Raw genomic sequence first — 41,518 nt, 5'->3', positions numbered from 1 at the left:
GCCAACCCCAATCAAGGGGCCCACAACCCGGGGCTTTTTACTCCCACATTCACACCCGGCGTTCCCGCCCGGCGCTTTTACTACGCTACCCGGTCGTTTCCGCCGAGTCAAACCGGAAGTTCCCGGTTTGTTCATAACCACCCGATCAAACTCTGATCGGGCCCGCTCTTCGCACACAGCAACCTACACCATGTGTTTCGGAGAGGATTTAGCGGGCCGTCCTGCTCCCCCGGTGTTACCCGGCGGTTCCTGTCCGGTGCCCCGCTGACTTGGAAAAAGTTACCCGATGACTGGTTCAGAGCCAAATCGATCAAGGTGACTGAGTTCTCGGATCGGGTTCGGATGCCGCGTACTCAGCGGTTTTGACCGGTCCGGCGGGTGGCCCGCCAGGCCCGTAGACCGAGGAGCCCGACGGTCGTACCGATCGCCAACGAGGCTCCGATCAGTACCGCGTGTACCCAGAGAAAGCTGGTCGGCGACCCCGCGCCCACTTCTCCGGTCGACCACGACCGGGGGTCCTGCCAGATCGCCAGACCGAACCGTGGCCAGATCACCCAGGTCCACAGACCGACCCCGGACAGAAAGAGCGCCCAGCCGCGCGAAAGCGTCACGAGCGGCGAGTATGCCAGGTCAGCACGCTGGCGACGGGCCGCCGACGAGCCGATCGACACGGTTCGGAGCAGCGAAGGCCGCCATCGCCGTCACATTGGCCATTCGGTCGGGTCACGACGGCCATTCGGTCACGACCAACGCTCGCCCCGAGGCAGGCCCTCCGACCCATCCGACCTCCGAGAGGTTCGCCTCCGAGCGGTTCGCCTCCGAAAGACGAATCCTTCCGGAGGCGAGAGGCGTACTTCCCGGAGGCGAGCGGAAAGGTACGAACGGAGTGTGTCCCAGTAGGGACGGCCCGGACGCCTGAGCGCTCAGAACCGGACGCCCGAGCGCTCAGGACCGGCGGCGACGCAGTCCGCGCGACACCGCGACCGTCAGCGCGCCGATCAGGAGGAGCACCGCGCCCACGACGAACAGCCAACCGGACGGCATCGGCTCGTCCCCGGTAACCGGAAGGTGCCCACCGCCGGTGCCCGTCGGCCGGGGAGTGGGCCGGCCGGTGGGTGTGGCGGTCGGTTGCACCGGCAGCACCTCGAAGGTCACGCCGCCGGATCCCGACGTCGGCGCCGGTGCCGCGACCGGCACCACCGCGCCGAGCTGGCGGGCGGCATCCGGGCGGTCGATCGTCAGGCTCGTGGCGAGCGCCACGCCGGCGAGGATGGGGGCGAACAGACCCCACCAGCCCGGCGTACGGCGTCGGCTCCGTTGACGGACGACCATCGTGATGCCCCCTTCACGACCGGCGCGGATTGGCTTCTCCGGTGGCCGTGGACCGGCCGCCGACGGGCGCAGCCGCTCCCAGATGTCCCGATCCGCCCGCTTCCCAAGGCGACGATAGCGAAGAATTATCTCGTATTGGGGCGAACCCGGAGGTAGCCGCTTGAGTCGACCCGGCGCCTCCCGGGCGACGGGGGTCACCGGGCCGGCGTCCCCGAGACCCAGGACCGCAACTACGCATGGTCTGCCATCAACCCCGGCGCTGTTACGATTGCGCCCATGCGTTTACTGGTCACCGGTGGTGCGGGTTTTATCGGATCAAATTTTGTCCGCCAGGCACTGGACGCACTCGACTGTGAGATCGACATACTCGACGCGCTCACCTACGCGGGTGACCGGAGCAGCCTCGCCGAGGTGGAGCAACGCATCAATTTCGTACACGGCTCGGTGACCGACGCCACCACCGTTGACGACCTCGTACGACGAGCCGACACCGTGGTGCATTTCGCGGCAGAGTCGCACAACGACAACTCGGTGGTGGATCCGAGCCCGTTCGTTCAGACGAACCTCATCGGGACCTTCAACATCCTGGAGAGCGTGCGGCGGCACGACAAGCGGCTGCACCACATCTCGACCGACGAGGTGTTCGGCGATCTTGAGTTGGACGAGGACCGCAAGTTCACCGAGACCAGCCCGTTCGACCCGTCGAGCCCGTACTCGTCGACCAAGGCCGGTTCGGACCTGATGGTGCGCGGCTGGATCCGGTCGTTCGGTGTCCGCGCCACCATCTCGCACTGCTCGAACAACTACGGGCCGTTCCACCACATCGAGAAGTTCATCCCGCGACAGATCACCAACGTCATCGACGGGATCCGGCCGAAGGTCTACGGCTCCGGGCTGAATGTCCGCGACTGGATTCACGTACATGACCACAACACCGCGGTGAACGCGATTCTCGAACGCGGCGTGATCGGCCAGACATACCTGATCGGCGCCGAATGCGAGCTGAACAACATTGTGGTGGTCCAGGAGATCCTGCGCCTGATGGGCCGCCCGGACGACTGGTTCGACATGGTCGGTGACCGACCGGGCCACGACCTGCGGTACGCGATCGACTCCACCAAACTCCAGTCGGAACTCGGTTGGAAGCCGCAGTACCTCAACTTCCGCGACGGGCTCGCCCAGACCGTCGAGTGGTACCAGCAGAACGAGAAGTGGTGGCGGCCGAAGAAGGAAGCGACCGAGGCGAAGTACCGCCAGCTCGGCCGCTGACCCTCCCGTCGCCCCGCCGGACGGCGGTCGACCCAAGATCTCGCCCAAAAGCGCCGCTCACCCCGGTGAGCGGCGCTTTCTCTTGCCCGAACACCCGGCACGACTCCATCCGACGAGTGTTGTGGACCACCTTGATACCCCTGGGGGGTACGGGTATGGTTGATCGCAGCAGGGGTCGTGCCGTGCCGTCACGGCGGGCACCGACCGATCACCACCCCCGACGAGGAGGCCCCATGGAAGCCACGTACCAGGTCACCGGAATGACCTGCGCCCACTGCGCACAGTCGGTCCAGACCGAGATCGGTGCCCTGCCCGGCGTCAGCAAGGTACGGGTCGACGTGGGCAAGGGTGCCGTCACCGTCGACAGCGAACAGCCCCTCGACGAGTCCGCGGTCCGCGCCGCAGTCAACGAGGCCGGCTACAACCTGGTCGGCTAACGAGCCATGAAGACCCGATTCAAGGTCGGCGGCTACCTGGCCGGGCTGGCGGTGGTCTTCGGGGCCGCCCTCGGCGCCGGCCAGGTGACCGGGCGCGGACCCGACCCGGACACCGCCGCCCGGTCAGGTCACGGCCACCCCGGCAGCGTCCCGCCCGAACACGACAACGAGGAGATCGGGGAACCGACGCAACCGCCGGGCGGGTTGCAGGTGGCCCAGGACGGCTACCGACTCACCCCGCTCACCGCGACCCTGGCCACCGGACCGGCCAACCAGTTCTCGTTCCGGGTGCTCGGGCCGGACGGCGCCCCGCTGACCGCGTACACGCCGACGCACGACAGGGACCTGCACCTCATAGTGGTACGTCGCGACCTGAGCGGGTTCCGGCACGTACATCCACGGATGGCGGGCGACGGCACCTGGACCGTTGCGCTCACCATCGACGCACCCGGACAGATCCGCCTGATCGCCGACTTCCAGCCGGCCGGACACCCGGACAACATCACGCTCGGGGTCGACGTACCGGCGCCCGGCGACTACCGACCGGTCCCGCTGCCGGTCACCGGCCGCAGTGCCCTGGTCGGCGACGGCTACACCGTCACTCTCGACGGCACCCTCGAACCGGGCACCTCGTCCACCCTCGCCCTCACCGTGAGCAGGTACGGCACCCCCGTAACCGACCTACAGCCCTACCTCGCGGCGTACGGTCACCTGGTCGCGCTGCGCGACGGGGACCTCGCCTACCTGCACGTACACCCGGACGGTGGACCCGGCGACGGGCGGACCACGGCCGGGCCGACGATCACCTTCCGGGTGGAGGTGCCCAGCGCCGGGGCGTACCGGCTCTTCCTCGACTTCCAACACCGGGACACGGTCCGGACGGCCGAGTTCACCGCACTCGCCGGCCAGCCCGGCCAGACCCACGGTTAGGAGATCAGCGATGACCACCGCCGGCCGATCCCTACCCCGGGAAGCCACCTCGATCCAGCTCACCATCGGCGGCATGACCTGCGCCTCCTGCGCCTCCAGGATCGAGCGGAGACTCAACCGGCTCGACGGCGTCGAGGCGACGGTCAACTACGCCACCGAGAAGGCCAGCGTCACGCTGACCGACAACACCGTCACCGTCGCCGAGCTGATCGCCATCGTGGAGAAGACCGGCTACACCGCCCAGCTCCCCCCACCGCCCCGGCGGGCGGGTGACACCGACGCGAGCGGCGAGCCGGTCGACGAGCTGCACGCGCTGCGTACCCGATTGTGGGTTTCCCTGGTCCTGACCGTGCCGGTCATCGCGCTGGCGATGGTCCCGGCCTGGCAGTTCACCTACTGGCAGTGGCTCTCGCTGACCCTGGCCGCCCCGGTCGTCGTCTACGGCGGGCTGCCGTTCCACCGGGCCGCCCTGGTGAACCTGCGCCACGGGGCCGCGACCATGGACACCCTGGTCTCGCTCGGCACCACCGCCGCGTTCGGCTGGTCGCTCTGGGCGCTGTTCTTCGGCACCGCCGGCACACCCGGCATGGTCCACCCGTTCAGCCTCGAAGTCAGCCGCTCCGACGGCAGCGGCAACATCTACCTCGAAGCCGCCGCCGGGGTGACCCTGTTCCTGCTCGCCGGCCGCTACTTCGAGGCCCGATCCAAGCGACGGGCCGGGTCCGCCCTGCGAGCACTGCTCGAACTCGGCGCCCGCGACGTCGCGGTGCAGCGCGGCACGACCGAGGTACGCGTACCGATCGAGCAGTTGACGGTCGGCGACCGGTTCGTGGTCCGGCCCGGCGAGAAGATCGCCACCGACGGGGTGATCGAGGAGGGCACCTCCGCCATCGACGCGAGCCTGCTCACCGGGGAGTCCGTGCCGGTCGAGGTCGGCCCCGGCAAACCGGTGGTGGGGGCGACCGTCAACGCCGGCGGCCGGTTGGTCGTCCGCGCCACCCGGATCGGCTCGGACACCCAGCTCGCCCAGATGGCGACACTGGTCGAGCGGGCGCAGACCGGCAAGGCCCAGGTGCAGCGGCTCGCCGACCGGATCTCCGGGGTCTTCGTGCCGATCGTGATCGCACTGTCGGTGGCAACGCTGGGCTGGTGGCTCGGTGCCGGTACGGGCGGCTCCACCGCCTTCACCGCCGCGGTCGCCGTACTGATCATCGCCTGCCCGTGCGCGCTCGGCCTGGCCACCCCGACCGCGCTGCTGGTCGGCACCGGCCGGGGGGCGCAACTCGGCATCCTGATCAAGGGTCCGCAGGTGCTGGAATCCACCCGTACGGTCGACACGATCGTGCTGGACAAGACCGGCACCGTCACCACCGGCCGGATGACACTGGTCGACGTCGTCACCGCCGACGACCAGTCGCCCGACGAGGCGCTACGCCTGGTCGGAGCGGTCGAAGCCGCGTCCGAACACCCGATCGCGCGGGCCATCGCGGCCGGTGCGGTCAACCGGGTCGGCCCGCTGCCGGCGGTCGGCGACTTCGCCGCACTCGGCGGGCTGGGCGTCACCGGTACGGTCGACGGCCACGAACTGACCGTCGGACGGGAACGGCTGCTCGCCGACCGGGGACTCGACCTGCCCGGACGCCTGTCGGCCGCCCGTGCCGACGCCGAAGCCGCCGGTCGTACGGCGGTCCTCGCCGGTTGGGGCGGACAGGTCCGGGCGGTGTTCGTGGTCGCCGACGTGGTCCGGCCGAGCAGCGCCGGGGCGGTCCTCACACTGCGCGGACTCGGCCTGACCCCGGTGCTGCTGACCGGCGACAACCTCGGCGCGGCCGAATCGGTCGCGGCCGAGGTCGGCATCGACGAGGTGATCGCCGAGGTGCTGCCCGCCGACAAGGTCGACGTGGTCAAGCGGCTCCAGGACGAGGGCCGGGTGGTGGCGATGGTCGGCGACGGGGTCAACGACGCCGCCGCGCTCGCCCAGGCCGACCTCGGCATCGCCATGGGCACCGGCGCCGACGTGGCGATCGAGGCCGCCGACCTGACCCTGATCCGGGACGACCTGATGGCCGCGGCGGACGCGATCCGGCTCTCCCGGCGTACCCTCGGGACGATCAAGGGCAACCTGTTCTGGGCCTTCGGCTACAACGTCGCCGCCCTACCCCTGGCCGCCACCGGCCTGCTCAACCCCATGATCGCCGGAGCCGCCATGGCACTGTCCTCAATCTTCGTGGTAGCCAACAGCCTCCGCCTCCGCCACTTCCACCCCCTCCCGTAACCCCCCCCGCGCGCGTCGCGCACGTGCCCCGCGCGTGCCGCGCCGTGCCGCGTCGCGCCGTGCCGCGCCGTGCCGTGCCGTGTCGGCGATCTAGGGCAAATGGTGGTGGATGGAGATCCACTAACACGTATTTGCCCTAGATCGACGGGGAGGGGGCGGGGCGGGGGGGAGGGGGAGGGGAGTGGGAGGGAGGGAGGGGGTTAGGGGCAATGCCGCTTAGTTAGGGGGGTGGGTCGGTTGTCAATCCTGTGGTGTGCAGGATGTTGACGGTGATGGTGTGGTGGTAGTTGGTGCGGTCGATGGTGCCTTTGGCGCGGTGTTTGGAGATGGCGCGTTTGACTACTCGTGGGCTTGTTCGGGCGCGTCGTTTCGGGAGGAGGTGGGTCAGGACCGCGCGGCCGATCACTCCGACGAGGTCGATGGTGGTGTCGGCGATGACCCCGGTGGCCAGGATGATCTGGTCCCGGGCGGCGTGGACCGCCACGGTGAAGCTGGCCTGGTCCGGGCTGGTCGGTTGGTTGGCGGTGGCGTCGGCCATAGCCAGCCGCACCGTTTGGTAGACGGTCAGCAGGGCGTGGACTTCCTGACTCACCCCGTTCGGGGTCCGGGCCCGTAGGACCCGTCCGCCGAGCAGGGTGGACTTCAACTCCAGGTACGTCGTCTCGATTTCCCAGCGTTGGTGGTAGAGCGTGACCAGGTCCAGAGCGGGGAATCGGTGGTGATCGGTGAGGGTGGTGATCAGCCGGTACCGGCCGACATGGTGTTTCCCGTCGAGGTGCACCAGGATCTCGGCGTCGACGACCCGGACCGTCATCGCGCCGATGACCGATAGCCAGGACCCGTCGTGGTGGCGGCGGATCACCGGTAGCCGCCGGTCGTCTTTGTCCCGCACGAGCAGGTCGACGCCGGTGCCGGCGAACTGTTCGATCATCGTGCGGGCGGCGAAGCCCCGGTCGGCCAGTAGGAGCATGCCCGGGTGCAGACAGCCCAGCAGACGCCCGGCGCAGGCGAGTTCACCGGTGGTGAGTGGGGTGAACACCGCGTCGATCAGTGTGCGGGTGCCGCAGGCCACGACCGCGACCAGCCGCACCATGGGATATCCGGACCCGCCGTGGGTGCCGGCCTGACGCGGGTAGACCGCCAGATTCGCCGTGCTGTCGGGCACGAACATGCTGGTGCCGTCGATCGCGCAGACCAGCAGACCCCGCCACCGCTGGGCCCCGGCGGGTGGACCCGCCAACAGCCGAAACAACGCCGCCAGGGGCTTGTCCCCGACCCGACGGCGGGCCTGGGACAGGGCTGAGGAAGTCGGCATCGCCACCGCCAACCCGTCCAGGCCGGCGACGAGCCGGGCCCATACCTGCTGGTAGCCCAACTCGGTGAACAGCCCCGCCGCGAGCAGCAGATATACCACCACTCGCGAAGGCACATCCCGCACCCGAGCCTGCACCGACCGGGTATCGGCCAGGACCGCGTCGACCATCTCGAACGGCACGTGCTGCGTCAACTCACCCAGATGACCCGGCGCGAACCGCCCCGAAGCCACCGCGATCGTCCGGGTGATGGCAAACTGTTCCAACGGCGGGGCTCCCGGTCCAGAGGCTGTCTTGGAGTGACAAACCTCTATACCGGAGCCCCGTCGTTCCTTCTGCCACGACACGCCCTTGACAAGCAGACCCAAGCCTTAACTACGCGGCATTGGGGCTAGAGGGGGGTGAGGTGGTGGTGGAGGAAGTGCAGGATTAGGGCCCACTTGGCGGCTCGTTGGGCGTTGTCGGCGGCGGCGCCGTGACCGCCCTCGACGTTTTCGTAGTAGGAGACGTCGTAGGCGTGCTCGCGTAGTCGGGCCACCATTTTGCGGGCGTGGGCCGGATGGACGCGGTCGTCGCGGGTCGAGGTGACGAACAGGACCGGCGGGTACGGCCGCCCCGGCCGCACGTTGTGGTACGGCGAGAACTCCCGCAGGTACGCCCAGTCCGCCGCGTCGTCCGGGTCGCCGTACTCGGCCATCCATGATGCTCCGGCCAGCAGCCTGTGGTACCGCCGCAGGTCGAGCAGGGGCACCGAGGCGACGATCGCCCCGAACAGCTCCGGGTAGCGGGTGAGCATCACGCCCATCAGCAGGCCACCGTTGCTGCCGCCCTCGATGCCCAGCCGGGCCGGCTCGGTGATGCCCCGGGTCACCAGATCGGTCGCCACCGCGGCGAAGTCCTCGTACGCCCGTGGGCGTTTCTCCCGCAGCGCGGCCAGGTGCCAACTCGGGCCGTACTCGCCGCCGCCGCGGATGTTCGCCAGCACGTAGGTGCCGCCCCGGGCCAGCCAGCCCCGGCCGATGATCCCGTCGTAGCCGGGCGTCATCGACAACTCGAAGCCGCCGTACCCGGTGAGCAGGGTCGGGCCGGGATCGCCGTCCGGCGGACCGACCACGAAGTACGGCACCCGGGTGCCGTCGGCCGAGGTGGCGAAGAACTGCCGTACGGAGAGGCCGGTCGGGTCGAAGAAGGTCGGTGCCTGTTTGAGCGTGCTCACCCCGGCACCGACCCGTCCGTGGCTCAGCGTCGCCGGTTGCAGGAAACCGCTGGTGGCGAGCATGAACTCGTCGGTGTGGTCCGGGTTGGTGGCAACGATGTCGGCGTGGTCGAATCCCGGCGTCTGATCCAGCACGGACCGCCGCCAGTCCCGGCCGTCGGGGCTGAGCACCTCCAACCGCAGCCGTACGTCGTCCAGCACCGCCAGGATCAGGTGGTTACGGGTCCAGGCGTGGTACCGCAACGAGGTGGTAGGTCCGGGTTCGAAGACCGGCGTCAGCTCCCGCCGCCCGGCGAGAAAGTCGTCGAACCGGCTGACCAGCACCGCCCCCTCGGGGTACGTGACCCCGTCGACGATCCAGTCCGACCGGAGCCGGATCAGCAGCCACTCCCGGTGGACGTCGGTCCGGGCGTCGTCCGGCACCTCGATCGGGACCAACTCGCCCGCCCCGGTCAGCAGGAACTGTTCGGTGCGGTAGAAGTCGACCATCCGGTAGACGAGGTCGCGTTCGAAGCCGGGGGTCGGGTCGTGGGCCGCCTGCACCGCGACATCGGTCGGCTGCCCCTCGAAGATCACAGCCGCCTCGGCGAGCGGTGTCCCGCGTCGCCACCGCTTCACCACCCTGGGGTAGCCGGAGTCGGTCAGCGAGCCGGGGCCGAAGTCGGTGCCGACGAAGAGGTGGTCGGCGTCGATCCAGCCGACGTCGCTCTTCGCCTCCGGCAGGACGAAGCCGTCCGCGACGAAGGCCCGCTCGACCAGGTCGAACTCGCGTACGACGGTTGCGTCGGAGCCGCCTCGGGAGAGGCTGACCAGGCACCGGCGGTAGTCGGGCCGGAGCACCGTGACGCCCTGCCAGACCCAGCTCTCCGCCTCCTGCCGGGCCAACTCGTCCAGGTCGAGCAGGATCTCCCACTCCGGCTCCGGCGTCCGGTACTGCTCCAGGGTGGTGCGCCGCCACAGCCCGCGCGGATGGGTGGCGTCCTGCCACAGGTTGTACAGCAGCTCGCCGCGCCAGCTCGGGTAGGCGATCCGGTCGTCGGCGTCGAGCACCCGGCGCAGCCCGTCCCGCAGGTGCGCGTACGCGTCGGTGCCGGCGAAGGCGGCCAGGGTCTCCGCGCTCCGGTCGGTCACCCAGTCGGTGGCCGCCGCGCTGTCCAGGTCCTCCAGCCAGCGGAACTCGTCCGCCTCGTCCAGCCCGCCGTCCGGCCGAGCCCCCTCCTCCGGCGCAGGCCCCTCCTCCGGCGCGTCGTCCGGCCGGGGCCCTTCCTCCGGCGCAACATCCGGCCGGCTCGGCCCGTTCTCGCGTGTACCGATGAAGTCGGTCACCTGCCACTCCTTCCGTACCCCGCGTCAGCTCGCCGCCACAGAAGGGAAGGTTAGGGCGTGCCGGTCAACCGTGGGCGCCCCGGCGGGCGTAGATCTCGTCGACGAACCTGCGGCGCAGCGGCGGGACCCGGCTGGTCAGGCTGAAGTAGCTGCGGGCCGCCATCAGCGCGAACCGCCCGACCACCGGCCGGTAGAGCGGGTCGTTGCCGCTGGTGCCGTTGTTCGCCAGGGAGTCGGCGACCCGGGCGAAGCCGTACGGCAGCATTTCCGCCTCGTAGTCCGCGACCGCCCGCAGCAGGGTCCGGTCGCCGGCGGCGACGGCGGTGAGCTGTCGACAGAGCAGGGCCGCGTCGCGCAGCGCGGTGTTGGCGCCGACTCCCCGGCCGGGCGTCATGGTGTGGATCGCGTCGCCGATCAGGGTGATGTTGCTCGGCGGCCACGGCCGCACCGGTTCCGAGGTCGCGACCTTGACCGGGATGCAGCTCTCCGGGTCGCTGCGGTGGAACAGCTCGCGCAGGTTCGGGTGCCAGTTGCGGGTCAGGTCGAGGGCGAGCCGGACGAGTTCGTTGCCGCGCATGCTCATCACGTCCGGGGGGAAGCGGTGGTGCGCGCTCCAGATGATCAGGTTGATGTAGTCGCGGGTGTTGTCGAAGAGCAGTCCGGGCCAGCGTTCGATCAGGCGCGCCTCGTTGCCGCCGACGCCCGCCTTGGGTACGCCGTGCCGATCCCAGTTGAACTCCATCACGTGCAGTACGCCCATCAGCCCGCCGGTCCCGAAGATCAGCGAGATGCCCTCGCGTACCTGGTCGGGCAGGAGTGCCCGGGTTTCGTCGGTGAGCGGGATCTTGGTCGCGATGTTGATGCTGCCCGCGTCCTGGATCCGGGCGTGCGGCAGGTACTGCCGCCGGATGGCGGAGTGGGTGCCGTCCGCCGCCACCAGCAGATCCGCGCTGGCCCTGGTGCCGTCGGCGAAGTACGCGGTGACCCGGCCGTCGGGGTGCTGCTCGTAGTGGGTGAACGTCTTGTCGAACCGCACCACGTCTTCCATGCCGGTGAGCAGGACCTGCCGCAGGGTCATCCGGGAGACCGACCGGTCGCTGTCCACCGGGTCGGTCTCGTCCTCCGGCCGCAGCGGAAAGGACGCCGTCTGGCGCATCTTCTCGGTGATCACGTTGAAATACCGGGGTGAACGCGCACAGGTGGCCATGAAGGTGGCGAACAGTTCCGGCGACAGGCACTCCCGCAGGGCGCGGTTGCCGGTGGGGCCGATGCCGACCCGGTAGCCGTGCAACCCGTCGCCACGGGTCCGGTACCGCTCGTAGACCGAGACGCCGATGCCGGCCCGCCGTAGGCCGTGCGCGAGGCACATGCCGCCCGTACCGGCACCGATGATGATGACCTCCAGCGGCCGGGCCGGCATCAGCGGATCACTGTCCGCTGCGCTGCGCCGGAACCGGCGCGTCCCAGCTGTAGAAGCACCTGGCCATGGCGTCGCGCGGTGACCGCCAGGTGGACAGGTACGGCGTGGTGCAGCTCGACAACCGCTCGTTGAGCTGTACGAACAGGGGGTGCGCGGCGGCGGCCGGCAGCCCGGCCGGACCGGCCCCGTCCAGTTCGACCAGGTGCAGGTACAGGTCGCCGAGGGTGTAGAGCGACCGGTGCCGGGCGCCGGTGATCGCCGGCAGTTCGGTCTGGTCCGACTCGGCGAAGATCTGTGCGATCCGTTCCTCCGCGCCGGCCCCCGGCCCGTTCTCCGGGCCCGGCGCCATCCGGCCGACAATCAGTAGACGGCTCATCGAAGCTCTCCCCTCGGCTGACGCGCTGCCGCCGGCCCGGCTCGCGGTCCGACGGCTGATCCCGGTCACCTTGCTGGTCGCGGCGTCAACCCAACGTCACCACCGCCGGGGTGGTGATCGGCCCGACGGTGACGGGACCGTGCCGTCACCAGTGGTGAATTCCCCGGTCGGGGTGTGACGCTGAGCACCGTTGGCCGGTGTGGGAATGGCCCCGTGACCGACCGGTCTTGTTGCAGTTGGTTAACCGGGCCGCGAGCTCCGTACCAATTCCCGCCAGACCCCCGGAAAGGGGCCACATGACCACGGTCGAACGACGGGTCGACGGAACAGCCGGGGCAGGACCGCCGACCGAGTCCACTCCGGAAGAACCGGCCACGCGGCTGACGTCGGAGCCACGGCCGACGCCGGGCCAACAGGCGAGCGCGGGGCCGGGAGAACTGGACCGCCGGCAACAGCGCCGGTTGATAGTGGTCCTGGGTTCGCTCATCGCGATCGGTCCGCTGACCATCGACATGTACCTGCCGGCACTGCCGACCATCACCGCCGACCTTCAGACGACCACCGCGGCGGTGCAGCTCACCCTCACCGGAACCCTGGCCGGTCTCGCGCTCGGGCAGTTGCTGATCGGCCCGCTCTCCGACGCCGTCGGCCGGCGCCGGCCGCTGCTGATCGGCACCATCGTGCACGTCATCGCCTCGGTGCTGTGTGTGGTCGCACCGAACATCGCGGTGCTGGGCACGTTGCGGGTACTCCAGGGGCTGGGTGCGGCGGCGGCGTCGGTGATCGCGCTGGCCGTGGTCCGTGACCTGTTCAGCGGCTCGGCCGTGGCCCGCCTCTTCTCCCGGCTGATGCTGGTGATGGGGGTCGCCCCGGTGCTCGCGCCGACCCTCGGCGGGGCGCTGCTGAAGTGGACCGACTGGCGGGGCGTCTTCGTCGCGCTCGCGATCCTCGGGGCGGGGCTGATCGCGGTGATCGTGTTCGCGCTCCGCGAGTCGCTGCCACCCGAGAAGCGTCGCACCGACGGGGCGCTCGGCACCCTGCGGGTCTACGGCTCGTTGCTGCGCGACCGGACGTACGTCGGGCTGGCGCTGGTCGCGGGCCTGGCGATGGCCGCGCTGTTCGCGTACGTGGCCGGCTCGTCGTTCGTCTTCCAGGATCAGTACGGCCTGGACGAGCAGCAGTTCGCGGTGGTGTTCGGCGCCGGTGCGGTGGGCCTGATCGGGGCCACCCAGTTGAACGTACGACTGCTGCGCCGGTACACCCCGTTCCAGATCCTCCGGGGGGCGCTGGTCGCCGGCACCGTACTCGGAGCGGGTCTGCTCGTGGTCGCGGCGACCAACTTCGGCGGCCTGGCCGGGGTGCTGGTGTTGCTCTGGGCGGTGCTCGCCGCCGCCGGGCTGGCCCTGCCGAACGCGCCCGCGCTGGCGATGGCCCGGCACGGGGAGGCCGCCGGCACCGCCGCCGCGTTGCTCGGTGCGGTGCAGTTCGGGATCGGTGCCGTCGCGGCGCCGCTGGTCGGAGTGCTGGGCACCGGCAGCGTGGCGATGGCGGCGGTGATCGCCGGTGGGATGCTGGCCGCGCTCGTCGTGCTGGTGGTGGTCGCCCGCCCGGAGCAGCTCACCGACATCGACTCGGCCGACTCGGCGGTAGCGGTCCACTGACCCGATGAGACGCCCCGCGAAACCAAGCGGCCGCTGAGACGCCCCGCGAAACCAGACGGCCGGTGAGACGTCCCGCGAAACCAAACGGAGAGGGCATCCGGGCCCGCGAGGGTTCGGATGCCCTTCCGCTTTTCCGGGGCGGGCCCCGGCTGACAGTCAGTCGCCGGCGAGCAGTCGTTCGAACGGCGTCGGGCTGTCGTACGGGTCGGTGACGGTGGCCGGCTCGCGCAGGTCGAGTTGCCTGGCCAGCTCGGCGCCGGCCCGGTTGATCCGGTTGGCGAGTCCGCCCTGGACGGAGTCGGTGCCCCAGTCCTCGGAGGCGGCGAACACCGAGGTGGGTACGACCACCGCGTGCAGGTAGACGAACATCGGCCGGAGCGCGTGTTCGAGCGCCAGCGAGTGCCGGGCGGTGCCGCCGGTGGCACCGACCAGCACCGGCTTGTCGGTCAGGGCGGTGTCGTCGAGTACGTCGAAGAACGACTTGAACAGCCCGCTGTACGACGCGTTGAAGATCGGTGTCACCGCGATCAGCGCGTCGGCGGCGGCGACCCGGTCGAGCGTCTGCCGCAGTCCGGCCGACGGGAAGCCGGTGAGCAGGTGGTTCATCAGGTCGTGCGCGTGGTCCCGCAGTTCGATCACCGCGACGTCGAGCCGGGTGTCGTGCTGTTCCGCCGCGCGGTGGGTGGCGGCGGCCAGCCGGTCGGCCAGCAGCCGGGTGGACGACGGCTGGCTCAGTCCGGCGGAGATCGCGACCAGGTTGCGTTGCTTCATCGCTCCGCTCCCGCTATCGCATCGGTGTCGGTGTCGACCTGGTCGCCGGCCACCGCTTCGAGGGCGGCGTCCCGGGCGGCCCGGAGGCTGGCGTGCGTCGGCGCGTCCGGTACGTGCGCCGGCCGGAGCGCGGCCAACTCCCTGCGCAGCACCGGGACCACCTCCTCACCGAGCAGGTCGAGTTGCTCCAGCACGGTCTTGAGTGGCAGGCCGGCGTGGTCCATCAGGAACAGTTGGCGCTGGTAGTCGCCGAAGTGCTCGCGGAAGGTGAGGGTGCGGTCGATCACCTGCTGCGGGCTGCCGACGGTCAGCGGGGTCTCGGTGGTGAAATCCTCCAGCGACGGGCCGTGCCCGTAGACCGGGGCGTTGTCGAAGTAGGGGCGGAACTCGCGTACCGCGTCCTGGGAGTTTTTCCGCATGAACACCTGTCCGCCGAGGCCGACGATGGCCTGGTCGGCATTGCCGTGGCCGTAGAACTCGAACCGCTTGCGGTACAGCTCGATCATCCGCTGGGTGTGCTCCATCGGCCAGAAGATGTTGTTGTGGAAGAAGCCGTCACCGTAGTAGGCGGCCTGCTCGGCGATCTCCGGGCTGCGGATCGAGCCGTGCCAGACGAACGGCGGCACCCCGTCCAGCGGGCGCGGGGTCGAGGTGAACGACTGCAACGGCGTACGGAACTTGCCGGTCCAGTCGACCACGTCCTCGCGCCACAGCCGGTGCAGCAGGGCGTAGTTCTCCACCGCCAGCGGGATGCCGGCCCGGATGTCCTTGCCGAACCACGGGTAGACCGGCCCGGTGTTGCCCCGGCCCATCATCAGGTCCACCCGGCCGTCGGCCAGGTGCTGCAACATCGCGTAGTCCTCGGCGATCTTGACCGGGTCGTTGGTGGTGATCAGCGTCGTCGCCGTCGACAGCACTATCCGCTTCGTCCGGGCCGCGACGTAGCCGAGCATGGTCGTCGGCGACGACGGCACGAACGGCGGGTTGTGGTGCTCGCCCATCGCCACGACGTCCAGGCCCACCTCCTCGGCCTTGAGCGCGATGGTCACCATCGCCTTGATCCGCTCAGCCTCGGTGGGTGTCCGCCCCGTCGTGGGGTCGGTGGTCACGTCACCAACGGTGAAGATCCCGAACTGCATGTCTGCTGCCCGCCTCGTCTCGACCGGATCTCGTTTCGACCAGATCTCGTTTCGACCAGATCGCATTCGACCGGATCTCGTTCAAGTTTGAACTACACCCTGAAACCAGGCGTAGCCCTCCGCTATTCCGGTTCCCCGCGACGAGTTGTCTACCCCTGCCGACCCGCCCCGCCGTGCCGCAGCGCCGGGATGGCCGGCCGGGGTCGGGACTCCCCGGCCGGGAGCACCGGCACACCGGTCGGCCGGCGCAGCACCAGGGCCAGCCCGGTAAGGATGATCCCGGCGGCGACCGCCTCGGTGACGCCGACCCGTTCCCCCAGGAACAGCCCGGACGCGGCCAGCCCGAACACCGGCACCAGCAGGCTGAACGGGGCGATCCGGGCCACCGAGTAGGTGGCGATGAGACGGTTCCAGAGCCCGAAACCGACCAGGGTGGAGACGTAGGCGACGTACAGCACGGCGAGGATGCCGCCCCAGGACAGGCCGGTGATCGCGTCGAGCACCCGACCGGGCCCGTCGACCACACTCGCGAGGCCGAGCAGCGGGATCGGCGGGACCAGGCTGGACCAGACCAGCAGCGACAGCGGCCGGGTCTCCCCGCTCGCCCGTACCACCACGTTCGCCACCGCCCAGCTCACGGCGGCGGCCAGGGTGAGCGCGAACCCGACCAGCGTCGCCCGCCCGCCGCCGCCGACCGCGAGCATCCCGATGCCGACCGAACCCACCAGTACGCCGGCCACCTGCCAGCCGGTCGGGCGCTCGCGCAGCAGCACCGCCGCGAGCAGCACCGAGACCAGCGCCTGCGCCTGTAGCACCAGCGAGGCGAGACCGGCGGGCATCCCGGCGGCCATCGCGGTGAACAGCACCCCGAACTTCAGTACGCCGAGCACGAGCCCGTAGCCGACGACGTACCGCAGCCGGGCGGTGGGCCGGGGCACGAGCAGGACCAGCGGCACCGCCGCGACCACGAACCGGAGCGCGGTCAGGACCAGTGGCGGAAGGTCCCGCAGACCGATGTCGATGACGACGAAGTTGACGCCCCAGATGGCGGCGACGAGCAGGGCCTGGAACCGGTGGGTCATTCTCACCCGGTTACCGTCTCCCGCTCGACCATTAAGGTCCAGTTCAAAGAACTTAAGTATCGCTGTAGCGTGGCTACATGGATTTGGACGTACGCCGACTCCGGGTGCTGCACGAGGTCGCCCTGCGCGGCGGGGTGACCGCCGCCGCCGGTGCCCTGCACGTCACCCCGTCGGCAGTCTCCCAGCAGCTCGTACAGCTCTCCCGGGAAGCCGGCTGCGAACTGGTCGAGCGGTCCGGTCGGGGGGTCGTGCTCACCGCCGCCGGGCAGGTGCTCGCCGCGCACGCGGAGCGGATCCTCGGCGCGGTCGAACACGCGGTGGCCGGGCTCGCCGTACTGCACCAGCGGGTCGGCGGCACGGTCCGGGTGGCCGCGTTCCCGTCCGCCGCCGGCGCCCTGGTCGCCCCGGCCGCTGCCCGCGCCATGGCCGAACACCCGGACCTGGACGTACGCGTGGTCGAGGCCGAGGACCTGCAAAGCCAGCTCGACCTGCGCTCGGCCACCATCGACGTCGCGGTCCGCCAGGAGTACGACCACGTCCCGGTGACCCGGACCGCCGAACTCGACCGGCACCCGATAACCACCGACCCGATGCACCTGATCACTCCCGCCGGCTGGGGCCGGGCCACCCGCCGACTGGCCGACCTGTCGGACGTGCCGTGGGTGGCCAGCGCGGAGCACACCCCGTGCGGTCGGTCGACCCTGCGCGCCTGCCACCTCGCCGGGTTCGAGCCGGACATCCGGCACCGGGCGATCGACTTCGCCCTCACCCTCGACCTCGTCGCCGCCGGCCTCGGCGCCGCGCTGGTACCGGGCCTGGCGCTGCGCAACGTGCCGCACGGGGTCGACGTACGCCCGCTCGACGCGCCGCTGACCGGCCGACAGATCTTCGCGGTCACCCGGCCCCGGGGCGACGGTCCGCTGCGGCCGGCGATCGACGCCCTGCTCCGCGCGCTGGCCGCGACGGCGCCCGGCCGACCCGGCTCGACGACGCCCGGCCGAGCAGCGCCCGGCCGACCCGGCACGCTACCGGCCGGGTTGGTCCCTGGTCCGGTGCAGTAGCCAGTTCTGCCGGGTGTTGATGAGCGCGTAGCGGCTCGACCCGTCCCGGCCGTGCAGGGTGAACAGCAGCCGGCGCTCGGTCCGGTCGTGTTCCTCCCACCAGCCCAGGTCGGCGATCGACTTGTCGGCGTCGGAGTAGGTCAGATGATCCAGGTCGTGGTCGGGCACGGCGACCGCCAACCGGTCCCCGGACGGATCGGTGGGCAGGCCCTTCGGCACCGCCCACGACCGGAGCACGCCGTCCTGCTCCAGCCGCAGGTCGAAGTGGTGGGTCGGCCGCCGGTGCTCGTGCAACACGAAGGCGGGACGCGGCGGCTCCGCGTCCCGCCGTTCGTCGCCGTCCGACCCGGGGTGATTCGCCATGGGCGGTGTTTACCCGCCACGCGGCGGCGATACCCCGACCGGGTCGACGCGGGTGCCGGTCGGGCCCCCCGACCCGACCGGCACCGTCTTCGTTGACGCGTCGACTCAGCCGACGACGTCGTAGGTGGTGATGCCCTTGACGCCGCCGAGCACCGGACCGGCCTCCCAGCGCCGGCAGCCGGTACTGGTCGGGTCCTCGGTGGTGCAGAACTTGTTGCCCGCGATCACCAGGGCGACCGTGACAACCCGCCCGTCCGGAAGGTTCACGCTGGCCGACGGACCGGAGTACGGCGTCCCGCAGCTACGGCCGACCCAGCTGCTCGGTGCCGACGCGGCCCGGCTCCAGCTCGCGGTGCCGTGGTCGAAGAGCCAGACGCTGCCGGACACGCCAGCGGACACGCAGTTCCAGATGTTGACGGTCTTGACCGAGACCGGCGGCGGCGGGGGCGGGCTGGCCGTGGTGGCACAGATCTCGGGCGCCGGGTCGAAGCCGAAGCCCGACTTGATCGGGCCGATCTTGAAGCAGTACCGGGTCGCGGGCTGGAGGTTGTTCATGGCGAAGGTCATCGGCCCGGTGCCGGCGGTGCCGGGCGCGTACATGGTGTTCACGCCGACGTGGTCGACCCGGTACTGGGTCTCGCCGACGGCGTTGTCGAACCAGTTCAGGACGAGCGAGGTCTCGGTCACCCCGGTCACCGAGACGTTGGTCGGCCGGGGCAGGGCGGGCAGGGGAAGGTCCCGGCAGACGACCGCCGAGGTGGCCGAACCGTACGCGTTGTCGGCCCGAACCCGGTAGCAGTACTGCTGGCCCTGGGCCACGCCGGTGTCGTCCCAGCTGAACGCCGTGTCACCGGTCCGGTTGTTGCTGTGCACCTGGGTCCAGGGGCCGGCACTGCCGCCGGTCGAGCGCTCGATCACGAAGCCGCTGGCGTTCGTGCTGCGCGGCTGCACGTAGAGGTAGATCGTCGGCACCGTCTGGGACGCGTTGACCTGGATGTCGGGCGCGGCCGGCGGACTGCCCTGGGTGACCGTGCCGCAGCCGAGCTGGGTGTTGACGGTGCCGGCGCCGACGTTGATGCCGTACACGCAGACGGTGTGCGCACCGGGGCCGGCGGGCAGGGTGAGGTCGTAGCCGTGCGCCGCGCCGTACGCCGGGTAGACCGCGGCGACGTCCGCCCGGCTGCCGGCGGCGTTGACCGTACGGGCGTACGCCCCGTCGAGGTAGACGTGCACGTCGATCGGGTTGGCGGTGTCCGGGTCGATCGACCAGCCCCGTACCCGCAGGCCGGCAGGTCCCGGCGACACCTCGTCGACGGACCCGATCGGGTCGACGGATACCGCGAAGGTACGGCAGGTGGACGTGTTCTGGCCCTCGTTCTGGTTCAGCGCGACCGCGCAGACCGTGCTGCCGGCCCGCGCCGGCACGATCCCGGAGTACGCCCCGGTCGACCTGTTGGCGGACAGTGTGCCGACGACCACGCCCTGGATCTTGATCTGGACCTGGACGGGACCGGATCCGTCCGGGTCCTTCGCGGTGCCGCTGACGGACAGCCCGGCGGGCTGGCGGACCGGGGTCCCGAGCGTGACGGTGGGGTTGCCGTAGTCGTCCACGGGATCGCAGATCGGCGGCGGGTTCGGCACGTCGCATTTGGGTGCCGCCGTGGCGGGGGTGGCGACGGCGACGGAGGCGACGGCGAGCAGCACCACCGCCCCGGCGCGGATGAATCGGGTACGCATGCGGCCCAGGATGGCGACAACCGGACTGTCCGGCGATGTTCCCGGCGAATCCTGGACAGTCCCCGGTGAATCGCGGGCGGCCGGGCCCAGTCCCGCCATCCGCCTCCGGGCCGCCGCCGATGCTGTCAGAGTCATGGTGTCCGGCGGACATCACGCGAAGGAGCACACCCACTATCACGCGAAGGAGCACCCACGACAATGCCTAAAGCGGTCAAATACGATGAGTACGGTGGGATCGACGTCTTGCGGGTGGTGGAGGTCGAACCTCCCGCCCCCGGCGCCGGGCAGGTCCTCGTCAGGGTCGTCGCCGCCGGCATCAACCCCGGCGAGGCCGCCATCCGACAGGGCCTGATGGACAGCCAGTACCCGACCACCTTCCCGTCCGGTCAGGGCAGCGACCTCGCCGGAACGGTGGCCGAACTCGGCCCCGGTGTCGACGCGTTCGCGGTCGGCGACGAGGTGTTCGGTTTCACGAACGACCGGGCGAGCCAGGCCGAGCTCGTCGCCGTACCGGCCGGGCAGCTCGTCCGCCGACCGCCGGGGATGTCCTGGGAGGTGGCCGGCGCGCTGCCCGTGGCGGGGACCACGGCGTACGCGGCGGTGCACGCGGTGGGGGTCGGCGAGGGCGACACCGTCGTCGTCTCCGGAGCCGCGGGCGGGGTCGGGTCGCTCGCCGTCCAGTTGGCCCGTGACGCCGGGGCGACCGTGATCGGGCTGGCCGGACCGGCGAACCACGACTGGCTCACCGACCACGGCGTGACCCCGGTCGCGTACGGCGAGGGAATGGCCGACCGAGTGCGGGCCGCCGCCGACGGTCCGGTCGACGCCTTCGTCGACACCTTCGGCGATGGCTACGTCGACCTCGCCGTCAACCTCGGGGTGCAGCCCGAACGGATCGACACGATCATCGACTTCGCCGCCGCCCAGAAGTACGGTGTGAGGACCGCGGCGAACAGCGAGGGTGCGCGGGCGGACGTACTGGCCGAACTCGCCCGGCTGGTCGACGAGGGGCGGCTGGAGATCCCGATCGCCGGCACGTACCCGTTGGACCAGGTCCGCGACGCCTACCGGGAGCTGGAGCAGCGGCACACCCGGGGCAAGATCGTAATCATGCCCTGACCTGGCGAAGCTTGCCATCGCCGGCAAATCGCGTTATCTTGGCGGCAGTGCACCCCTGCGGATGCCGGTGAAAGATTCCGACCCAGGGCGTGTGATTTCCTTTTCACGAGCGCGGCTCGCATGATCAGATGACATGATCACCGGCGAATCGATCCCGCCGGACTTACGAACTGCTTCCGCTGATGTGCCGACGCACATCCCGCTGAGGGCCTCGATCCCTCGGCCGTTCAGCACCACCCGCCACCCGCCCGAGCCATGCCGGCCACCAGAGCCGGGCCCGCCCGAGCACCGGCAATCCACCGGCGGACCATCACCGGCTGCCGGACCGTCCGCCGGTGCGACCCCGGATCGGCGCGGAGCGGGCAACACCTTCCCAGGGAGAAGCAATGACTGCTACCGATTCGCTGGTAGACCAGCACTCCACCGCACCACGTACCGCACCCCGGCGGAACACCGGGACCGACGACACCCCGACGGCCGGCACCGCGCGGCGGTCCGCCCGGTCCCCGCGCCGGGACGCCGGCCGCACCGGCACCGCCACCGCCGGGCGCCGCACCCGGACAACCCGGGACCGCGTACGCGGTGCCGAAGGCCAGGACGACTACCGGGTCGGCGACGACACGGCGCTCGTACCGGTGTCCGGAATCCTCGATCTTCAGGAGAACCACGGGTTCCTCCGCACCGGCGGATACCTGCCCGGACCGGACGACGTCTACGTCTCCATCGCCCAGGCCAGGAAGTACGGCCTGCGCCGGGGTGACGCCGTGACGGGTGCGGCCCGTCCCGCCCCCGACGACGACCAGCGCCGGCACCAGCCGCTGGTCCGGCTGGACACGGTGAACGGCGCCGACCCCGAGCAGGCCCGCCGGCGACCGGACTTCTACAAGCTGACCCCGCTCTACCCACAGGAACGGCTCTGCCTGGAGACCGAACCGCACCTGCTCACCACCCGCCTGATCGACCTGGTGATGCCGTTGGGCAAGGGCCAGCGGGCACTGATCGTGTCGCCACCGAAGGCCGGCAAGACCATGGTCATGCAGGCGATCGCGAACGCGATCAGCCGGAACAACCCCGAGTGTCACCTGATGGTGGTGCTGGTGGACGAACGCCCCGAAGAGGTCACCGACATGCAACGGTCGGTCCAGGGCGAGGTGATCGCCTCGACCTTCGACCGGCCGACCCAGGACCACACCACGGTCGCGGAGTTGGCCATCGAGCGGGCGAAGCGGCTGGTCGAGCTCGGCCAGGACGTGGTGGTGCTGCTCGATTCCATCACCCGGCTGGCCAGGGCGTACAACCTGGCGGCGCCGACCGGCGGCCGGACCATGTCCGGTGGTATCGACTCGGCCGCGCTGCACCCGCCGAAGCGGCTGCTCGGTGCGGCCCGGAACATGGAGAACGGCGGCTCCCTGACCATCATCGCCACGGCCATGGTCGACACCGGTTCGACGATGGACTCGGTCATCTTCGAGGAGTTCAAGAGCACCGGCAACGCCGAGCTGCGGTTGGACCGGAAGCTCGCTGAGCGGCGGATGTTCCCGGCGGTCGACATCCACTCCTCCGGCACCCGGATGGAAGAGGTCCTGTTGGCACCGGACGAGCTGGCGATCGTCGGCCGGTTGCGCCGCGCGTTCAGCGGCCAGGACGCCCAGCAGTCCCTTGAGCAGTTGCTCGACCAGCTCCGCAGGTCCGGCAGCAACTTCGAGTTCCTGACCCGGATCGCCGGCGGCAACCCGTCGGCGGGCGCCCCGGCCCGTACCCGGCGCTAGCCGGCCGGGTCGAGCGGGTTCGCGCGTCCGCCGGCACTCGGCGACATTCCACTATTCATTGACAAACTTGACTTGATTGAAACGATTCGTTAACGTGCGGGTGCTGTAGGAAAGCCCTTTCCTCGCCCGGTGCGTCGCCCGGCGCCGGGCTGCCTCCGGTCAGGTCGACCCCCAGGTCAGGGAGGACCGATGACACCCGCCACCAGCACCGTCCCACCCGCTACCGACACCCGATCCCACCGGCGCCGCCGGATCGGCCTCGTCGTTGCCACGGCCGTCGTCGTCGCCGGCACCGCTGCCGCCGTCCACCCGCGACCGGCATCGGCCGCCACCATCGACACCGGCGCCCACTACGTGATCACCTCACGCCACAGCGGCAAGGCGCTCGCCGTCTACAACTTCGCCACCAACGACGGCACCCCGATCGTGCAGTGGACCCGCAACGACGGCAACCAGCAGCAGTGGCAGTTCGTCGACGCCGGCAGCGGCTACTACAAGATCAGGTCCCGGCACAGCGGCAAGTTCCTCGAACTGCCCAACGCCTCCGACGGCACCCAACTGGTGCAGAACGCCGACAACGGCTCCACCCGCCAGCACTTCGGCGTCGCCGACTCCGACGGCGGACACGTACGCTTCGTCAACCGGCACAGCGGCAAGGCGCTGGACCTCTGGGAATGGTCGACCGCCGACGGCGGCATCGTCTCCCAGTTCCAGGACCTGGGCGGCTGGAACCAGCAGTGGCAACTCAACCGGGTCGGCTCCGGCGACGGCACCGACTGCGGAAGCGGCTCGTTCAACGCCGAGGCGGTACTGAACGGCAGCACGTGGACCGCGCGCAACGGCGGCAGCACGGTCTACACCGGCGGCGACATGCGCTCCGCGATGCAGGCGGCGGTGAACAGCCTCTCCGCCGGTCGCACCACGAAACAGCGGGTGGTCGTACGCGGCTCGGGTGCGATGAGCGCCGGATCGCGACTCTCCCTGCCGAGCTACACCACCCTGGACGTCTGCGGCACCATCAACGTCACCGGATCGGGCTCCGGGGACCAGGCACCGGTCTACGCCCGGGGCGCCACCGACATCGAGGTCCAGCACCTCAACCTCACCGGATCGCCGCTGTACGGAATCTTCATGCGCAACGTCGACAACCTGATCCTGGGACAGATCGACATGCGACTGTCCAGCGGCCTCGGCGTACGGATCGACAACCACGGCGGGGACCGCGCGGTGAAGGTCCGCAACATCCGGATCGACAACGTGTACGTCCAGGGCACCAGCAGCCAGGGCGTCGAGACGTACGGGGTGGACGGGCTGACGGTCGGCACCGTCACCGCCCGCAGCACCGGTGAGTCCGGCCTGCTGCTCAACGACACGATCAACGCCACGATCGGTACCGTCGACGCCGACAACGCCGGCACCGGCACCGGGTACGCGGCGTTCCGGATGGCGAACCGCAACGGCCGGGTGGGCAACGGCTACCCGACGAACATCCGGGTCGGCACCGTGATCGCCCGTGGTGGCGGTCGCGGGATCTTCTGCGTCTCGGAGAGCGGTGGCGCCGTCATCGACCGGGTGACCATCTCGAACACCGGCAACAACTCGATCCTGGTGGAGAACTGCTACAACGTGACCATCGCCGGGCAGTCCGGCACGGTCACCGGCGGCGGCGAGGTCCGGGTTGCCGCCCGTACCGAGTTCCCGATCTCCTCGGGCATCACGTTGCAGAACCTGACGGTGTCCAACACCAACATCACCCAGAATCCGTGCGGTGGCGCCAACAACGTGATCCGCAACGTGACCCGGATCAACTCCACCCTGAACTGGTGCTGATCGGATCGGACCCGCTTCACCCCGTACGACGGTAGGAGCCCGCGGCCGACGGCGGTCGTCGCCGGCCGCGGTCGCCGTCAGGAATCGGTGCCGGCCCGGCCCGGCCGGTACTGGCCGAGCGCCGACTCGGCCCAGCGGACGGTGTCCGGGTGGCCGAACAGTCCGGGCAGGCCCCCGGTGTGCACGAAGACGGTCTTGGCGTCCGAGGCGATGTCCCCGTCCCGCACGGCGGCGATCAGGCCCGCCATCGCCCGGCCGGTGTAGATCGGGTCGAGCACGATGCCCTCGCTGCGCGCGGTCAGTCGAAGCGCCTCGGCCGACGCCGGGGTGAGCTGGGCGTAACCGGCGCCGACCTGGTCGTACCGGATGCGCAGTTGGTCGGCGGAGACGCTCGTCCCGCCGACCTGGCCGGCGAGGGCGGTGACCACCTCGGCCGGTTCGTCCAGCGCGCCGACGTCGACCCCGATGACCCTGTCGGCGCCGAGCGACGCGACCAGTCCGGCCATGGTTGCGCCGGAGCCCAGGGCGACCACGACCACGTCGACGTCGGGCACCTGGTCCAGCAGCTCCCGGCCCGCCTCGACATAACCGTACGCACCGACGGCGTTGGATCCGCCGAACGGGATCAGCTCGGGGCTGGCCCCGTCCCGACGCAGCTCGTCGACGACGTCGGCGGCCACGGTGGCGAGTTGGCCCCGGTCCACGTCCCCGGCCCAGTGGACCCGCGCTCCGAAGAGGCCGTCCAGGGCGAGGTTGCCGGAGCCGGACCGGCCCGGTTCGCCGGGGAAGACCAGCACCACCCGCAGACCGGACCGGGCGCCCGCGGCGGCGGTGAGCCGAGCGTGGTTGCTCTGTGGCGCACCGGTCGTGACCAGGGTGTCAGCGCCATTGGCGAGTGCGACACCGACGGTCCGTTCGAGCTTGCGAACCTTGTTGCCCCCACCGCCGAGACCACCGAGATCGTCCCGCTTCATCCACAGGGCCCCGGAGGCGAGCCCGATGGCCTCGGCGAGCCGGGGTGCCGGCTCGACGGGTGTCGGCCAGCTGCCGAGGGTCACCCACCGGTCCGGCTTCGGACCCGAGGAACGATCGATCATCGGTTGTCTCTCCTACCCGGATGGGACACCCGGACGTACCGTTAGGGACGCTCAAACGTACCCGTTTGGACGGCCCGATGCGGCAGAACACCGTCACGTCACGTCACGTCCGTCGGCGGGCTGGCCGACGGCCAGTGGTGTCGCGGTGTCGGTCGGGAGATTCGTGACACCAACCAGGGGCGTCCTACCTAAATAACGGGATTCACTACGCAAAGGTTCCGAGACCGGGCATCGCGCTGCCGGTTCCCGATTGAGTTCGTCATATGACCGACAAGGGGACAGCCGGGGCCGCGCTCGACGGGCAGATCCGCGTCCCCAGGCCGCTCCACCATCCGCGCGTGGACGAGCCCACCCGCGATCACTACCTGGACCTGTTGCGGACAATGGGGCTGGCACGGGTGTTTCTCTACCACGCCTCGGGCTGGACGTGGCTGAGCGTCCTGTTCCCCGCCATGGGAGTGATGTTCGGCATCGGCGGCTCCCTCATGGCCGCGTCCCTGGACCGCAACGGCGCGACGGCCGTCCCCCGCCGGATACGGCGGCTGTTGCTCCCGTTCTGGGCGTTCGGCGCGTTGAGCATCGCCGTCCTGTTCCTCACGGGCTGGCGGACGGCACCGACGGGGCGGCTCGGCTGGACAGAACTCGGCTGGTGGATAGTGCCGGTGCAGGTGCCGCCGGTCGGCGGCCAGCCCTGGTCGTGGGCCTTCAACGCCGGTCTCTGGTACGTGGTCACGTACGTGTGGTTCGTGCTGGCCTCGGGGGTCCTGCTGAAACTCTTCCGGCGGCGGCCGTGGTGGTGCCTCGGCATCGCGACCTACCTGCCCGCCGTGTTCCTGATCGACGGAGTGCACACCGGCTACTTCCTCGTCGGCTACCTGCCCTGCTGGTTGCTGGGCTTCGCCCACCGCGACGGACTGCTGCACCGGATTCCCGCCCGTCGGTACGGTGCCCTGGTGGCGGCCCTGGCCGTCAGCGGCGGCGGTTGGCTCCTCGTCGCCGCCGTGGCCGACGACACCTCCGCCGTCAACCAGACCCCGGTCGGGCGAACCCTGTGGTCCATGGCCCTGGTCGCCGCCGTGCTGCGGCTGCGGCCCCGGCTCGGCCGACTCGCCCGCACCTCGACGTACAGACGCGTGGTCGGCCTGGCCAACGCCCGCGCGGTCACCATCTACCTGTGGCACATACCGGCCGGGATGCTCGTCACCGTCCTGCTCCTACCCGTGGTGCCGGTCGACGCCGGTGTGCACCTGGTGCTGCGGATGGCCGGCATGTGCGCGGTCACCGCCGTGGCGGTCGCGGCGCTCGGCTGGGTCGAGGACGTCGCCGCCGCGCGCCGGCCGACCCTCCTAGCGGGGCAACGCACGCCTCGACCTCCGACGCGGGATCCGGCAGCATTCAGCGCTTGACGAGATCGAGGCCGGCGTCGACTTCGCGTAGCTGGCGGGCAGCCCGGTTCATCGCGCTACGGAAGAACCGGGCGTCGGTGGTGGAGACAAGATAGACCTTCGCGACCCGGGTCATCTCCATCGTGCAGGCGGTGGTGCCATCACGGCCGGCGGTGGCGGTGAAGGTCACCTGCGAACCGAGCACCGCATCCTGCTCCCGTGGGTCCGCGTTACCGGGCGGCCTTCGCCTACACCGGGGCGTGACGGGCTGGTCAGCGTACGCCCGGCTCCTGGTCACGCAGTGCCCGCTCGACGGCCTCCCGTACCCGGGCGTCCTCACTGCTCCTGCGTCGTACGCGGTGACGACGCGCGAGCAGGACCAGGTCGAGGGTGGCGTAGTCCTGGTAGACGCGGACCGGGTCCAGCGCGCTGAGCACGGTGACCGCACTGGTCAGCCTGATCTTCTCGGTGCAGGCGGCGATCGCGGCGAGCACGACCGCTGGTGAGGACACGGCGAAGTCGAGGCTGTGATGCTCGCCGAGGGCAAACACGTCCAGTCCGAGCCGCTCGCCGAGGACGGCGTAGTCGACGGTGTCGTCGATGCGCTGCCCGGCGGTGACTTTCCGGCCCGTGTCGAGGCTGATCTGTAGGTCGCTCAGCGACAGGATCCCCAGCTCCATGATCGTTTCTCCGCCGGGTTCAGTTGCTGATCGCGGGCACGGCCCGCAGGAACACGTTCATTGGTTTCCTTTGGTTGGTGTCGCTGGTCAGGCGAGGGTGATGGCGAGTTTGCCGATCGTGCCGAGCGTGAAGTCGCCGAACGCGGCGGGAACCTCGTGCAGTGCGTAGGTGCGGCTGACCGGGACCGTGAGCCGCCCGGCGGCGGCATCGGCCGCGAGCCGGTCCAGGGTGTCCGCGGTCGGGGTCGCCATCACCGCGGTCGCGGCGGGGTGCTGGTCCGGGCCGAGACCGAGGGTGCTGGCCAGGCGTCCCTTGTCGGTGAGCAGAGCGGTGAGAGCGGCGCCGTCACCGGCCAGATGCAGGACCACGTCGACCCCGCCCGGGGTGATCGCGCGGACCTGAGCAGCCAGGTCACCGGTGTGATCCACGACATCGGTGGCACCGAGCCCACGGACGAAGTCGGCCTCCGCGCCGGGCCGGGCGGTGGCGATGACCTTCGCGCCGGCCGCGGCAGCGTACTGGATCGCGATCGCACCGACCCCGCCGGTCGCGCCGCTGATCAACACCGTCTCACCGGACTGTGGGGCGACCGCGTCGAGGGCGTCCACGGCGGCGGTGCCGGCCAGGCCGAGCGCGCCCGCCACTGTGGCGTCCAGTTCCACAGGAAGCTTCGCGATGCCGATCGCCTCGCTCACCGTCACGAACTCGCCGAACCCTCCGTCGCCCAGGAACGCCTTCGTCACCACACCGAACACCCGGTCGCCGGCCGCGAACCGGGTCACGCCGTCACCGATCGCCTCGACCGTGCCGGCGAAGTCCTTGCCCAGCACCACCGGGAAGCGGTGCTCCATCATCCCGGCGAGATACCCGGCGGCCACCGCCGTGTCGAACCCGTTCAGCGACGACGATTCCACCCGCACCAGCACCTCACCGATCGAACGCGCCAAAACCGCCGGGAAACTCCGCGCCGACTTCGTCGCCGAAGACATGCCCATGTTCCTCATGGCGAACGCCGGCGTCCTGACCGCCACCGCCGACGCCGCCCCCGAAACCTGGCGCCGCCTGATCAGCTACCTCCTCCAAGCCTGCGCCGCCCCGGGCGCACATCCCCTACCCACCCCAGCCACACCCCGACAGATGTACCGCGCCATGCTCCGTTCGACACCGCAGCAACGCGGCCGGTAGGAGGGGCGAGTCACCCGGAGCCGGCGCCCACCTCTGCGGTCCTACAGCACCTTGAGGATTTCCTTCGCGAGAGGGCCGGACGAGGCGGGGTTCTGACCCGTGTAAAGGTTCCGATCGCTGACGAGGTAGGGCTCGAAAACGGGGCCACGGGAGTAGTCGGTGGGAAGGTTGCGCACTTCGTCTTCCATAAGCCATTTTGCCTTGTCCCGCAGGTGCACGCTCTCCTCCTCGTCGTTGGTGTACCCGGTGGTTCGGTATCCGACGAACGGGGAGTTTCCATCGACGTCACGGGTGGCGAGAAGAGCGGCGGGTGCGTGGCATACGACGGCAAGGGGCTTACCGGACGCGAGTGCGTCTTTAAGAAGCTTCCCGGAGTCGCGGTCATATGCCAGGTCTTCCATGGGGCCGTGTCCGCCGGGATAGTAGACGACATCATAGTCGTCGACGCTGACGTCCCTCAGGACGAGGGGATGGCGCAATTCTTCGGCCTTTTCGATGACGGCTTCATGTTCGAGCGAATTGGCTTCGCTGCCCGTCATGCTGGGGCGCAGGCTCATGGTGTCGACGGTGGGAATGACGCCGCCGGGGGTTGCGATGGTGACCTGGTGGCCCGCCCCGGTGAAAACACTGTAGGGCGCCACGAATTCTTCAGCCCAATAACCGGTGGGATGACGGTGGCCGTCCTTCAGCGTCCAGTACTGTGCTCCGGAAACCACGAACAAGACTTTAGCCACTCTTTTCGCCCTCCTTGAACTGGCCCGGCGGAACGGACGGACGAACTAGGCAGAACGCATCGAAGACTCAGCAGCAAGCCGGCTTGTCGAAGCCAACGTTACCGACCAATCCACACCGAGGCAGGGTAATCCGACAGACCCGATGCTTGGTCGCTCGTTCGCCGTCCGGAAAGGTAATCGAGTGGATCCCCCGGGGGTCACTGAACTCTCGACTGCGACCCGACAGACGACCCTCGCCCTCGACGAGAGTGCCGTGCACCCACGCGACCGGATCGACATGGGTTCACGCCATGCGAATTACGCCCTTATACAGGGTTCACACCGAACATCCGCTTTGCGTCCTGAAACTGATGCGGATCGATCGTGCAACCCCGACCACCACAACCGCCGATGCTCATCGGACGAGCACCATCCGAGCACCCAAACGTCCACGAGGGACGGAAAGCAGCATGGGCCTGACCGCTATTCCAGCAGGTCAGACCCTTGATGATCTTGTGCGCCCGAAGGGGCTCGAACCCCTAACCCTCCGATCCGTAGTGCGAAGTGGATTCTTGGTCCCCTCCATGTTCGGATCTACCAGAAATCCCTCCGGCCGCCTCCACCTAGTCTGCATCAGTCCCGCTGAATCCCCGCAGGTCCTGGCCCTACATAAATAGGCTCCGATGCCGTCGATCGGGCGGGTGTTAGTCGGACTTGCAGCAGCCGTCCGTGCATCCGGCGGCCGCGCGAGCGTTGGCGGCCGTGGGTAGCGGAGTGCAGCAGGTGTCTCCCCGCCAGGCCTCACGGCCCTCCTTGATCGCTACCGCCGCGATGACGAGTGCTGCCACCGGGTCGGCCCAGGACCAGCCGAACAGGCTGTTCAGCACCAGTCCCACGAGCAGCACCGCAGACAGGTAGGTGCAGAGCAGGGTCTGCTTCGAGTCCGCCACGGCGGAGCGGGAGCCCAGTTCCCGGCCGGCCCGGCGTTGGGCGTAGGACAGGAACGGCATCACCGCCAACGACACCGCCGCCAGCATCAGACCGACCGACGAATGCTCCGCCTCGCCACCGCTGAGCAGGGCGCGTACCGCGTCCACGGTGACGAACGCCGCGAGGGCATAGAACGACGAGGCGATCGCTCGCAGTGCCACCCGCTCCCGTGCCTCCGGGTCACGGCCGGCGAACTGCCATGCCACCGCCGCCGCGGAGGACACCTCGATCACCGAATCCAACCCGAACCCGATCAGCGCGGTGGACGAGGCCGCGATGCCGGCGCTGATACCGATGACCGCCTCGATCACGTTGTACGTGATCGTCGCAGCGACGAGCAGCCGGACCCGCCGCGCGAGGACGGCCCGACGATCCGGCCCTGGTGAGAGGCTGATCGTGGTCGCCATCAGCAGCAGCCCTGCTGCTCGGAGTCCGGGCACGCCTCCGGGTCGACGGCGAGCACCAGCCCCAGCAGGTCACCCAACGCGTGAGTCAGGCGCGGGTCGGCCAGTTCGTAGCGGGTCCGCCGGCCTTCGGGGATGGCCACCACGAGACCGCATCCGCGTAGGCAGGCGAGGTGGTTGGACAGGTTCTGCCGGGTGACACCCAGCAGGTCCGCCAGCTCCGCTGGATAGCCGGGGCCGTCGCGGAGCGCGAGGAGCAGGCGGGAGCGGGTGGGATCGGACAGGGCGTGACCGAACCGGGCCAGCACTTGGCCGTATGTCAGTGCCTCCATGACGCCCAGGGTACAGGATTCGCTGTATTCAGGTTGGACTGAACGCGATGTGGAGTGCACCGCCCGCGGCATGGATTCCCGATCGCCGGCCACAGCGTCGCCGCCTGGGTCGTGGACGTCGAAGACGTACCGGACCATGACGCGTCGGGAACCGGCGGGACCGAACAGGCGGCGGAAACCAGGATGAGGACCGCCGCACCGGCGTCCCGGTCAGGGACAGCGTCAACCAGGAACAGACAGCGGCGTTCGGGCGTCCCCGAGGCACCCACGAAGGCAGGGGCCAGACCCACCCGAGCGAGCTATCTCCTATCTTGCTTCGGAGTCACGGGTCCCCTAGCCTGGTGCTTCGATCGCTCACCGGTTCCAGAAGCTCGCCGATTACCCGCCGGGCGACCCTTTCGGGTGAGCAGATGGCATCGGCGTGAGACCTCCTCCCACGTCGATCCCAGGCACGCCTCTACGGCGAGGAACAGCCGCACGTTTCGAGATCGGGAAGGGGTGGCCACGATCATCGCCACCGTCTACCGATACGGGACACCCGCACGGTTCGAGATGCCCGGGGAGGCCGTCGAACAGCTCCACCTCGCCTACCAACTGCGCCACACACTCGTGGAACTCACCCGCCAGCACGAGCAGGCGATGCGGACGCTGTGGTCGGGGAACCCCACCGTCGCCGCTGCGGAGAGCCGTATCGACGAGACGACCGCATGCGTCGAGCAGCTCGTGCGGCAGGTAGCCGAGGAGCGCGTAGCGGACCGTTCGGCCGCCACCCGCCCCGACACCGCCGCCGCCCTGGCGGCGGCCCGTGTTCAGGCGAGAACGGCACGGGTCGCGCGTCGCGACGCCATCCACCGTGCATACCCGCTGGTGAAGGCGGACGTCGAACGACTGCGAACGGACCACAACACCGCGGTCAAGGTCACCTATGCGGACTTCGTCCAGCAGCGTGGCCTCTACTGGGCGACCTACAACGGCGTCGTCGACGATCATCGAGCCACCGTGAAGGCTGTCGAGGCCCGCCGTAAGCAGGGCCAGTCCGCCGAGTTGCGGTCCCGGCGGTGGACCGGTGAGGGCACGATCCGGGTGCAGTTGCAGCGAAGCTCCGGTCAGCCCCCGCGTACACCTGCCTTGCTCGCCTCGGGTGGGGGTAGCTGGCGCAAGGTGTTCCAGTTACGACCCTGGGTCCCGGCCGCCGAGTGGGCGGCGATGAGCCGGGCCGAGCAGCGGCGCGCCGGTCGCGGTGAGGCGGTCCTGTGTATCGGCGGTGGCCGAATGATCACCGTTCCGGTCCAGGTGCACCGGATGCTGCCCGACGACGCCGATATCGTGGAAGTCCAGCTGACCCGCCGCCGAACCGCAGGGAACTGGTCGCTGCAGGTCACGGTGACGGTCCGGCTTCCGGACCCGCCACCGGTCACCGAAGGGCCTCGGGTCGCCGTCCACGTCGGTTGGAGGTCCCGCCCCCACGGCGCGGTGCGGGTCGCCACGTGGGCCAGCAGCGACCCACTGCCCGTGCCGGGCCACCTCGCCGACGTCGTCACCGCTGACGACGCGGGGAGCTGGGGAGAGATCGTGGTCCGTCCCGCAACGTCGGGCCCCGGCCGGTGGATGGGGATCGCCGAGCGGCCGGGGGCGACCAGGTCGGCGCGGGACGTGGGGTTCGCGCCCGCGCGCGCCGAGGTGGCCCGGTGGCTGGACGAGCATCCGCAGCCCGATCCTCGTCCGGAGGATCCGGAGCGGCTGCTGACCGGTGCCCGGGTACGGGCATGGCGGGCGCCGGGGCGGCTGGCCGCATTGGCGTTGCGGTGGCGCCAAGATCCACCGCCCGGCGCCGAGGTCGTGATGAAAACGCTGGAGGCGTGGCGCCGCCAGGACCGCCAGTTATGGGAGTGGGAGGCCCACGAGCGGGCTCAGGTGGCGAACGGTCGTGACGACGCGTGGCGGCGCGTCGGGTCGTGGTTGGCCAGCCTGGCTGGACTCGTCCTGGTCGACGATGCCAATCTCGCGGTGTTGAGGCAACGCGACGATGCCACCGAGGACGACCCCGTGTTGCCTGGTGATGCCGCCCGTGCCGCGCGGGCGCGGGCGACCCTGATGGCCCCGGGGCGGTTACGGCAGGCGGTAACGGAGGCCGCCGGGCGGCGTGGTGTTCCGGTCCAGGTGGTGGCGGCCGCGGGCCTGTCCCGGACCCACGCGGTGTGCGGTCGCGTCGGTGCTCGCGACGGGCGGTACGCGGCGTCGGTGATGGTTATCTGTACGGGGTGTGGGCAGACATACGATCAGGACCGCAACGCGACCGTCCTGATGCTCGCCGCCGCATCGGTCGATCCGGGGGCGCTCATGGGATAGGCGCGTGGACACACCTGGCGCGACGAATCGTGGTATGTATCGATCCGTGAAGCGGCAACCGCTTGTGGAGAGTCGAGATGCCGGCGCAACGGCTTTGTAGTTGCGACTACAGCGGTCACGTCGTGGTCCTCAATAGGCTCGAACAGTGCCCGCGCAACGGCTTTGTAGTTGCGACGTTACCGACCGCCGGGAAGATTGGCGGTCGCTGTCAGCCCGCGCCGATCTCGGGCGGGGCAGGGGTGCCGTTGACGAACTCCCGCCGGTCGGTGAGGTCGTTTGCTGCTATTCGCCGGTTACGGCTGTCGCGGTGGCGTGGCCCTTTACGGAAGTATCGGCTTGGGCGGCGGCGTGTATTGCGCGCAACTGCCGGATCGCCGCGACGGCGCGCGGTCCGTCGAAGATCTGAATGGCGAGCAGTTGCACCGATTCGGAGTTCGTCAGTGCCAGTGACCCGCACATGGCGGTGCGGTTGAACTGGACGGCCGACACCATCGTCCATGGGACGGTCAGGTCGCGGTGAAATCCGCGTACCCGCACGCCATCGGGGTTGGCGTCGACCCGCAGCCGCAGCGGAAGCAGGGCCAGGGCGGCGACGATCGGGCCGAGGCCCATGAGCGCCCACTGGTCTTCTTCGGTGAGCGCGCCGCCGTTGCTGGTCGTACCGCTCAGTGTCCAACCCCACCAGATATACGCGACGAGGATGATCGGTGCGGCCACGATCGAGATTCGGCGCAGTCGTCGGGGATGCACGGTGAGGGACGTCACTGTGTGCTGCTGGTCGTCGCTCACGCGAAGCTCCTGATCGCTCGATTCCTGGTCAGGCGGCGTTGAACTCATTCAACGGGCACCCTGCCGTCACGATGGCTCGTCCGAAAACCACGGACGTCCGCCGACAGTCAGTGTACCGGCGAGCGGTGCCTACGGTTCGCGGATACCGTTGCGTCGACCATTGACGGGGTTACGGCGGGAGAGTGTGTGCGGCAACGGCTTTCATCGGAATCTGATCGCTATCGTGGCCGGCGCCGGGTGCCGCGTCCGTCCCGGCGGCGTTACGGGATGGTGGCGATGGCCGCGTTAGTCGGCGCCGGACTGACCGTCGCGGGTGTGCAGTACCTACCCGATACGAAGTCGGTCGCGCGGCCCGCGTTGGTCGACCTCGGCGCCGGGTCGCCGACGGCCGAAGTGGCGGCGCGGGCCGAGGCCGCCGAGCGGGCCTCCCGCTCCAGGGCGCGCGACTCCGCGGAGGATGGTGTCCGGGCCGATGAGGATCGGTGGCGACTGCCGCTCGGGGAGTACGCGTTCACCGTCGCGTACGGGGTCGTCGCCGGGCAGAGCCACCCGGGGGTTGACCTGAGCGCCGCGCCGGGGCGGGAGTTCCGGGCAGTGCACGCGGGCAGGGTGACGTTCTCCGGTTGGCGGGGCGGTTACGGGAACAGCGTGGTCGTCGACCACGGCAACGGCATCCAGACCCTGTACGGGCACGCGTCCACGTTGCGGGTGACCGAGGGTCAGTCGGTGTCCGCCGGTGACGTCCTGGGGCTGGTCGGCGCTACCGGAGACACGTACGGTCCCCGGCTGCATTTGGAGGTCCACACCGCCGGGGCGGCCCACGACCCCGTTCCGCTGCTGCGGTCGTTCGGCGTCGATCTGGAACTCGGAGTCGAGAGCGTCGGGTGAACCCCGACCCGCCCGGCGACCGGCGACGTGACGGTCTGTCGGTCCTTACCAGCAGAACGGGACAAGCAGCACGCTGAGCGGCGCCGTGGCAATCGCGAGCAGGACGGCGGCCAACCGCCACGGGCGCTCTCGCCCCGCGCGTCCGCCCAACAGTCGGTGCGCGCGCGCCGCGGCGCCGGGACCGCCGGCATTGAGCACGCCCTGGCGGCGTGCCATGGCCAGTACCGCGAGTGCCTCGGCGACAGACCACGCGCCGTGCCGGTGGGCGGCGACGTCGTCGGCGCGCAGCTCCAGCAGGGCCGGTACGTGCCGTTGCGCGGCGGTGAAGACCGGCACGAACGGAAACGCCCGGGCGAGGATGGTCGACCACCGGATGTGCAGGTGGTGGCGCTCACGCAGGTGGCAACGCTCGTGGTCGAGGACGGCCGCCAGTTGGGCGTCGGTCAGTGATCGGACGGCGCCGGTGGTGGCGACGATCGCGGGGGTTCGCCCGGCGAGGCAGTACACGGCCGCTTCCTCCGCCGGCAGGACGTGTATCCCCCGTGCGGTGTCGGTCCGTGCGACGAGGCGGACCGTGCCCATGTGTCGGCGTTGTCGCCTGAGGTCGCCAATGGTGCAGGCCACGGCGGCCCAGGTCCAGCGCAGCGCCACCGCGACGAGTAGGGCGAGGGCGGCGGGGCCGACCAGTAGCGGCACGTGGGCGTCGGCCCGGTTCGCCACGACCGCGTAGGTGAGGGTGAGTTCGGCGATCACCCCGGGCGGGTGCAGCACGGCGAGGGCGGCAGCTGCCGCCGTGGCGGCGAGCATCCACACGATGGCCATGTGCCAGCCGGCGACCGCCACCAGCGGGTACGCGGTTCGCTGGGTGGTGCGTACCAGGAGGTGACGCCCGGCGGTGGCCACGACCGTCGCGTAGGCGAGCAGGACCATGGCGGCGATCACTGTTCTTCTCGCCGTCCGCGCTGGCGCAGTGCCGCCCGTAACGCCTTGGCCTCTTCGTCGTCCATGCCGGCGAGGAAGTGCGCGAAGACGGCGCGGTGGTCCGGGCTGTCCGTCAACGCCTCCCGCATGAGGTTCGCCGCCGCGATCTCGCGTGAGGCGGTCGCCTCGTAGAGGTGGGCCCGGCCATGCTGGGTGCGGCTGAGCCAGCCCTTACGGAAGAGGTTGTCCATGACCTTTTGGACGGTGGTGTAGGCGAGGGGTCGTTCCTGGTAGAGGCTTTCCATGATCTCGCGTGCGGTGGCGGCCCGGCGCCACGTCCAGAGCCGGTCCATGATCGCCGATTCCAGGTCGCCCAGCCCGCGCATGTCGGTCCTCCTCGTCGGGCCTCACTCTAGCGAGTACCGCCGGCGCCGCGACCGGTCAGCCACCGGCCGGGCCGAGGTCGTGCATCCGTCGCCGGCGCGGCGTTCGACGCCCCTCGGCATCACACCGATGAATCGCCATCAATAGCACGAAACCCGCTTCATATTCTATAAGGTATTCACTTGCCTTTAGCAGTACGTAACCGTTGACAGTATCGGAGCTAATCGGGCAAACTGCCACCTAGTTGTCGTAGGCCCTTTCTTTGGGGTCGGGGAGACGCCGGGGGTGGGGCGATGACGTTCGTGCGAACGCTCACCGTCGCGCTCGGCGTCCCGCTCGTGGGGTTGCTCCTGGCCTTCGGCCTCAGCCTCGACTGTGCGGTGGCGCAGGTGACGACACCCCACCCGGGTGCCTCGGTGAGCGGTCCCGCGCATCCCCACCGGGCACATGACGGCGCCCTTCGGGGCCGCACCGTCCTGGCTGTCTCCTCTGCACCGGTCACGGGCATCCCGTACCCGAGCACGGCGACGCCGCCGGCCGCTCCGGCGCCCGCGTATCCCGGTGCCCGGTCCTGTCTGCGCGACGCTCCCGGCTCGGGCATCCCCGCGGTGCCGTCGTCCCAGGTGATCCGCTGCTAGAGACGCTCCGCGTCGGCGTTCCTCAGTTCAGTACCGGGTTTCAGCCTGCCTGAAGCGCAATCTCACGCGACGGTGACGCAACTGTCCTCAACGGGCGCACAGGTGCGGCCCTTGATCGACCGTGCCCGCGAATTCCACCGGGTGATCGCCGCGCAACGAACTCATGACGTTCCTGCCCTGCGATCCGAGGCGATAGCGATGAATTTCAGAATCAGCGGGGCACTGGGTGCCCTCCGTCATGACCTTCCGGCATCCCTGGTCGTCTTCCTGATCGCGTTACCGCTGTGCCTGGGGGTCGCCGTCGCATCCGGTGCCCCGGCCGAACTCGGCCTGCTGACCGGGATCGTCGGTGGACTGGTCGTCGGTTTCCTACCGGGCAGCAGCCTGCAGGTCAGCGGGCCGGCTGCCGGTCTCACCGTGCTCGTCTACGAAGCCGTGCGCGCCTACGGCCTGGGAACGCTGGGCGTCATCGTCCTTGCGGCGGGCCTGGTGCAGGTCCTGCTCGGCCTGATACGGGTCGGCGGCTGGTTCCGCGCGATCTCCTCGTCGGTCGTCCTGGGCATGTTGGCCGGTATCGGCGTCGTCCTGGTGATCGGCCAGACGTACGCGGCGTTCGACCAGACGACCCCGGCGTCCGCCGTGGCGGGGCTGACCGGCCTACCCGATCTGCTGTCCGGCGCGATCCACACCCCGAGCGTCCTGATCGCGGCCTGCCTCGGACTGGGGACCATCGCGGTCATCACCGCGTGGCCCCACACACCGAAATGGGTACGGGCCGTACCGGGATCGCTTGTCGCGATCGCCCTCGCGACGACCGTCACGGCCGTTCTGGACCTGCCCGTGGACCGTATCCAGGTGCAGGGGATCCTCGACACCCTGCATCCGGTCGCCGTCGGGGACCTCGCGTCCCTCACCCGGGCCGGTGTGCTCGGCACCGCCGTGGCGTTCGCCCTCATCGCCTCCGCCGAGAGCCTGTTCAGCGCAGCCGCGGTGGATCAGATGCACCGCGGACCCCGGACCCGGTACAACCAGGAACTCGTCGCCCAAGGGGTCGGCAACACCATCTGCGGACTTCTCGGCGCGATCCCGATGACCGCGGTCATCGTCCGCAGCGCCGCGAACGTGCGGGCGGGGGCGACGACGAAAGCCTCCCGTACCCTGCACGGCCTGTGGCTGCTGCTGTTCGCCGCATTCCTCCCTGCGGTTCTCGGGATCATCCCCATGGCTGCCCTCGCCGGAGTCCTGATCCACGCCGGGGTGAAGCTGCTGCCGTTCAGACGGTTGGTGACACTGTGGCGGGTCGACCGGGGTGAGGTGGCGGTGTTCGTCGGCACCAGCACGGCGATCGTCGCCACCAACCTCCTTGAGGGGGTCATCGCCGGGCTGCTCATGGCGCTGGTCAAGTCCGCCTGGAACATGTCGCACGTCGAGGTACGGCGGCAGGACGACGCCGGGGCGACGCGGATCGCGCTCGCCGGCAACGCCACCTTCCTCCGGCTGCCCCGCCTGCTCGACGTCCTCGAGTCCGTTCCGCACAACCGTGCCGTCACCCTCGACCTGTCCGGGCTGCGGCACCTCGACGAAGCGTGCCGGACCGCGCTACTGACCTGGGCCACCCATCACCGCAGCGGCGGATCCGAGGTACACCTGCAAGACCCCGCCGCAGCGGTCCTGGGAACCTCCGATCGGACCAGCGGCTGAGTATCCCCTCGGGGCACCGAACCGTCGCGGGCAGTGCCAGCGACCCGCGACAGGTCGGTGTGACGCCGGTTCCCCGGCGACCGCGATGCTCCCCGGGTGGGGTGTTGCTACGTCCGCATCCGTCCCGTCCGGCGGCGGTACATCACCAGGCCCACGGCGGCCGCGGCGATGACGACCACGCTGGCGAGGGCGATCCACAGGCCGACAGGTGGTCCATCGTCCTGGCCCGCGGCTGCTGTGGGAGTCGGGCTGGTGTCGGCCGAGGCGGTGGGCGGCGCGCTGTCCTGCGTGGGTGTCGCCGCCGCGGAGGTCGGTGCCGCGGAGGTCGGCGCGGGCTGGGCCGCCGGCTTCAGCTTCAGCACCGGCGCCGGGTTGTCCGGCTCCGGCTGGCCCGCGGCGGAGACGCCGATCCAGCGGGAGACCTTGCCGTCGCCGTAGGTCTCGATGGTCTTGAAGGCGAGTTGAGTGGCGTCGGCGGGCAGGTGCGTGATGACGATTGAGTGCACGGCGTTCTCCCCGACCGGCAGGGCCTTACCGGCCACGGTGTACCCATCGGCGGCTGGCACCAGCTTCCAGCCGGGCGGCGCCTTGGCCAGCCTGACGTCCTCGGGCCGGATGCCCGCGGGCAGGATCACGCGTTCGGAGACGATGCCGGAGCGGGTGGACTCGGCCTCGCCGTCGAAGGTGACCGTGACATCGCGGGCCCCGGCTTGGGGATTGTCCGCGCTGACCTCGACGTGCGCCCAGGCAGGCGCCGCGAGCATGCCCACCGTCGCCCCGGTGACGGCTCCGACAATCACGGCTCGACGCAGGTGAGAAACACGCATTGCTGACCTCCTCCTGAAGAACCCCTGCTGGATAACGCCGATACGCCTGTTACGCACCGTTGGTCGGTGACAGGGGTGGGAATGGTTCCCGCCGGGGCGGCGTCACGGCTGCTGGCCGTCGAGGTCGCGCGGGGTGGTGCCCGTCGCGGTGACCCCGCCGGAACACGCCGCGCCCTGCTCAAGACCTGCGTTGATCCGTGCGGCGTTGATGAACTCGGTGATCTGCACGTCGTCGGCGGAGTCCACCTTGAGCTGGTAGCCCCATGCCTGGAGGGTGATCGGTGAGGAAAGGTTCTCCACCGGGCTCATCAGCATGTACTCGGTGCCCGTGACCCGGGCGGCGAGAGCGGTGACCTGATCGGCCGGTAGGTCGGGACGGTGGGTGATCCAGACCGCGCCGTGTTCGAGGCTGTGGACGGCGTGTTCGTTGGCGATCGGGGCGTCGTAGACATCGCCGACGCAATTCTGCCAAGCCCCGTTGTGTTGGCCGCCGACTGGCGGCGTGACCTCATAGGTCAGCGGGCCGGACCGGTGGCCGCTGTCCAACCAGGCGGGTTTCTGGGAGACGTAGTCGACGACTCCGGCGATGGTGGTGAGCCGGTCGGACCACGGTCGGGCTCCGCGCCAGGAAGCGAAGCCCGCGTAGCTGATGATCGTGACCGCGAGTACACCCACGGCCGTGACGAGGGCGATGACACCCCACGGCCGGGGTGGGCGTACCGGGATGGCCTTGCGCTGACGGCGGCTGCTCTTCGGACTCACGGTGGTCCCTTTCGCGTCGTGGATGGGGTGACGGTGATGGTGCAGATCGGGTGCGGCCCTGGGCGACGTTCGCGCCTACGGGCGGAAGATCCGGTGACCGGAGAGCCGCGATCGGCGCGGTCCGGGCGGGCCGGGAAGCCGCTGGGCGGGTTCGACGATGACGAAAGTCTTCGGGCGCGGCTGCGTCTATGTGCCCGCGTAGGAATGCAGGCCGGAGATGACGAGGTTCACCGCGAAGAGGTTGAACATCATCGTCGCCCAGCCGACGATGGCGAGCCACGCGGTCGTGGAGCGCCGGACGCTCGCCGTCGCCCTCGCGTGCAGATAGCCGGCGTAGACGACCCAGGAGATGAACGCCCAGGTCTCCTTCGGGTCCCAGCCCCAGAACCGGCCCCAGGACGCCTCGGCCCAGATCGCCCCGGCGATCACCGCGAAGCTCCACAGCGGGAACGCGAACGCGTGCAGCCGGAACGTCAGCCGTTCCAGCTCCGGTGGGCTCGGCAGTCGGGCGGCCAGGGTGCTGAGCAGACTGTTACTCCCCCGGTCGGGCCGTGCGGCGATCAGGTACGCGGCCGCGGTGAGGGCTCCGAGGAGGAACACCCCGGAGGAGATCGCCGCCGCGCTGACGTGGATCTTCAGCCAGGTGGAGTTGAGGGCGGGTACGAGCGGACCGGCCGGGGTGTACACCTGCAGGGCGGCGATGCCGAGCAGGATCAGCGCGGCGGTCGTGACGTAGAGGCCAAGCGGGCGCAGTTCGGGCCGCCGTTTCGCCACGAGCAGCCACGCGATGACGCCGGCGAGGGTCACGGCGAGGATGAACTCGTACATGTTGCCCCACGGCACGCGTTGCGCGGCGAGACCGCGGGCGATCAGGGCGCCCGACTGGGCGACGGCGGCCACGACGGTGGCCGTCGCCGCCACCGAGCCGGACCATCTCTCGACAGGCCCCGGCCAGACGGCCGTCGCGACGGGCGGTGCCTCGACGACGGGACCCTTCGGACCGGCACCGACCCGCACCAGCTGGGCGGGCCGCGGCTGGGCCGGTC

The 41,518-nt window shown here is 70.1% G+C and carries 38 protein-coding genes and 1 pseudogene (1 of these 39 cut by a window edge); 15 read left to right on the top strand and 24 right to left on the bottom strand.

All coding sequences use genetic code 11. The annotated features are described in order from the left end of the window. Positions 1-353 precede the first annotated feature (353 nt). Both OG792_RS34570 and OG792_RS34565 read right to left on the bottom strand, forming a co-directional pair. The gene (locus OG792_RS34570) at positions 354-611 is read right to left on the bottom strand and encodes an SCO4848 family membrane protein (protein ID WP_329106109.1); all 258 of its coding nucleotides are present in this window, start codon (positions 609-611) and stop codon (positions 354-356) included. A gap of 334 nt (positions 612-945) precedes the next feature. Beyond that, positions 946-1,332 carry a hypothetical protein gene (locus tag OG792_RS34565; protein WP_329106107.1) on the bottom strand — a complete coding sequence of 129 codons (387 nt, stop codon included), beginning with the start codon at positions 1,330-1,332 and terminating at the stop codon, positions 946-948. 276 nt (positions 1,333-1,608) lie between these two features. Here OG792_RS34565 and rfbB point away from each other — a divergent pair, with 276 nt between their 5' ends. From rfbB to OG792_RS34545, 4 genes are all read left to right on the top strand, one after another. Further along, positions 1,609-2,601: a dTDP-glucose 4,6-dehydratase gene (gene rfbB / locus OG792_RS34560; RefSeq protein ID WP_329106105.1), complete on the top strand. Its 993-nt coding sequence runs from the start codon at positions 1,609-1,611 to the stop codon at positions 2,599-2,601. Between the two features lie 233 nt (positions 2,602-2,834). Next, positions 2,835-3,038, top strand: coding sequence for a heavy-metal-associated domain-containing protein (locus OG792_RS34555; RefSeq protein WP_329106103.1), 204 nt, complete (start codon positions 2,835-2,837; stop codon positions 3,036-3,038). Positions 3,039-3,044: 6 nt separating this feature from the next. Then, positions 3,045-3,968 (top strand): hypothetical protein, encoded by a 924-nt coding sequence (locus OG792_RS34550; RefSeq protein WP_329106101.1) that lies wholly within the window; start codon positions 3,045-3,047, stop codon positions 3,966-3,968. A gap of 10 nt (positions 3,969-3,978) precedes the next feature. Then, on the top strand, positions 3,979-6,243 hold the full coding sequence (locus OG792_RS34545; RefSeq protein ID WP_329106099.1) for a heavy metal translocating P-type ATPase: 2,265 nt from the start codon (positions 3,979-3,981) through the stop codon (positions 6,241-6,243). A 220-nt stretch (positions 6,244-6,463) separates the two neighbouring features. On the opposite strand, the gene OG792_RS34540 is transcribed toward OG792_RS34545, so the two are convergent. The 4 genes from OG792_RS34540 to OG792_RS34525 all read right to left on the bottom strand — a co-directional run bounded on the left by OG792_RS34540 (position 6,464) and on the right by OG792_RS34525 (position 11,894). Further along, complete coding sequence (locus OG792_RS34540) at positions 6,464-7,822, bottom strand: IS4 family transposase (protein ID WP_329104950.1); 1,359 nt, start codon at positions 7,820-7,822, stop codon at positions 6,464-6,466. A gap of 125 nt (positions 7,823-7,947) precedes the next feature. After that, a complete protein-coding gene (locus tag OG792_RS34535; protein WP_329106098.1) occupies positions 7,948-10,098 on the bottom strand; it encodes a prolyl oligopeptidase family serine peptidase in 2,151 nt (716 codons plus the stop codon). 64 nt (positions 10,099-10,162) lie between these two features. Next, the gene (locus OG792_RS34530) at positions 10,163-11,518 is read right to left on the bottom strand and encodes an FAD-dependent oxidoreductase (protein ID WP_329106096.1); all 1,356 of its coding nucleotides are present in this window, start codon (positions 11,516-11,518) and stop codon (positions 10,163-10,165) included. A 7-nt stretch (positions 11,519-11,525) separates the two neighbouring features. Beyond that, on the bottom strand, positions 11,526-11,894 hold the full coding sequence (locus OG792_RS34525) for a TcmI family type II polyketide cyclase (protein ID WP_329106095.1): 369 nt from the start codon (positions 11,892-11,894) through the stop codon (positions 11,526-11,528). 296 nt (positions 11,895-12,190) lie between these two features. On the opposite strand from OG792_RS34525, the gene OG792_RS34520 reads away from it, so the two are divergent. Then, positions 12,191-13,555, top strand: a complete 1,365-nt coding sequence (locus OG792_RS34520; RefSeq protein ID WP_329106093.1) for a multidrug effflux MFS transporter — start codon at positions 12,191-12,193, stop codon at positions 13,553-13,555. A gap of 156 nt (positions 13,556-13,711) precedes the next feature. Here OG792_RS34520 and OG792_RS34515 read toward each other — a convergent pair whose 3' ends face one another. The 3 genes from OG792_RS34515 to OG792_RS34505 form a co-directional block, all read right to left on the bottom strand. Continuing rightward, positions 13,712-14,326: an FMN reductase gene (locus tag OG792_RS34515; protein WP_329106091.1), complete on the bottom strand. Its 615-nt coding sequence runs from the start codon at positions 14,324-14,326 to the stop codon at positions 13,712-13,714. Further along, entirely contained in the window at positions 14,323-15,465 is a 1,143-nt protein-coding gene (locus OG792_RS34510) for an LLM class flavin-dependent oxidoreductase (protein WP_329106089.1), read from the bottom strand. Before OG792_RS34510 ends, OG792_RS34515 begins: the two co-directional genes overlap by 4 nt. A gap of 149 nt (positions 15,466-15,614) precedes the next feature. Next, on the bottom strand, positions 15,615-16,547 hold the full coding sequence (locus tag OG792_RS34505) for an EamA family transporter (RefSeq protein ID WP_329111619.1): 933 nt from the start codon (positions 16,545-16,547) through the stop codon (positions 15,615-15,617). Between the two features lie 77 nt (positions 16,548-16,624). Between OG792_RS34505 and OG792_RS34500 the strand changes: the two genes are divergently transcribed. Next, positions 16,625-17,608, top strand: coding sequence for a LysR family transcriptional regulator (locus OG792_RS34500; protein WP_329106087.1), 984 nt, complete (start codon positions 16,625-16,627; stop codon positions 17,606-17,608). Here OG792_RS34500 and OG792_RS34495 read toward each other — a convergent pair. Then, a complete protein-coding gene (locus OG792_RS34495) occupies positions 17,573-17,971 on the bottom strand; it encodes a DNA polymerase ligase N-terminal domain-containing protein (RefSeq protein WP_329106085.1) in 399 nt (132 codons plus the stop codon). The two genes, OG792_RS34500 and OG792_RS34495, sit on opposite strands and share 36 nt — an antisense overlap. Before the next feature lie 105 nt (positions 17,972-18,076). Further along, positions 18,077-19,708, bottom strand: coding sequence for a fibronectin type III domain-containing protein (locus OG792_RS34490; protein ID WP_329106082.1), 1,632 nt, complete (start codon positions 19,706-19,708; stop codon positions 18,077-18,079). Between the two features lie 198 nt (positions 19,709-19,906). Here OG792_RS34490 and OG792_RS34485 point away from each other — a divergent pair, with 198 nt between their 5' ends. The 3 genes and pseudogenes from OG792_RS34485 (at position 19,907) to OG792_RS34475 (ending at position 24,426) form a co-directional block, all read left to right on the top strand. Continuing rightward, positions 19,907-20,827, top strand: coding sequence for an NADP-dependent oxidoreductase (locus OG792_RS34485; RefSeq protein WP_329106080.1), 921 nt, complete (start codon positions 19,907-19,909; stop codon positions 20,825-20,827). 443 nt (positions 20,828-21,270) lie between these two features. Next, positions 21,271-22,596, top strand: a pseudogene (gene rho, locus OG792_RS34480) (transcription termination factor Rho); the annotation flags it as partial. Positions 22,597-22,785: 189 nt separating this feature from the next. After that, on the top strand, positions 22,786-24,426 hold the full coding sequence (locus OG792_RS34475; RefSeq protein WP_329106078.1) for an RICIN domain-containing protein: 1,641 nt from the start codon (positions 22,786-22,788) through the stop codon (positions 24,424-24,426). Between the two features lie 77 nt (positions 24,427-24,503). Here OG792_RS34475 and OG792_RS34470 read toward each other — a convergent pair whose 3' ends face one another. Beyond that, a complete protein-coding gene (locus tag OG792_RS34470) occupies positions 24,504-25,523 on the bottom strand; it encodes a pyridoxal-phosphate dependent enzyme (RefSeq protein ID WP_329106076.1) in 1,020 nt (339 codons plus the stop codon). Between the two features lie 338 nt (positions 25,524-25,861). On the opposite strand from OG792_RS34470, the gene OG792_RS34465 reads away from it, so the two are divergent. Beyond that, positions 25,862-26,929, top strand: coding sequence for an acyltransferase (locus OG792_RS34465; RefSeq protein WP_329106074.1), 1,068 nt, complete (start codon positions 25,862-25,864; stop codon positions 26,927-26,929). Here OG792_RS34465 and OG792_RS34460 read toward each other — a convergent pair. From OG792_RS34460 to OG792_RS34450, 3 genes are all read right to left on the bottom strand, one after another. Continuing rightward, positions 26,919-27,098, bottom strand: coding sequence for a hypothetical protein (locus OG792_RS34460; RefSeq protein WP_329106072.1), 180 nt, complete (start codon positions 27,096-27,098; stop codon positions 26,919-26,921). The genes OG792_RS34465 and OG792_RS34460 overlap by 11 nt on opposite strands. A gap of 82 nt (positions 27,099-27,180) precedes the next feature. Beyond that, positions 27,181-27,588, bottom strand: a complete 408-nt coding sequence (locus OG792_RS34455) for an LLM class flavin-dependent oxidoreductase (protein ID WP_329106070.1) — start codon at positions 27,586-27,588, stop codon at positions 27,181-27,183. 87 nt (positions 27,589-27,675) lie between these two features. Further along, positions 27,676-28,578 carry an alcohol dehydrogenase catalytic domain-containing protein gene (locus OG792_RS34450; RefSeq protein WP_329106068.1) on the bottom strand — a complete coding sequence of 301 codons (903 nt, stop codon included), beginning with the start codon at positions 28,576-28,578 and terminating at the stop codon, positions 27,676-27,678. Positions 28,579-28,582: 4 nt separating this feature from the next. On the opposite strand from OG792_RS34450, the gene OG792_RS34445 reads away from it, so the two are divergent. Next, positions 28,583-28,774: a hypothetical protein gene (locus OG792_RS34445; RefSeq protein WP_329106066.1), complete on the top strand. Its 192-nt coding sequence runs from the start codon at positions 28,583-28,585 to the stop codon at positions 28,772-28,774. Positions 28,775-28,815: 41 nt separating this feature from the next. Here the strand turns inward: OG792_RS34445 and OG792_RS34440 are convergent, their stop codons facing one another. The 3 genes from OG792_RS34440 to OG792_RS34430 form a co-directional block, all read right to left on the bottom strand. Further along, positions 28,816-29,508 carry a type 1 glutamine amidotransferase domain-containing protein gene (locus OG792_RS34440; RefSeq protein WP_329106064.1) on the bottom strand — a complete coding sequence of 231 codons (693 nt, stop codon included), beginning with the start codon at positions 29,506-29,508 and terminating at the stop codon, positions 28,816-28,818. Positions 29,509-30,191: 683 nt separating this feature from the next. Continuing rightward, a complete protein-coding gene (locus tag OG792_RS34435; protein ID WP_329106062.1) occupies positions 30,192-30,884 on the bottom strand; it encodes a cation transporter in 693 nt (230 codons plus the stop codon). After that, entirely contained in the window at positions 30,884-31,222 is a 339-nt protein-coding gene (locus tag OG792_RS34430; RefSeq protein WP_329111618.1) for an ArsR/SmtB family transcription factor, read from the bottom strand. Before OG792_RS34430 ends, OG792_RS34435 begins: the two co-directional genes overlap by 1 nt. A 543-nt stretch (positions 31,223-31,765) precedes the next feature. Between OG792_RS34430 and OG792_RS34425 the strand changes: the two genes are divergently transcribed. Then, positions 31,766-33,562 carry a hypothetical protein gene (locus OG792_RS34425; RefSeq protein WP_329106060.1) on the top strand — a complete coding sequence of 599 codons (1,797 nt, stop codon included), beginning with the start codon at positions 31,766-31,768 and terminating at the stop codon, positions 33,560-33,562. A 282-nt stretch (positions 33,563-33,844) separates the two neighbouring features. Here OG792_RS34425 and OG792_RS34420 read toward each other — a convergent pair whose 3' ends face one another. After that, a complete protein-coding gene (locus tag OG792_RS34420; protein WP_329106058.1) occupies positions 33,845-34,399 on the bottom strand; it encodes a PH domain-containing protein in 555 nt (184 codons plus the stop codon). Positions 34,400-34,537: 138 nt separating this feature from the next. Between OG792_RS34420 and OG792_RS34415 the strand changes: the two genes are divergently transcribed. Beyond that, positions 34,538-35,239: a murein hydrolase activator EnvC family protein gene (locus OG792_RS34415; RefSeq protein ID WP_329106056.1), complete on the top strand. Its 702-nt coding sequence runs from the start codon at positions 34,538-34,540 to the stop codon at positions 35,237-35,239. A 45-nt stretch (positions 35,240-35,284) separates the two neighbouring features. Here OG792_RS34415 and OG792_RS34410 read toward each other — a convergent pair whose 3' ends face one another. Both OG792_RS34410 and OG792_RS34405 read right to left on the bottom strand, forming a co-directional pair. Next, positions 35,285-36,181 (bottom strand): M56 family metallopeptidase, encoded by an 897-nt coding sequence (locus OG792_RS34410; protein ID WP_329106054.1) that lies wholly within the window; start codon positions 36,179-36,181, stop codon positions 35,285-35,287. Further along, on the bottom strand, positions 36,178-36,546 hold the full coding sequence (locus tag OG792_RS34405; protein ID WP_329106052.1) for a BlaI/MecI/CopY family transcriptional regulator: 369 nt from the start codon (positions 36,544-36,546) through the stop codon (positions 36,178-36,180). Before OG792_RS34405 ends, OG792_RS34410 begins: the two co-directional genes overlap by 4 nt. Before the next feature lie 291 nt (positions 36,547-36,837). Here OG792_RS34405 and OG792_RS34400 point away from each other — a divergent pair, with 291 nt between their 5' ends. Together OG792_RS34400 and OG792_RS34395 are read left to right on the top strand one after the other, a co-directional pair. Next, positions 36,838-37,182 (top strand): hypothetical protein, encoded by a 345-nt coding sequence (locus OG792_RS34400; protein ID WP_329106050.1) that lies wholly within the window; start codon positions 36,838-36,840, stop codon positions 37,180-37,182. 198 nt (positions 37,183-37,380) lie between these two features. Then, positions 37,381-38,883 (top strand): SulP family inorganic anion transporter, encoded by a 1,503-nt coding sequence (locus OG792_RS34395; protein WP_329106048.1) that lies wholly within the window; start codon positions 37,381-37,383, stop codon positions 38,881-38,883. A 107-nt stretch (positions 38,884-38,990) separates the two neighbouring features. Here OG792_RS34395 and OG792_RS34390 read toward each other — a convergent pair whose 3' ends face one another. The 3 genes from OG792_RS34390 to ccsB all read right to left on the bottom strand — a co-directional run. Further along, on the bottom strand, positions 38,991-39,710 hold the full coding sequence (locus tag OG792_RS34390) for a DUF1775 domain-containing protein (RefSeq protein ID WP_329106046.1): 720 nt from the start codon (positions 39,708-39,710) through the stop codon (positions 38,991-38,993). A 102-nt stretch (positions 39,711-39,812) separates the two neighbouring features. Beyond that, positions 39,813-40,472: a DUF3105 domain-containing protein gene (locus tag OG792_RS34385; protein ID WP_329106043.1), complete on the bottom strand. Its 660-nt coding sequence runs from the start codon at positions 40,470-40,472 to the stop codon at positions 39,813-39,815. Positions 40,473-40,658: 186 nt separating this feature from the next. Then, on the bottom strand, positions 40,659-41,518 hold the 3' portion of the coding sequence (gene ccsB / locus OG792_RS34380; RefSeq protein WP_329111617.1) for a c-type cytochrome biogenesis protein CcsB. It continues 112 nt past the right edge of the window; 860 of the gene's 972 nt are visible here — the last part of the coding sequence; the start codon falls outside the window, past its right edge — the gene reads right to left on this strand; its stop codon occupies positions 40,659-40,661.

This window comes from Micromonospora sp. NBC_01699 (assembly GCF_036250065.1).
Lineage (GTDB): Bacteria > Actinomycetota > Actinomycetes > Mycobacteriales > Micromonosporaceae > Micromonospora_G.
The sequence above is the reverse complement of the archived record's forward strand: the minus strand, read 5'-3'. Positions and strand labels throughout refer to the sequence as shown.

What these genes read in the sequence shown, in the direction of transcription:
- OG792_RS34565 (WP_329106107.1), bottom strand. Translation starts at nt 1,332, where the DNA reads ATGGTCGTCCGTCAACGGAGCCGACGCCGTACGCCGGGCTGGTGGGGT.
- rfbB (WP_329106105.1), top strand. Translation starts at nt 1,609, where the DNA reads ATGCGTTTACTGGTCACCGGTGGTGCGGGTTTTATCGGATCAAATTTT.
- OG792_RS34555 (WP_329106103.1), top strand. Translation starts at nt 2,835, where the DNA reads ATGGAAGCCACGTACCAGGTCACCGGAATGACCTGCGCCCACTGCGCA.
- OG792_RS34550 (WP_329106101.1), top strand. Translation starts at nt 3,045, where the DNA reads ATGAAGACCCGATTCAAGGTCGGCGGCTACCTGGCCGGGCTGGCGGTG.
- OG792_RS34545 (WP_329106099.1), top strand. Translation starts at nt 3,979, where the DNA reads ATGACCACCGCCGGCCGATCCCTACCCCGGGAAGCCACCTCGATCCAG.
- OG792_RS34530 (WP_329106096.1), bottom strand. Translation starts at nt 11,518, where the DNA reads ATGCCGGCCCGGCCGCTGGAGGTCATCATCATCGGTGCCGGTACGGGC.
- OG792_RS34525 (WP_329106095.1), bottom strand. Translation starts at nt 11,894, where the DNA reads ATGAGCCGTCTACTGATTGTCGGCCGGATGGCGCCGGGCCCGGAGAAC.
- OG792_RS34520 (WP_329106093.1), top strand. Translation starts at nt 12,191, where the DNA reads ATGACCACGGTCGAACGACGGGTCGACGGAACAGCCGGGGCAGGACCG.
- OG792_RS34515 (WP_329106091.1), bottom strand. Translation starts at nt 14,326, where the DNA reads ATGAAGCAACGCAACCTGGTCGCGATCTCCGCCGGACTGAGCCAGCCG.
- OG792_RS34510 (WP_329106089.1), bottom strand. Translation starts at nt 15,465, where the DNA reads ATGCAGTTCGGGATCTTCACCGTTGGTGACGTGACCACCGACCCCACG.
- OG792_RS34505 (WP_329111619.1), bottom strand. Translation starts at nt 16,547, where the DNA reads ATGACCCACCGGTTCCAGGCCCTGCTCGTCGCCGCCATCTGGGGCGTC.
- OG792_RS34500 (WP_329106087.1), top strand. Translation starts at nt 16,625, where the DNA reads ATGGATTTGGACGTACGCCGACTCCGGGTGCTGCACGAGGTCGCCCTG.
- OG792_RS34495 (WP_329106085.1), bottom strand. Translation starts at nt 17,971, where the DNA reads ATGGCGAATCACCCCGGGTCGGACGGCGACGAACGGCGGGACGCGGAG.
- OG792_RS34490 (WP_329106082.1), bottom strand. Translation starts at nt 19,708, where the DNA reads ATGCGTACCCGATTCATCCGCGCCGGGGCGGTGGTGCTGCTCGCCGTC.
- OG792_RS34485 (WP_329106080.1), top strand. Translation starts at nt 19,907, where the DNA reads ATGCCTAAAGCGGTCAAATACGATGAGTACGGTGGGATCGACGTCTTG.
- OG792_RS34475 (WP_329106078.1), top strand. Translation starts at nt 22,786, where the DNA reads ATGACACCCGCCACCAGCACCGTCCCACCCGCTACCGACACCCGATCC.
- OG792_RS34470 (WP_329106076.1), bottom strand. Translation starts at nt 25,523, where the DNA reads ATGATCGATCGTTCCTCGGGTCCGAAGCCGGACCGGTGGGTGACCCTC.
- OG792_RS34455 (WP_329106070.1), bottom strand. Translation starts at nt 27,588, where the DNA reads ATGGAGCTGGGGATCCTGTCGCTGAGCGACCTACAGATCAGCCTCGAC.
- OG792_RS34450 (WP_329106068.1), bottom strand. Translation starts at nt 28,578, where the DNA reads ATGTCTTCGGCGACGAAGTCGGCGCGGAGTTTCCCGGCGGTTTTGGCG.
- OG792_RS34445 (WP_329106066.1), top strand. Translation starts at nt 28,583, where the DNA reads ATGTTCCTCATGGCGAACGCCGGCGTCCTGACCGCCACCGCCGACGCC.
- OG792_RS34435 (WP_329106062.1), bottom strand. Translation starts at nt 30,884, where the DNA reads ATGGCGACCACGATCAGCCTCTCACCAGGGCCGGATCGTCGGGCCGTC.
- OG792_RS34425 (WP_329106060.1), top strand. Translation starts at nt 31,766, where the DNA reads ATGCCCGGGGAGGCCGTCGAACAGCTCCACCTCGCCTACCAACTGCGC.
- OG792_RS34420 (WP_329106058.1), bottom strand. Translation starts at nt 34,399, where the DNA reads ATGAGTTCAACGCCGCCTGACCAGGAATCGAGCGATCAGGAGCTTCGC.
- OG792_RS34405 (WP_329106052.1), bottom strand. Translation starts at nt 36,546, where the DNA reads ATGCGCGGGCTGGGCGACCTGGAATCGGCGATCATGGACCGGCTCTGG.
- OG792_RS34400 (WP_329106050.1), top strand. Translation starts at nt 36,838, where the DNA reads ATGACGTTCGTGCGAACGCTCACCGTCGCGCTCGGCGTCCCGCTCGTG.
- OG792_RS34395 (WP_329106048.1), top strand. Translation starts at nt 37,381, where the DNA reads ATGAATTTCAGAATCAGCGGGGCACTGGGTGCCCTCCGTCATGACCTT.
- OG792_RS34390 (WP_329106046.1), bottom strand. Translation starts at nt 39,710, where the DNA reads ATGCGTGTTTCTCACCTGCGTCGAGCCGTGATTGTCGGAGCCGTCACC.